Genomic DNA, 57,431 nt, shown 5'->3' with positions numbered 1-57,431 from the left:
CCAGCTAACCCCATCCTTGCGGAAGCAACATCCGGTGGGACACCTCAAGCGTCAAGTGATGGTGTCCCACCGGATGTTGCGTTTATGTTGAGTTTCCTGGCCCCAGGGGGAGGGGCGATGGGACACATTAAGAGTCTGGTTTGGCAGTCCCATCGTGGTTCCCGCGCACCTTAGGCGTCTGCAGCTCCCAGGAAACTCGCCACCCAGGCGTAGTCCCAGGCGCGGTCTTTCCACTTCTCATAGCGGCCGGAGGCTCCGCCGTGACCGCCGTCCATCTCGGTCTTGAGAACAATGGGTGCTGGCCCCTGCTGGTGTTCCCGCAGCGCAGGAACCCACTTGGCCGGTTCCACGTACATCACTCGCGTGTCATGCAGTGAGGTCACAGCTGCGATCGCCGGGTAATGAGCAGGGTGGACATTCTCATACGGTGAGTAGGACTTCATGTAGTGGTAGACCTCAGGGTCCGCAATCGGGTTGCCCCACTCCTCCCACTCGCCGGCAGACAGCGGCATGTCGGGGTCCAAGATCGTTGTCAGAGTGTCAACAAAAGGCACCTGCGCCAGGATCGCCCGGTACTTCTGCGGAGCAAGATTGGCCACAGCCCCCATCAGCAGCCCACCGGCGGACCCGCCGATCGCACCGATACGGTCGGCATCGGCCCACCCGGAAGCCACCAGGTGGTCGGTAGCGGCGAGGAAATCCGTAAACGTGTTCTTCTTCTGCAGCTTCTTGCCATTCTCATACCAGAGCCGGCCAAGTTCGCCGCCGCCGCGGATATGGGCGATCGCGAACACGATCCCCCGGTTCAGCAGACTGAGTCTCGGAACGCCGAAGCCCGGATCATTGGAGATCTCGTAAGAACCATAGCCGTAGATCACCGCAGGATTGCTGCCATCAGGCTGGACGTCCTTATGGTGCAGGACGGTCACAGGAATGTGGGTGCCGTCCTGGGCCACCGCCCACTCCCGCACGGCCCGGTAGTCCTCGGGGTCGTAGTCGTTGACCGGGGTCTCACGCCGCAGCAGTGGTGCAGGGTCATGATGCGGTATGTCGTAGACGCGGTCCGGGACCAACCAGGAGGAATACAGAACGCGGAACAGAGGGGCGTCGTATCGGGCCTGCACCACATTCACCGAGTGCATCGGGTCCTCGAAGCTAGGACCAGACAACGACGACGCCACCACACTTGCCCCACCGTCGCGCACCTGACGGACGGTGTCCCAGGACAACAGCCGAACTGATGGGTTCGCGCTGATTCGCGCCTCTACCAGCACTTGGGCTGCCGTCACGGTGAGGCTATCGTCAATTTTTACTGCGTCGTCGTGCTGGATCACGGTGCTGCCCAGATCCAATGTTTCGGCATCAGCCTGATGCATCAGCGCCTCAGCTCTGGTGAGCGAGACAGCGTTGTTCGGACCGTCCTGATTGTGTGTGATGAGCAGCATGCGCTCACCGTCCAGATCGCATGGGGTGACGGAGTTCAGCAGTTTTCGCTCTGCGGGGATGATCAGTTGTGGCTCGGCCTCAGGGTCTGTGGTGTCCAAGAGGCGGGTGGCGTTCCATTCGGAGTTGCCGGACTCGATCACCAGGTCACGCCGGTCGGCGGACAGCCCTGCGCCGGACCACTGAGTAATGTCCTCGACTTCCAACAGGAGCCGATCCGCGGAAGCTGGGGTGCCCACTGTGTGCTGCCACAGCCGGAAGGGCCGCCACGCAGAATCTGCGGTGAAATAGTAGGCGCGCTCGCCGTCGGGGGAGAGATGCACTCCGTAGTGCACATTCTCAACTGACTCGGGGTACGCCTCACCGGTGTTGAGGTTCCTCAGCCGAAGCGTGAAGTGCTCGTCCCCGGATGTGTCTTCCGAGTAGGCCAGAAGTGTGCCGTCCTCGCTGACAGCCATGCCGCCCAGGGAGTAGAAGGGATGCTTTGCCGCCTCCGCGTTGGTGTCGAAGTAGGTCTCCTCACCCTGCAGAGGGACACCTGGAGAAACTTCAGGTGGGGTCCACGCGGCCAACGACGACGACGCCTCCTCCGCAGCTGGTACCCGGCAGAACAGCGGGTGCTGTTGTCCTTCGATAGTCCTGACGAAGTACCACCAGTTGCCGCGTCGGGCTGGTACGGAGAGATCAGTCTCCACTGTGCGGTGCTTGATCTCACCGAATATCGCCTCTCGCAGTGGCTCCTGATCCGCGCTGATCGCTTCAGTGAAGGCATTCTCAGCCCGTAGGTGCTCAAGAACTTCCGGGTTGTCCTTGTCACGCAGCCACTCGTAGGGATCGTTGAATGTGTCGCCGTGGTGGGTGCGCTGGGTGGGAACCTTCTTGGCAATGGGGGGTGCAGGCGTCGTCATGATCCTATTCAATCAGAGCCCGCTGGACCTTCTGATGGGGTTACTCCCCGGGGCGGACCAACCCGGATTCGTAGGCGGTGACCACAATTTGAGTCCGGTCACGCAGCTGCAGCTTGCTCAGGATTCGCGACACGTGAGTCTTCACCGTCTGCTCGGCGAGGAAGAGACTGGCAGCAATATCAGCGTTGGGCAGGCCGCGGGAGATGAGCCGCATCACGTCGAGTTCACGTTCGGTCAAACCTTCCAGCAGAGCCTTGTTCTGTGCGGGGGACGGGGGCCGTTCGGCATAGTCAGCGATCAGTGTCCGGGTGATCCGCGGTGAGAGGAGCGCGTCGCCTTGTGCCACGACTCGCACGGCGTGAACCAGCTCCTCCGGGGTCGCGTCCTTCAGCAGGAACCCGCTGGCGCCGGCACGCAGGGCCGCGAAGACATACTCATCGGCGTCGAAGGTGGTCAGCATCAGGATTCGCGGAGGCTCGCCAGGCATGGCGAGGACCGTGCGGGTGGCCTCCAGCCCATTGACCTCGGGCATGCGGATGTCCATGAGCACCACATCCGGCTTGGTGTCTTCCACAATCTGGGCAATGCCGGCCCCGTCCTCAGCGGTGCCGACCACGTCGATTCCCTCCTGGGCGTCCAACAGCGCAGCGAAGCCAGCGCGGATCATATGCTGGTCGTCCACAATCAGGACGCGCACATCAGAAGGTTCAGGGGTGGTGACCACGGGTTTACGGTACAGCAGTGTTCGCCCCTTCTATTCGCTGGCGGGGTACCTCAGAAGTATCAGCCGGACACTGGTGAGAATCAGCCCTGAGCAGGACGCGGAGAATGCGGAATGTTTCGTACTGTGTACTGTATGACGTCCACATGGCAGCACGCTGAGCGAACCCGGGGAATCGCCCGACGCCTGGCTCGGGACTACACCTACGTTTTGCCCGGGTTCCCGATCGCCCTGTTCAGTTTCAGCCTGCTGCTGGTCATGACTGTGGTATCAGCGGCGACCGCAATCGTGTGGGTCGGAGCCCTGCTGATGCCATTGACCTTGGTGGTCGCCTCAGGTTTCGCCGAACTGGACAGGACCCGACTGCGCAGTTGGGGGGCAACGACGCCTCCGGTGGCGTACCAAGCCCTCGGGTCCGGTGTGAAGGACCGGCTGCGAGTCCTGAAGGATCCTCGGCGGTGGCTGGATCTGGTCTTCGAGATGCTCATCACGATCCCGTTGAGACTGATTACCTTTGTGGTGGCGCTCGCGTGGTCAGTCGTCGGGCCCGCGGGTGTGACCTACTTCTTCTGGTCACTCTTCCTGCCGGATGAGGGATCGTTCATCCAGCTGCTGCGCCTGATCAATCCGGGACTGGTTCCTCCGACGGCGGCCACGCAGTACGCCCTGGATGCCGGAGTGTTCTTCCTCCTCGGATTGGCCGTGCTGGCCACCCTGCCGGCAGTCATCCATGCGCTGGCAGCAGCGGATGCGTCCTTGAGTACGGCGCTGTTAGCACCAGGGGGGCGGGAAGCAACCAGCACCTACGGCGCCTCCTCCGGGTACGGGAGCTACCGCACGGCTTCGTTCAGTCCAGCGGCCTGGTCCTGGATCGGGACCGGCTTCGCGGCGGTGGTGCTCTTCTGTGTGGGGTGGCCGATCACCTCCACGGTTCACTCGGTCAACGTAGTCATTGCCCTCATCTTGGTGCTGGTCCACTGTGGGGCCGTGGTGCTCACCCTGCACCGGCCATGGATAGGACTAGCGCTCTCCCTTGGTGCGGCCGGCGGCATCATGCTGGCAGCCGTCGACTCGGGTGCGGCGCCATGGCCATGGCCCGTCACGTCAATGATCACCCAGTCGGCGGTCCTCACAGTCGCGGCACTGGCCCGTCCGTGGTACCTCGCGGTATCGGCATGGTGTGCCGGTGCGGTACTGACGCTCGTGGCGCTGCTCGGTGTCGCAGAGATGCCCGACGGGGCGATGGCCAACAGTATTGTGTATGCCTCCGTCACCGCGGGCGTGGTGGTCATTGGGGTCTTGGTCAGGATATGGATCCTCAACGCAGGCCGGTTGGAGGCCGCCGAACGGACCAGCGCTGAACAGGACCGGCGCCGCAAAGAGCTCCAGGAGCGCAATAGGATCGCACGCGAGCTCCATGACGTGGTGGCCCACTCGATGTCAGTCATCAGTGTCCAAGCTGCCACAGCGCAATACCGCATACCTGGTATGAGCTCCACCGCGCTGCGTGAATTCGATGAAATCGCCGGGTCCTCCCGGCAGGCCCTCGGGGAGATGCGCATGCTGCTGAGCATTCTGCGCGGTGAGGACGAGGTGCCCACAGCGCCGGAGCCGGGCTTGGAGGACATCGATGGGCTGATCAATGCGACTCGCGCATCCGGAACCACCATCACCTACAGCGGCCTCAACCTTTCTGAGGACGCCCAGGCGCCGGCTGCCACCGGGCTTGCTGCCTACCGAATCGTCCAGGAGGCGTTGAGTAACGCCCTGCGGCATGCACCCTCAGCGACAGTGGAGGTCGAGGTGACCCCGGAGAGCCACGATGGTGGGAGGCAGCTGCGCATCTCGGTGCTGAATGGACCATCCCCCAAGGAGATCGTGGAGCCTGCCCCCGGGGCGGGGCTGGGGCTCAGCGGAATCCGTGAACGCGCGACCGCGGTGGGGGGCAGTGTGAGCACCGGAAGAACCGGTGACGGAGGCTTCGCGGTGAGGGCTGTTCTACCACTGTGACAGTACCCCGGTAGGGGGTCACTTTGGCTCCTACGGGTGACGCGCGGCGGACTCGACTCGCATATCGTTGAGATAAGAGCGGACCGTGCCCGGTTCGTGGCCACGTGCGAGAGAGGGATTTGAGCGGACAATGACGATCACCCAAGAACCAGCTTCCGCCACGCGGTCCGAGCGTAAGCCCGCCCCCAATAGGCAGACCAATGACTTCTTTGAGCTCGCCCAGCGCGTTAAGGATGCAGGGCTCATGGAACGTGGGGCTCAGAGTTACATCGGCCGCGTCATCGCGCTGTCCCTCAGCTTCATCGGCGCGGGTACGCTGCTGGTCCTCGTCGGTAATTCGTGGTGGCAGCTCGCGGTGGCAGTGCTGTTCGGCGTCCTCTTCACTCAAGTCGCCTTCCTCGCCCACGATGCCGCGCACCAGCAGGTTTTCGACAGCGGGAAGAAGAACGATCGCCTCTCCCGCATCGTCGGCAACCTCGTGGTGGGCATGTCCTACGGTTGGTGGGCCAAGAAGCACGGAAGGCACCACGCCCACCCCAATGTGATCGGCAAGGACGGGGACATCGCCGCCGGTACCCTGACCTTCGTCCCAGAGGACGCTGCTGGACGAACAGGCATCGCTGCCTGGTTCGCCAAACGCCAGGGCTGGTTCTTCTTCCCCATTCTCACGCTGTTCGGTTTTGTTCTGCACTACCACGCGGTCCACACGGTCATCACGACCAAGAACCTCAAGCACCGCTGGACTGAAGGTGCGTTCCTCGCCATCAGGCTCATCGGATACCCCACAGCGATCATTCTTCTGCTCGGCCCCGGCCTAGGAGCGGCATTCATCGCCGTACAGGTCGCAGTCTTCGGTGTCTACATGGGTGCCACGTTCGCACCGAACCACAAGGGCATGCCGTTGATCCCCAAGGACGCAAAAGTCGACTTCATGCAGCGGCAAATCCTGACTTCCCGCAACGTCCGCGGCGGCCGCATCATGAACACGGCCATGGGCGGATTGAACTATCAGATCGAACACCACCTCTTCCCCAGAATGGCCAGCCCGAACCTCCGCAAGGTGCAGCCGCTGGTCCGCGAGTTCTGTGAAGAGCGCGGGATCACCTATACCGAGGCTGGCCTGGTCGAGTCTTGGGGCATCGTGATCAGATACCTCAACCGAGTCGGCCTGGGCTACTCAGATCCCATGGACTGCCCCGTGATCTCTCAGTTCCGCCCCGTCTGACACCGAGCAAGAAACACTCTGTTTTACACAGGAGTCCGCAGATCAGAACTTCACCGTGGATCCCAGGTCCTTGACGCGCAGGTCGATGTCTCCGAAGCAGCTTTCGTAGGCTGCTGCCGAACCTGAAGGACCTGGGTCCGGCACCGACCAGTGTCGCGGTCTGGGCGTTGGCAGCGGAAAGCGAGTGGAGAGCTCTTCATATGCCCGGTCACAGACGATGACGAGAAGGTCATGAGCCTCTAGCTCACCGACGGGGCGGGGCCTGTGCGCCGAAAGGTCCACGCCAAACGTGGCAGCGGCCTCCACGGACTGGGTCGAAGGAGCAGAAGCTGGGAATGTGCCCGCTGAGACTGCCCGGACCCCGAGCTCTTCTTGCAGTTCAGCGTTCCACCGTGCTGCAGCGAAAGGCGACCGAGCAGAGTTACCGGTGCATATGAAAACCACGCGCCTGGGGCCGTTTCCGTGAGCGGAACGCGCCTGTGCAAGACTCAGGACTGCGGTATTCCGGGCCTCCAGCGTGAGCGTCGAATAGCAGCGGCGCCGGTCCCCGTCAGAGCGCCTCCGCGTAACCATTCCTGCGCCTTCGAGCACGTTGAGGTGGTGTGCGAGGAGATTCGACCGGATACCGATCTCCGTACGCAGCTCAGTGGACGAAAGATCGGACAAGGTCAGAAGGTCGGTAATGCGGATACGCAGCGGCTCAGCGAGCGCGGCGTGACGAGCGGCCCTGGCATGGAGGTCACCATGGGCGGTGCCGTCCTCGTTAATTCTCTCAACCTTCATTGACCTAATATTGACCGTGAGGATATCCCGGGTCAAGATAGCGGGTGTGAGCTCATCCCCACCAGCGCCTGGCCCACGGACCACCCATCCGGGCAGTGCCACTGAGGTTTTCCTAGTGTTCCTCCGTCTGGGACTGACCAGTTTCGGGGGGCCGGTGGCTCATCTGGCGTACTTCCGTGAAGCACTAGTGGAACGTCGGCGGTGGGTCAGTGAGAAGGCCTACGCCGACCTGGTGGCACTGTGCCAATTCCTGCCGGGACCTGCCTCGAGCCAAGTGGGCATGGCCCTGGGACTGCAGCGTGCGGGCTACCTGGGCATGATCGCCGCGTGGTTCGCCTTCACGCTGCCGTCGGTCGTGCTGCTGGTGGCGTTCGCCTACGGGGTCGCTGGTGCGGGGGATCTCTCCGAGGCCGGTTGGGTCCACGGGCTGAAGGCGGCTGCAGTTGCCGTGGTAGCTCACGCGGTGCTGGGAATGGCCAAGAACCTTGCGCCTGATGCCCCCCGCGCGACGATCGCCGCAGTGGCCATGATTATTGTGCTGCTGCTACCCAACCCCTTCATCCTCGTAACTGCCATCACCGCGGCCGGGCTGATCGGACTGCTATGGCTGCGGCCCCCCAAAGAGGAGTTCGCAGAAAGCGACGCGTTCACGGTGCGGGTCTCCAAGAAGTTCGCTGCGTTATGCCTCGGTATCTTTGCGGTGCTCTTGGCCGGGCTGCCTCTCCTCGTGGGGGCGACGGGCAACGCGTATGCCGCGCTGGCAGATCTGTTCTACCGCGCCGGTTCTCTTGTGTTCGGAGGCGGCCATGTGGTGCTGCCCCTGCTACAGGCTGAGACGGTCACCGGGGGTTTGGTCGAGGCCGACACTTTCTTGGCTGGCTACGGAGCTGCGCAAGCGGTTCCCGGGCCGCTCTTCACCTTCGCGGGTTTCCTCGGGGCTTCCACCACTGAAGGCCCCGGCGGGGTGACTGGTGCGGTGATCGCCACGCTGGCCATCTTCCTGCCGGCGGCATTACTTGTGCTCGCTGCCCTGCCGTTCTGGGAGTCTCTGCGCAGCAACGCCCAAGCCCGACGGGCACTTATGGGCGTCAACGCCGGCGTTGTGGGGATACTTGCAGCGGCTCTCTATGACCCGGTGTTTACTGCCGGGGTGCTGGATGTTGGGATCGGCGCCTTGGTCCTTGCCATCGGCTCCTTCGTTGCGCTGAACAGTTGGAAAGTGCCGGCCTGGGCGGTGGTACTCGCAGCAGGAATGCTGGGTTGGCTGATTCTCTGACCCCCGCGCCGCTGCGCCGTTCTGCTTCAGCCTCTCGTTACTCTTGAGGACTATGAACCAGCGCCGCCGCCCTTCTCCTGCCGTGTATCGCCGCCGGCGATTGGCGGCGGCACTGTTGGCTGTTTTTCTCCTCGCCCTCGCCATTTGGGGCGTGCGAGCCGTCTATGAGAACTTCGCCAACGGCGACGACGAGACTGAATCGTCCGCCCAGATCGAAAATGAAGACCCCAACGACGACGCCCCGACCACCTCGGACGACGATCCCACCGACGGGCCCCCAGCGAGTGATGAAGATGATGAAGACTCCGACGACGGAGACGCCGAACCTCCCGAGGATGCGGTGGAAGAGGGACACTGTGCGCCTGCTGACATTGAGGTTCGTGCGCGAACGAGCCATGAAGCTTACGATGCCACCACCGCACCACTGTTGATTATGGAGATTGAAAATATCGGCGGTCAGGACTGCACCCTTAACGTGGGCACCACTGAACAGGAGTTCCGGGTTGCCACTGGCGGCCGCGAGGTCTTCACCACTGCACAGTGCGAGCTTGAGGGGGAATCGCTGGAGGTCGAATTTGAACCTGGACAGATCGAGCGCGCTAATATGCTGTGGCCTCGCTCAGACTCCGCAGTGGACTGCTCTGAGCCGGCTGATCTCGCCACCGGTGAGTATGAGCTCACCGTTGCTGTCTCGGGGATCACCAGCCAGCCGTACACATTCGAAATGACCGGGAGGTCAGAATGAGCCTAGATCCCAGTACGATCGTCGATCACGGGGACTTCACCACCCGTCCGGCGCAAACCTCGGATGTGCAGCGCATCGTGAACATGGCCCAACCGCTGGTGGAAAAGCGTGTACTGGTCCCCAAAGAACGGGTGACGTACTACGAATCTATTCAGGAGTTTCTGGTCGCCGAGGACCGGGGTGGTCATCTTATTGGGTTCGGCGCGCTCCATGTGATGTGGGAGGATCTCGCCGAAGTCCGCACTCTGGCGACCCTAGACTCTTGGCGAGGACTCGGCGTCGGGTCCGCGCTGCTTCAGCAGCTGCTGAACAGGGCACGTGTACTCGGGGTCTCCAGAGTGTTCTGCCTGACCTTTGAGGTTGATTTCTTCCTCCGACAGAACTTCCGCATCATGGCCGACCAAGCTCCCGTCGACCCAGAGGTATATGTGGAGTTGCTGCGTTCGCCCGATGAAGGGGTGGCAGAGTTCTTAGATCTTGCCCGGGTGAAACCCAATACGCTGGGCAATACGCGGATGATCCTCGACTTGGATGCCAACCCAGCGTAGACGGGATCAGATCAAGGCGTTCAACGCCAAGGTCACTACTGCTGCCCCCAGGCCAGTCACCATTGGGGTGGCTACCCAGTAGACGGCGATGCGCCGAAACTGTCGCCAATTTACCGTCGCGAAGCGCTGGTTGGATCCAGCTCCAATAATGGCACTGGCCGCAGTCAGCGACGTCGACAGCGGAAGGGCAAGCCCCAAGGAGCCCAAAAAGAGAAGTCCTGAGGTCGCCGTCGTGGCCACCATTCCACGCAGCGGGTCTATGGCCACCAGACGGTGGGCCAGTACATGACCGATCCGCCAACCCCCATGGAGTGCGCCGGCACCGATCAACACGGCAAACGCCATATAGGCCGGGCCCATCCAACCCACGGGGTCAGCGACTCCTGCCGCCCCCAGTGCAATCAGCAGAACGAACGCGAATCGCTGGCCCTGCTGCAGGCCCGTGCCCAATGACGTGACCCCTACCGAAACGGACTGCAGGCCCCGGGCGACTCGGTTCACGTCGTGGGGGTCTTCGCCCCGGGCGATCCGTACCGCAGCGAACACCAGAACATACGCTAGGCCGAAGGCCACCAGAGGTGAGACAAGCAGAGTGAGCAGCGGAGTCAGCCAGGGGAGAGACAAGATGTCATCGGTGCGGACATCTCCGACAGTGACTGCGGCCAGCGTGCCACCAAGCAGAGCTGCCAGCAGGCCGTGCGTGATCGAGGTCGGCATCCCCCGGAAGTAGGTGAAGACGTTCCAGGTAAGTATTGCTACCAGGGATGCGACCACGACGCTGAGCGCCAACTGCGGTTCCATCGCGGGAAACTCGAACCATGAGTAGAGGTAGAGCCCCACGGGCAGCGCCAACAGCACGCCCAAAGTGTTGAATGCTGCCGCTACTCGCACTGCCATACGGGGAGTCAGCGCTCGGGTGCGGACCGGGATGGCGATCGAGTTGGGGACATCATGAAGGCCCGCCACATAAAGCGTCGGCGCCATAATGACGCCGACAAGGACCAGCAGCAGAACCTCCACCTTCTAGGATTCCCGTACGATGATCGATCCGCAGATGGCGGCGACCTGCCGCAGCGAGTGGGCTGCGGCGAGGATCTGGTCGGCCAGCTGGGCCTGCTGTTGGGCGATGTTCGGCTGGAAAGCCGAGTCCGTTGAGGTCACCCAATCACGGTGACGCCGGTTGGCCTGTTTGCTCAGCCGCTGCACCTGCACCCAGTAGATTTCCAAGTGGTCGAAGTCATCCAGTCTCCCCATGGCCTCACCAGTCAGCTCCGCCTGGCGGGTCAGTGATTCCAGCATCTCAGCGGCCTCTTTGGGCAGCTCGAGGCTCTTGCGCCGCAGGATCAGATCACCAGCGGCGACCACGTGTTCCATAGTGCGGTTGAGCTGCTGAGAGATGGCAAAGATGTCTTGACGCGGCAGGGGCGTGAGAAACACGCTGCGAATATGAGTCATCAGATTGAAATGGAGATCCATGGCTCGCCCCTCAAGTCCCAAGAGCTCCTCGCGGTGGGAGGCGAGTTCTCCTGCAGGGGTCCCCAGCAGTTGGGCCAGCAGTCCTAGGCCAGAGCGAACTTCACCAGTGATATCGATCAGCAGTGTTGCCGATTGATGTTTGCGCTGGCGGTTCAGAGCTTTCATGCTGTAGCGCCCCCGGTGCGTGCGATGATTCCGGCCGTTAGAGATGAACGACAGGTGTCCTACAAGTGGTGAGTGTATAGCTACTGAGTGAATAGCCGCCGGACAGAATATCGCAGAGTCGGCACGAACGGCGTATCAAACGTTCCAGTACGGGTTCGCTCCCGGCGGTTCGGTCAATAGAGCAGAACCTTTTCCCGGTTGGGGGAGAGGTGGGGCGGTGTCGGGCTGGGAACGCCTCACGGCGCGTGGCCGCTCGTAGCGGCTAAAGGTTGGAGCCCGGGGGTTACCTGCAGCCCGACACCTGTGGACCAGTCTGCCGTTGCACCCTCGATTCGGTCAAGCTGCGACCCAGTCCGCAGGCTTCAGAGCACTGCGCATTCTTGAGAATCCCACCCGCACTCCGTTTTACCCCACCCTGTCTTCTATACATGCCGCGATAGCGCAGGGTAAATCGAGAATGGCGGGGTAAAACCGGGGTGGTGGGAGGAGCGGCAGGTGCTACTTGATGTACGGAACACCTTCAGCTGCAGGCGGACGGACGCGACCTACGAATCCGGCCACGGCGAAGATCGTGATCACGTACGGCAGCATCAAGAGCATCTCCGAGGGCACCGGCGTGCCGATGGTGGAGAGCACCTGTCCCACGGAGGTGGAGAACCCGAAAAGCAGGGCGGCCAGCAGCGCGCCCTTAGGGTTCCAGCGGCCTAGGATCATCGCCGCCAGAGCAATGAATCCCTGCCCGGCCGACATCTCCTGCCCGAATGCCAGACCTTGCCCCACGGTGAAATACGCGCCACCCAGACCGGCGATACCACCGGCGAGGACAGTATTGAAGATTCGGGTGCGCGGAACGTTGATGCCCACGGTGTCCGCTGCTTTGGGATGTTCACCGACTGCGCGCATCCGCAGCCCCCACCGGGACTTGAACACCAGAATGTGCAGCGCGAAGACAATCACGTACATCAGGTAGACCAGGATGGTCTGGTTGAACAGCACCGGTCCGATGATCGGGATCTGGCTCAGTCCGGGGATAGGCAGCCGTGGCAGCTGTTGGCGGGCATTCCACAGTTCCGAGTTCTGCGTCAGCACCGTGGAGTAGAGGAAGCTCGTCAGACCAATAACCAGCACGTTCAGCACCACGCCAACGATGATCTGGTTCACGTGGTATTTCACCGCGAACCAGACCAGCAGTCCCCCCACGGCTGCCCCAGCAAAGGGTGCGGCCAGCAGTCCCACGTAGGCGGAGGTGAAGAACGACGCCGCCACTGCGGCCAGGAACGCACCGGCCAGCAGCTGCCCTTCGATGGCGATATTGATGATGCCAGAGCGCTCACCCACCAGGCCGCACATGGCGCCGAAGATCAGCGGCACCGAGAGCATCAGCGCGCCGGCCAGCAAGGTCACCACAGGAATGAAGGCACCACGGCCTGCACCGGCGTAGATCAGAAACGCCAGCACAAAGAACAGTCCGAACAACATCGGCAGCCAGACGCCGAGCTTGATGCGGCGCGCAGCACAGTAGATGGCCAGTGCGGCCATCGCCAGCTGCAGCAGGCTGAGCACCAGGGCACCTGCGAAGGATGGGACGTTGACTGCTGGTAGGGCTACGAAGTCGCTTCCCGTGGCTAGCCGAAACTGAGTGACTGCCCCGGTGGGGCTCAGGAACGTGAAAGCGCTCAGCGAAAGCAGCGCCAGCAGCGCGTAGGTGATCGGGAACTTCCACTTGATCGGCTGCAGCCTGGCTTCCGCCTCCTGGCGTGGCTCAGCGTGAACAGCGGTGGTCTCCGCATCGGTGACCTGCTCGGGGGTGTGCTGGTCGCTCATTTGGTGACCTCCTGAGTAGGCGCGGGCTCCTGGGCGGCTTCCGCGGCCTGCTGGTCCTTCAGGCGCCGTCGTCGTGGTGATTTTGCTGTGCCGTCGGGGTTGGGGAGGAAGAAGATGGCGCGCACCAGGGGAGGAGCGGCGATCAGCAGCACGATCACGGACTGCAGAACCAGCACAATGTCGATGGGCGTGCCGGTTTGAGCCTGCATCAGCACACCGCCAGCCCGCAGCCCTCCGAAGAGGACGCCGGCGAGGAATGTGCCCAGAGGTTTGGAGCGCCCGAGCAGGGCCACGGTGATCGCGTCGAAGCCGAGGGTTCCCGCGATGCCGGCCCCGAGGCGGTATTCCGTCCCGAGAAGGTGGGCGGCGCCGCCGAGTCCGCAGAGCCCGCCACCGATGATCAGGACCAGTGCGGTGGCCTTGGGAACGTTGATTCCTGCGGTGCGGGCGGCGTCAGGGTTCTCGCCGATCGCACGGAATTCAAAACCGAGAGTGGAGCGTTCGAGCAGCCACCAGACGAACACTGTGGCGGCAATCGCAAGCAGGATGCCGGCGTGCAGGCGGAACCCGGTGCCCAGGAGGCCGAAAAGCCGGGCGGAATCCTCGACAGGCGCGGCAATCGGTTGGTTTGAGCCGGTTTGGACAAACCACTGTTGACGCAGCAGCCAGGCGAGTAGGTAGAGGGCAATGTTGTTGAGCATGATCGTGACGATCACCTCATTGGCGCCGGTCTTGGCTTTGAGTACGCCGGCGATGCCGCCCCAGATGGCACCACCCAGTGCGCCTCCAACCAGTGCGAGCAACAGGTGGGCGCCCACGGGGAGATTGAAGGCGTAGCCGATGAACGCTGCGCAGGTTGCCCCCAGAATGATCTGGCCCTGGCCGCCAATGTTGAGCATCCCGGAGCGGAAGCCGATGGCGATGCCCAGGCCGGCAAGGATGAGCGGCACCGCGTTGACCAGGGTTTCGGTGATGGGCCGGATGGCCCGGTCTGGGGTCGCTGCCTGCCAGTCGTAGACCGCGCCGCGGAACAGCGCGGAGTAGGCGTCGCGGATTACTTCGAAGCTGGTAAGGAAGAAGTCCCCGGGCTGAGCGAAGAAGTACCCCGTAGTGGCCTGCACCTGTGGGTTGGTGGCCAGGATCAGCAGGGCACCGACCACGAGGGCGACCACCACGGACAGTAGCGTGATGACCCACGAAGATTGGGAGAGCTCCCGCACCGCATAGTGCAGCCGTGATTCAGCCTCTTTCAGAGCACCGCCGGGTGCCGCTGGGGCGTCGTCGTTGTTCTTCTTCTCTGTGCTCATGTTTGGGCCTCCTCGTCCGCCTCGCCGAGGATGGTGTGATGGTCTTTGGCTTGGGCGTAGGCTTCCTCCACTGGCACGCCGGCCATCATGAGACCGAGAACGTCTCGGTCGGTGTCTCCTGGCACGACCCCGACCACGACTCCGCGGTACATCACCGCGATCCGGTCAGCGAGGTTGCTCACTTCATCAAGTTCAGTGGAGACGATCAGACACGGGGTGCCTTTGTCGCGTTCTTCGATGATCGTGCGGTGGACGAATTCGATGGATCCGACGTCCAGCCCGCGGGTGGGTTGACTGGCGAGGAAGAACCGGATATCGCGGCTCATCTCACGGGCGAGCACGACCTTCTGCTGGTTTCCGCCAGAGAGGGTGGAGATGGGGTCATCCACGGTGCCGAGCCTGACGTCGAACCGGGAAATCTGTTGTACAGCGGCCTCGCGCATCACGCTGGGTTTCATGGCGACACCGTTGGAGTAGGGCTGCTGATCGTACTGGTCGAGTACGAAGTTCTCGGTGACGGTGAAGCCGGGGATGACGCCGTCGGTGGAGCGGTCTTCAGGGACGAAACCAATGCCCGAGTTGAGACGTTCTTTGACATTCATTCGCCGCAGGTTGGTGCCGTCCAACGTGATGGTTCCGGCCACGGCGCTGCGCAGCCCTACGATGGCTTCGGCGAGTTCAGTCTGACCGTTGCCGTCAACCCCTGCGACGCAGAGAATCTCACCGCGAGCAATGTCGAGGTTGACGTTGTCGAGCACTACCTTCCCAGCCCCGGAGAGCACCGTCAGATCTTTGACGGAGAAGCCGATGTCACCGGGTTCGGCAGGCTCTTTTTGGGTGGTGAGGTTGACCTCACGGCCGACCATGAGGCTAGCCAGTTCGGTCTCAGTGGATTCTGGTAAGGCCTGACCGACAATCTTGCCGCGCCGGATGACCGTGATCTTGTCAGCGATGGCGCGGACTTCACGGAGTTTGTGCGTGATGAAGACGATGGATGTCCCGGACTCTCGGAGCTGGCGCATGATGGTGATGAGCTCGTCAGTCTCCTGTGGGGTGAGGACCGCCGTGGGCTCATCCAAGATGAGTACCTTCGCATCACGGGAGAGGGCCTTGATGATCTCCACCCGCTGCTGGGCACCGACCGGGAGGTCTTCGATCATGGCGTCTGGGTCAACGTCGAAACCGAACCGGGCGGAGATTTCCTGGACCCGCCGCCGAGCTTCCGCGAAGTCAATGATTCCGGCTTTTCTGGTGGGTTCGTAGCCGAGCATGACGGATTCGGTGACACTGAAGACCGGGATCAGCATGAAGTGCTGGTGCACCATGCCGATCCCGGCCTCCACGGCGTCGCCGGGCCCGTTGAAGGTCACGAGCTTGTCGTCGAGGAGAATTTCGCCCTCTTCAGGGGAGTACAGCCCGTAAATGGTGTTCATCAAGGTCGACTTGCCCGCCCCATTCTCACCGAGCAGGGCGTGGATCTCCCCAGGCTGCACCGTCAGATCAATTCGATCATTGGCGGTGAAGGTGCCGAACCGTTTGGTGACACCCTTGAGTTGCAGCTTCATGCCACGTGTTCTCCTCAGACGTATCGCGCTACGGTGACCGGTGCTACTGAGGTGCGTTCTCTGATTCGACGACGGTCTCGCCGCTGATGATCTCTGCTGTGAGTTCCTCGATCTTGTCCTTGACCTCGTCAGGGACCTCGTCTTCGAAGTCGTGGAACGGTGCCAGACCCACGCCTTCGTTCTCCAGGTCGCCGACGTATGGTTCCGCGGTGAACTCACCAGCGGCGCCTTCTTCCACAGTGTCGTAGACGGCCTGTGCAATCTGCTTCAAAACTGAGGTGAGGATGATGTCGCCGTAGTCGGTGGACTCGTATCCATCGGTGTCGACCCAGATCAGTTTGGCGTCGCCGTCGTCTTCGATCGCGCCTGCGGCACCCAGCCCTACGGGGCCGGCGACGGGCATGATGATGTCGGCGTCCTGGGCCAGGAACTGTTCAGTCAGGGCGCGGCCGGCGCTCTGATCGTCGAAGTCGCCGGAGAAGGACCCGTCCTGGGCTTCTTTGTCCCAGCCGAGGAGGCTGACATCGGCGTCGTTGTCCTCGTTGAAGCGGTCCACGCCGTCGGCGAAGCCATCCATGAATACGGTGACTGAAGGGATCTGAATGCCACCGAATGTGGCCACAGTGTCTGTTTCGCTCATCGATGCTGCCACGTAGCCGGCCAGGTAGGCGGCCTCGGAAGTGTTGAACACCAAGGGCTTGCCGTTGTCCGGTTCGCTGGGCAGCGTGGAATCGATGATGCCGAAGCTCAGGTCAGGGTTCTCCTGAGCGGCTTCGTCAATGGCGTCTTCCAGCAGGAAACCCACACCGAAGGTGAGGTCACAGCCCTGCTGCACCATGGCATCAACATTGGGACCGAAGTCGGAGTCTGATGATGATTCAGCGGTCGCAGACTCGATGCCGAAGTCCTCGATCGCGTTCTGGAGGCCGGTGAATGCTGATTCGTTGAACGACTGGTCGTCCCAGCCTCCCGCATCGGAGACGAGGCAGGCGGTGAAGTCGGAGTTGTCGTCGGCCTGAGCTTCGCCGTTCTCCTCAGCCGCGGCGTCGTCCTCCTCTGGCTCCTCCTCGGGAGCCTCGCCGCAGGCGGAAAGAGCGAGTACGCCGACCGCAGCCAGACTGAATAGTGCTTTGGGTGTGAAAGACCTCATCGGGGATCTCCTGTGGTGTGAGTGGTGCGAGCGCCGTTCGGCGCAGTGGAGGCTATGTTACAGCCCTCAATCCAGTGCGCCATCGCGGAACGCTCGAGCCGAGGATTCAAGTTCTTCAGCAGTCTTTACCAGCCGGTTCGCTTTGTCGGTGAGGATCCTGGCGTCGCGGGGTTCCACATGTGTTTTATCAGCCCAGAGAGCCTGCCCGCGGGCGATGACGCGGCAGAAGGCCCCGGCTCGGTCGAAGGCGACGTCGATGTCTCCGGCATACATTCCGGCCAGCAGCCGATCGGTGAGCCGGTTCATCTCCTCTGCGGTGGGTGGTTCGGCGACTCCGGCGATCGCAGAAGGCGCGGAGTGGCTCCGTCCCAGGCGGTAGTACTCGCTCATGCGTTCGGGCGACTTGCGGATCGCCGACCGCAAGGCGTAGATCCTCCAGAGCGCACCGGCCAGAGACCGTGCAGGAGAATGGGCCCAGAGTTCGGCGATTGCTTCAAGACCTTCGGTCTCGGCGAGTTTGACGAAGCGTTCGGTGGTTTCTGGATCGGCGGCGTCGCGCCCTTGATTGATCACCGCATGTGCAGTGTCGTGGGCTGCCTGTGAGATATCGGCAGGGTCAGCTCCCCCTTCACGCCGGTCGAACGACGCAGGGTCCGAGTACGCAGGGCGGCGGTAACGCGGGGCATTGGTCATGGGACCGCCATGATATCTGTCTCTGGCGGCGCGGTCGCATCTGGGCGCTGAGTATGGTTGTGGCTCGGTCTGAGATACCATGGTTTCTGGCCATTTATCGGCCACCCCAACAAGACCAGGGCCTTTAGCTCAGTTGGTAGAGCATCGGACTTTTAATCCGCTGGTCGCGGGTTCGAATCCCGCAGGGCCCACCACACTTCATTCGCTGGTTTGCGCGCCGCGGGAGGAGCCCATGCGGTCTGCTCCTCAGGTGAGTGGCAGGCAACCACCCGGACGTCGTCCTCGTAGACAATGCTTCCGGGCGAGGGGAGGCGAAGCTCTACCCGCGGCACATGACGTTGATCCAACAGTGCCGGTGATTCCCTGCTGCCGCGCTCCTGCGTCTCAGAGGAAAGTCCAGCCAAGAACTAGAGCAGCGCTGCCCAGAAGCCCCCATTCGGTAATTGCCAGGCATCGGCGCAGCCGGCTGGTGCCCTCGGAAAAGAGCGGGAGTCGACGCCAGTGCATCCACGCCGGGGCCAAGAGCGCAAAGAAGCCGGCCACGAAGCCGACCCAGAGCCAGCTGATGATCCCACCGGCTGGAAGCATTGCGCGGGTGTAGACGATGAAGACTGTCACCCAGAGCGCCTGGCTGAGCAGGGCGCGCCTGTCGGTCGCGTGGAAGGCCGCGCCAGTCATGCCTACGAGCGTCGCAAGACATATGCCCAGGAGTAACCAGGGCAGCAGGGTCTGCATCACCTACCGGCCTCCAGCAGGAGGCCGAGGCCCGCTTCATCCAGCGACGACGTCGTCGCCCCGGCGATGAAAACAGCGGTGCCACGCTCCTGGTCGATACCGAACCAACTGCTGAAACCACCGGTGCCGCCGTTATGCCAGATCACCGTGCTGCCCTGGACCTCAGAGAGGAACCAACCGCTCCCGATGCGGTCCTCATCAAAATTGGCGGTGGGCTCCAGGGCTTCGATTCCGGGTACGGAGCCGTCTAGCAGCGCCTCCGCTAATAAGGCCATGCTCGCTGCGTCAGCCCGAATACCGCCGGCCGGGGCGTGCCCAGAGTCGGTCCAAGCCTGTTGGGTTCTTCCCTGGGCATCCCGCCCCTGGACAGCGTTCTCATCTAATCCTTCCTCGCCTCCCACAGGTACATAGAAGTTCTCCAGCCCGAGCGGGGAGGCGATACGCTGCTCCACTAGTTCCGGGTAGCTCAGTCCCGTGCGCGGGACCAGGGCCTGGCCGAGTACGGCGAACCCTAGGTTGGAATAGCGAGGCTGTTTTTCCCCCACGGACACCTGATTCAACTCGGCGGAAACATCCTCAGGCGAAGTGTTGTAGGGGTTCTTCGCCAGGATGCTCATCACGCTGCTCCGCACCAGATCGCCGGGCTTCTGCGACAGTCTAGGCAACCCTGAGCGATGCTGGGCCAGCTCCGCGAGAGTGATCTCTGCGGGGTCGCCCTCCTGAAGATCGAGGATCTCACCAAGTTGGGTCTCGGAATGAACCTCGTTGCGGGCCAGGGCGTCGGAATAGATCAGCCCGGTCACACCCTTGGTCACGGATCCGATCTCGAAAGTGGCGTCGAGTGGCGCATTAATCGAGGCAAGGCGCGTTCCCTCGGGGGTGACTTCGGCTACCGTGAGTGCGTAGACGCCGGAGTTCGGTATCTGTTCCAGGGCCACTGCGGCGAGGTCGGTATCGCCCTCCACCGGGGAGTGGTCGTCAATCGAGCCTGCGCCGGGACGCAGTGCAGCTCCCAACAGAGCACCGAGGGTGGCTAGAGCAGCCATCACAATGACCAATTTCCGATTTCCGCGCCGCTTCAGGTTCACTGGGTGGCCCCAAGGATGACCAGAAGTGGGACCGTTCGCTCGGCCGGCACTTGGACCTGTCCGCGGCCGTGACCCCGAAGCCAGCCCGCTGAGGACAAAGTCTTGACGTGGTGGTAGAGCTGCCCTGTGGAGGCCAGGTCAAGCTCATCAGCAAGGTCTGTCAATCGGGTCGTGCCCCGCAGAACTGACAGCAGCAGGGAAACGCGAACGGGATTCCCCAGGGCTGAGAGGCGGTCTGCGAATGGAGTGGTGTCTTCGATGTCAATCAGGGAGCCGGCGGAGCGCTGCATCTGCCATTCAACGGGTCCATCTGAGGTCGGGACGGTCCCGGTCCACAGCACCGCGCCCTCTTTGGGGTTCGCCTGTTTGCGCAGTGTGTCGAGAGCCCAGAAGTCACCCGCGGCAGGCGTCGTCTGGCGTTTTTCCTCCAGGGCGGCGAGGCGGCTCTCAAGAGCCTCGACGCGATTTTCTAGGCTCATAATCCAATATTACGCTTTTTTGGATTATCAGGAAATTTGAGATGTGGAATGGCCTGCGGGTGTTCACCTACGGGAGAACAATCGAGTGATGTGCGCCTATCGCTGCTGGTCGCGGTGTCATTTATCCTCGTGCTCACTTCTCTGGTTGTGGTCGTGCCCCAGGGTTAGCCGAAGACCATTGAGCTCCAGGTCTTGTGATTTGATCAGATGCTCTCTCCTTGGCGATCAGTCAGCGTAGTTTTCCCCGCGTCCAGGGCCGTTGGGTCCTCGACGTGTCAGTGATCGCAAAGTCTGATGCCTATATCCGCCTCTCGGAGGCGCGTGAACCCTCGAGTTCTCAAGCCTGTGCCCGGGAGTCGCTGTGGCGGGGTCCGCCCCCCGCGGTTTGGACACCGGCAACCCGTAGTACGCACTTTTCCTTGACCTCGACGTGACACCATTATAGCATTAGCGTTGAGACTATGAACCCGGTTTGAAATCCCTCCGATATGGCGCGCGGCGTGGCGTTTAGACGAAAGGGATGAGGTGTTACTGAGCGGAAAGGTTGCTGTCGTCAACGGTGGCGGCGGGATCATTGGCCGAGCAGTCGCCCGTGTCTTCGCTCGGGAGGGGGCGACCGTCTTTCTGACCGGCCGCTCCCTCGATTCGTTGAAAATTGTCACGACGGAGATCACCCAGCATGGCGGGCGTGCCTTCGCAGATGCGGTGGATGTCACGGTTGCGGAGGCGGTCGAGCAGCACATCGCGTCGGTGGTCGATCGTGAAGGTGGGGTGGATGTCCTCTTCAACGCGGTAACCTACCGCGATGTACAGGGCACACCATTGCTCGAGCTGGACACCTCCGTCATGGCCGAGGCTGTGCTCAGCGCCGTGAACGCGCAGACGGCAACAATCCAGGCGACGGCTAAACGCATGGTCAACCGAGGCTCCGGGGTCATCCTCACCAACGTTGGTCATGGCCCGCCGTTCCCGGGCATGGGTACCACCGCGGTGACATGGCAGCTGATCGAGGCGATGTACAGGCAGTGGGCAGTTGAACTCGGACCTCAGGGTGTGCGGGTGGCGTGGACACGTGTCGGTGGCACTGTCGAAGGTATTCTCGATGCTCCCGATTACGGCAGCAGTTACGCCGGAGACATGGAGAACGCTGAAGTGCTCGCGGAATTGGAGGCTGACACCATACTGGGGCGGCTGCCATCCGCGGTGGAGATCGCCGAGACTGCCGCATTCATCGCGAGCGAGCGGGGACGGTCACTGACCTCAGCGGCAGTTAATCTGACTGCTGGAGCCGTTTCTGACTGACCGCGGGTCGATCTCGAAATACGTTGGGACTCTACGAGTTGGGCTCCGGAGACTCGGGATGAATTTCGACTCCTCGATGAAGGTATCACTGGGAGTCGTCCATTCGTGGAGAGTTCAAATCCTGCATGTCCCAGTTCGCCCTAGTTTGAATTACTGGCGGAGTCGCTATGGGGCCTAGGCAGGTCTATGAAGATCCCGGATGCTCTCTTTGCGGATCGTGAAGTAGGTGGAGGGGCCGCCGCCGCGCAGCATGGGCCGCGCGTCCGCCGTCTGGTAGATCCCGTCCTTGAGTAGAGACTGATGAATGTGCACGCCTACGACCTCACCGAAGACCACGTGGGTCACAGTTTCCGTGCCATCAACGGTCAGCAGGGGAACGATTTGGGTGGTTCGACACTCAAAGACGGTCTTGGATTCAGACACGTGAGGTACTGAGATGATCGTCGAAGAAGCTGGGGTGAGCCCCGCAAGCTCGAACTCATCCACATCAGGGGAGACACTCGCAGATGTCGTGTTCATCGCCTCGAAAAGATCTTCATCGGCGAGGTTCCAACAGAACTGTCCTGTGGCCTTGGCATTGTGCAGAGAGTCTTTCTGCCCGTTGCTCGCAAACCCAATAATCGGTGGTGTGTAGTTGAAGGCATTGAAGAAGCTGTACGGTGCCAGGTTGAGCCTTCCGGCCTGGTCTTGAGTTGAGATCCATCCGATCGGTCGTGGGGCGATGATCGAGTTGAACGGTGAATGGGGCAGTCCATGCCCGCTAGCAGGTTCGTAGAAGTGCGAGTGAGAAGCGTCCATGGTTGGTCCTTTTCGGCATGCGGGACGGGAGAAGAGTGCCTCTCCCACACTGTGGTTGGTTGACTCGGTATAGGTCGTTTCAGGTGGCAATGGGTTGGTCGTGCTTGACTCGACGTGCGCTGGAAGACAGTCGATGAAAACGTCGCTGTCGAGCTCGTCGAGAAACTGACTTCTCGCTGTGCCTTGTAGCTCACGGGTCTCGGGCGTAGTCTCAACCACATGGAGCGATTCTTCAACATCATCCGCAGCACTGGTTTCCGACGTGGCCCGGAAAGGCTGGTTGCCGGACTTGCCGGCAGCATTGCGCAGAGTCTTGGTGTCAACGTCTGGCTCGTGAGACTTCTCGTTCTTGTTTCTTTCCTGCTCCCCGTTATTGGGCTGGGGCTCTACCTCCTGCTCTGGGCACTGACGCCGTGGCAGGACGGCTCCATTCCGTTGGAGCGGGTCCTGAGCGGACAGGATGGCCCTCGATAGGTCGAATGTGGGGAATGGCTGCTGCCATTCTCTTATGCGCTCCCATCTATTCATCCTGAACAGGGATAAAGTGCTTGCCTGAGCTCACTGACCCTTAGGTAATGTCCCGCGCCGCCGAGGATGCCCGGACAATGAGCTCCGGCTCGAGCTTTTGGGACTGGACTTCCTTGCCTGCGAGCAATGCCAGCAGAGTCAGAAGTGCTTCACGGCCCATCAGGTGCATCTTTGAGCGGATCGTTGTCATGGGGATTCCCACCGACTCGGCCAGGGGGGTGTCGTTGTAGCCAATCAGCGCGACGTCCTCGGGAACTGAGAATCCGTGGTCTTGAAGGACGCCAAGTGCGCCGATCGCCGCGAAATCGTTGGTGGCGAATACCGCATTGGGGCGGGTCCCGGCCTCGAGAATCTCCCGCATTGCCTGCCGTCCTGCTGCGGTGTCGAACCCGCGGTAAATCATCTGTCTCGGAGGCACATCGATGCCGGCCTCGGCCAATCTGTCAATCAGGCCGCGGGTCCGGTCATAGGCAGTGGACGCGAATTCCAGACCCGCCAGAACCACGACGTCGGTCCGTCCGAGCTCCAACAAATGCTCAGCCACAAGGCGCCCACCCACGTAATCATCACAGGTCACCGACACATGACCGTCACGACGACGCGAAGTCAGCACTAAAGGGACGCCCTGCTCCCGGAGCTCATCAAGGAAAGTGTCATCCAAATGAGCGTCACCAAAGATCAGCCCATCGACTCTCCGCTCCAACATTGCCTGGGTCCGGGTGCGCTGCAGTGCGGTGTCATCCAGGGAGTTCATCACGTAGGTGTTGATCCCGTTCTCCATGGCAGCTTCTTCAATGCCCTCATAGATCGTTGCCAGGACGAAGTCCTGCAACCGAGGGACCATCACGCCGACGAGGTTTGACCGGGAGGTGCGCAGGCTAGCGGCATGAGGATTTCGCGTATATCCGTGGCTCTCGGCTAGAGACAGGATGGTCTGGACGGTCTCCGGAGCGGCCCACCGGTGCCGCTGCTCCGGAGGAGAACCTAGGACTCTGGACACTGTGGCCACGCTGACGCCCGCAAGCTCTGCAAGCCCCCGTTGGGTGACCGCGCGTGCCCTCTGCTGTGCCATCTGCACCTCCTTCCCGGTCAGCTTATCGCCCCACCCGATCTCAAGAGTGGTCAGGAAGCTGTTACAAGCAATTTACACAAAAGTCTAGGAAAACGATTGCCGTAAACGATTGTGTGTGATGGAATCGAGACTATAAGCCACGTCACACGAATTGAGGCCCCCTTGTCCCGCATCGTCCTTCTCGCCACCGGTGGCACCATCTCCTCCCGGGAGAGCGCCACTGGGGGATCACGCGCCAGTGACTCGGCCGCGCAGCTTATCTCCGCGTTGAAGGAACATGCACTGGCTGATCTGCTCACCGAGATTGAGATCGAGACCCAAGACGTCACTGTGGAGAACTCCTTCAACTTCACGTTTGCCGACCTCGGCAGAATTGAGGGCGCTGTCAGGGAGCTCCTGAGACGAAGCGACGTCGATGGTGTGGTCGTCACCCATGGCACTGACACCATGGAGGAAACACTGGCACTGCTGGCGCTGACTCACGATGACGACCGACCCGTGGTTTTTACCGGAGCCCAACGCAGCCCGGACCATCCAGACAGCGACGGCCCGAGGAACCTGCGTGATGCGATCCTTGTAGCGGCGAATCCGGCCTCACGGTGTCACGGAGTGCTCTTGGTCTTCGGTGAGGAAATTCACGCAGCGCTGCCACTGCGGAAGGCGCACACGTCATCAATGCAGCCGTTTCAACCTCCTCGAGGCGGTGCACTGGGCCGCATCCTCGAGGGCACACCGCAGTACTTCTTTGGACCGCGACGCATGCCCTCGCTGACAGAAACTGCCGAAGTGCTGCAAGAGCAGCGGGTGGACATGATCCTTAGCTACCCAGGGGCGGACGGCGCTCTCATGCGCAGTGCTGTTGAGGCTGGCGCCTCAGGTGTCATCGTCCTCGGTGGCGGTGCAGGCAACCCGGGAAACGCATTGGTGGAGGCCATCGGTGAGGCAACCCGGAGCGGCGTCGTGGTGGGTCTTTCCACCAGAACGTTCGGCGGCTCCGTCGCCGCGATCTACAGCGGTGGGGGAGCGGTAGACGCCCTCCAAGCCGGCGCCGTTGCGCTGGGTGACCTGCCGGGGACCCAAGCGCGTGTCCTGCTGGCACTGATTCTGAGCGCCTATCCGCAAGACCAAGCGAGAGACCGGCTTCAGCGCTGGGTCCACAGCGCGAACTAATAGGTGCGCCGAGACAGACCAGAAACACATCAACCGAGAAGTACGAGTAGAGAAAGAGGACGAGCAACATGGCGAAAGAAATCTATGTAGCACTGGGAATCGACGTCGACGCCGTCGGCGGCTGGTTGGGATCCTACGGTGGTGAGGACTCCCCAGGAGACATCTCCCGCGGCATATTCGCCGGAGAAGTCGGCGTGCCCCGGCTGAACAACCTGCTGGCGAAATACGACTTGCCCTCCACCTGGTTTTGGCCAGGCCATTCCATTGAGACCTTCCCAGAACAGTTCGACCAGGTTGTGGCCGCAGGCCACGAGATCGGAGTTCACGGCTACAGCCACGAGAACCCGATCGCTATGACACGTGACCAAGAGACCGAGATTCTCACCTACTGCATCGACCTCATCGAAAAGCGCAGCGGGCGACGCCCCACCGGCTACGTCGCACCCTGGTGGGAGTTCTCAACCGTCACCAACGAGCTGCTGCTCGAACAGGGCATCAAGTACGACCACTCCCTGATGCACCGGGACTTTGAGCCCTACTACGTGCGCGTCGGCGACAACTGGGAACAGTCCAAGATCAATTACGACAAGCCCGCAAGCAGCTGGATGAAACCACTCATCCGCGGTGAAGAAACAGACCTGGTCGAAATCCCCGCCTCCTGGTACCTGGATGACTTGCCACCCATGATGTTCATCAAGGGAAGCCCCAACAGCCATGGTTTCGTCAATCCCCGGCACATCGAAGAGATGTGGCGCGATCAGTTCGACTGGGTCTATCGGGAGAGCGACTATGCGGTCTTCACCATCACCATCCACCCGGACGTCTCCGGACGCCCGCAGGTGCTGCTGATGCTCGAGCGGCTGATTGAGCACATCAACTCCCATGAGGGCATCAAATGGGCCCAGTTCGACACGATCGCCGATGACTTCATGAAGCGCTCACCGCGCCATGGCTAACCCCTCCCCACCCCTAAGAAATCCCGCCCCCTTGCCCCGGAATGAGGACCACTGATGTCGACACCCACAGTTGAGCAACCCAAACCCATGGCGAAGATCCCCGCGAAACAGACGGTGATCGTCACGATCATCTGCTTTGTGGCATGGAGCATCGCCGTCTACGACTACATCCTCTTCGGCACGCTCCTGCCGCGCATTGAGGAGTCATTCGGATGGACGCAGAGCTTCGCGTTACTGGTCTCCACCTTGGCCAGTGCGGCGATCTTCGTGGTCATCATTATCTTCGGACCGCTGGTTGACCGCATGGGCCGGCGCAAAGGCATGATGGCCTCGGTAGGAGGCACGGCAATCGCCGGCGTCGCCACCGCTGCTGTCCAAGGAGCGACCTCCGTGGTCGCGGTCAGGGGCTTCACCGGTCTCGGACTTGCCGAGCAGAACGTCAACGGCACTTATCTCAACGAGGTCTTCGCCCAGACAGAGTCCAAGAAGATTAAGCGCAACCAGGGCTTCTTCTATTCGCTGGTGCAGTCCGGCTGGCCCGTAGGCGCATTGCTGGCAGCCGGGTTTGTGGCATTGACCAGTTACTGGTTCGGCGCTGAGAACTGGCGGATCGCCTTCCTGCTCTCGATCATTCCCTCGATCATCGTCTTCGCCCTCATTTGGTTCCTGCTCAAAGAGACACCGCAGTTCACCACCATGAAGCGTATTCGTAACCTCCGGAAGTCAGGCCAGGCAGAGGAGGCAGAGGCACTCTCGGCCGCCACCGGCCTACGCGTGGAGAAAGAGGTGCCGCTGAAGCGCATCTTCAACGGAAAACACCGCCGCAACACCATTGTGCTCTCATTGGCCTGGACATTAAATTGGTTTGGAATCGCCACATTCTCAGTCCTCGGGACCTCGGTTCTAGAATCCGGAAAAGGAGTGGACGCTGATAGTGCACTGCTGATGATCGTCGGCGCGAACCTTGTCGGCGCCCTCGGCTACCTCACCCACGGATTCTTGGGCGACAAGTTCGGCCGCAAAAACGTAGTCGTCGTGGGGTGGCTGATCGCCGGCATCGCCTTCGCAGTGATGATGCTAGGACCGAATGACCCGGCATTCGTTCTGCCGCTGTACATGATCGGGCTGTTCTTCCTGCTGGGGCCCTATGCCGCGATTATGTACTTCCAGGCCGAATGCTACGACGCTGACTGCCGAGCGACCGGCTCAGCTTTCATCAGTGCGTTCAGCCAGCCTGGTGCGGTGATCGGCGGATTCATCCTTACCGCTGTGGTGGCCGCCTCCTTCGAGTTCTCCACTGCAGCACTGTTGGTGGGAGCTATCGGGACCTTCGTGTCGGGTCTGGTGATGCTCGCCGCCAAGAAAGTCGACACTGACGTGCCCCGTGAAGAAGTGCCCATCCCCGCACTGCGGCCTACAGACGACGTCGCCGAGGCAGTGAAGGCTAACTGAGATGAGTATTCACCATCCACCCGTCTCGGTTATTAGCGGTGCAGCCTCCGGGATCGGTCGATCCACGGCAGAATTCCTTGCCCGCCAAGGCCACAAGGTGGTCATCGGGCACTTCGCCAAAGATCCGCACGACCCGCAGCACACACTGGACTTGGTGACCGCAGCCGGAGGTGAGGGCGTGATCCTTGACCTCGATGTCAGCTCTACCGAGTCGGTCGACGTGTTCATCCATTCAGCGGTGGAACACTTTGGTGCCGTCACCCATGTGGTCGCCAATGCAGGCATCCTGCGACAAGCGCCGATGGGTCAAATGGACGACGCCAGCTGGGACGAGCTGCTGCAGGTGGACCTCCATGGTGTGATGCGCCTGGTGCGCGCCAGCCTCCCGCATTTAGCGCGCGGCAGCTCCATTGTGGCAACCTCCTCGATCGTCGGCGGGTACTACGGCTGGGCCGAACATGCCCACTATGCTGCCGCCAAAGCCGGTGTGATCGGATTGACCCGCAGCCTTGCCGTGGAGTTTGGTCCACAAGGGATCCGCGCCAATGCGGTGATCCCAGGCCTAATTGAGACGCCACAGTCGCTGGATTCGGTGAACTCTTTGGGCCGCGAAGGGCTCAAAGCTGCGGGGGACTACATTCCGTGGGGAAGGGTCGGGAAACCGGAGGAGGTCGCCAGCGTCATCGGTTTCCTCCTTTCCGACCATGCCAGCTATCTCACTGGACAAGAACTCACAGTCGATGGCGGCCTCACAGTCGCGATGAGAGGTTAAGCAGGATGAACGTCGCACCCACCCCGCAAGTCCCCAACTATGGCAGCGTCCTGCAAGGACGCACTGCCCTGGTCACCGGAGCCGCCAGCGGAATCGGTGAAGCAATCGCAGCCCACCTCCGCTCCGCCGGAGCCCGGGTCGCCTTGGCCGACCGTTCACCGCGAGTGGTGGCAGTGTCCGAATCGCTGAACCGCACCATCGGACCGGACTCAGTGCCGGTGGTGTTCGACGCCGCATCTGAAGACTCCGTGATAGCAGGGGTGGATGAGGCCATCACCGTTCTGGGCCGAATCGACATTCTGGTGACCTCACACGGCATCCTCACCGAATCACCGGTGGAGCAGATGAGTTTGGCCACGTGGGAGGAGACCCTGTCGGTGGATCTCACGAGCGTGTTTCTGCTCAACCGAGCAGTGCTGAAGGGGATGCTCGCGCGCGGCGATGGCCGGATCATCAATGTGGCTTCCCAACTCGGGCAGAAAGGGGGTTCGGGGATGGCGCACTACGCAGCGGCCAAGGCCGGAGTCATCGCGATGACTAAGTCCCTGGCCATGGAGGTCTCTGCACAGGGGGTGCTGGTCAACGCCATAGCTCCCGGGCCAATTGAGACCCCGATGGTCGCTGGGATCAGCGAGGAGTGGAAAGCTGAGAAGCGCGCGGAGCTTCCCTTGGGACGGTTCGGCACTGTGGATGAAGTGGCTCCGACTGCAGTGATGCTCGCTTCGTCTCCAGGAGGCAACATCTATGTTGGCCAGACCCTAGGGCCCAACAGTGGAGATGTGATGCTCTGATGTGCGGGGCGTGTGGAGTGGCGCCGCAGGATTGGGCGGGCCCGGTCCTCGGAACCGCCTACGCCAAACCGCTTGTGGCTCGCCTGCTCACCAGAATCACTCCAGCGCTGAGTGTGCGAGCCACAAGTGTGGGTTGGTCTGTGGCGAGCAATGGGCGGCCCGGCACCGCGTGTACTAGTTCTACTGAGCTGCTGGATCGCACGGTGGGCGTCTTGGAGGGACGCGGTGTGGGAGCCGATTCGGTTGAGAATGTCATTCTGCTGGCGCCCGAGCACCGCGCGATAACGGTCACACGCGACATGTTCCCGGCCGCCATGACGAGTGTTGTGTCACCGGAGAGAGCCGCGGTGAGGCCCACTCGGCTCATCCACGCTGTCTTGGCAGCGTCACTGACATCACGGATGAGGCTCGGCGCTGATCCTGAAGAAATCGTCATCGGACCCAGTTCTGCCGCCTGGACGTTGCGAGTCGGCTGAACCTCATCTCTGGTGTCCCCAGACGTCAGCTGTGGCCGCTGGAAGCTTCCTCAGGATGTCCCCTCGAGTCCGCGGGTCAGCCACTGGCCGGCACGCATGACTCGCCGCACCTTCCAGGAGGAGTTCAGGAGGACCATGTCTGCTCGTGAACCGGGGCGGAGGCTTCCGACGTTCTCAAGACCCAACATGGCCGCCGGGTGCGCAGTGGCAGCAGAGAGTGCGTCTTCGGCAGGGATGTCTGCCTTGCGAATGCAATACCGCATCGCTGCCTCCATGGTCAGCGTCGAGCCAGCGATCGATGTTTCCTCCCCGCCGTCAGTCAGCAGCCGCGCCGTGCCGCGGGTGACCCGAACTGGCAGGTTGCCCAGTACGTAGTCGCCATCGTGCGCGGTAGCAGCGGCCATTGCATCGGAGACCAGCACAATGCGCCGCGAACCGCCACGAGCCTGCGCGGACGCCCAGGCGTGCCGGATGACCGCTGGGTGGAGGTGGACACCGTCGGCGATGATCTCCAGAAAAGCCTCCGCGTGGTGCAGTAACGCCACCGCTGGGCCAGGCTCTCGGTGATGCAGCGGTCTCATCCCGTTGAAGAGGTGAGTAGCTGCTGTGGCCCCAGCTGTCAGGGCCTGGGAGGTCACTGCGTGACTGGCATTGGTGTGGCCGACTCCAACGGTTATCCCGTGATTGGTCAGCTCTCTTGTGGCTTCAATACCATTGTCGAGTTCTGGAGCGAGGGTCACATAGCGGACCAGTTGCGCCGCCGGGTGCCCGATCAGTGCTGAAATCTGCTGGACGGTGGGGGCTGTGAGCACTTCGGGATCGTGTGCCCCCCGATGCTCGTTGCTGAGCCACGGTCCTTCCCAATGGACCCCCGCCAGCTCAGAAGAATCTACCAGCGGCCTGAGCTTCTCCGTCTGAACGAGCAGGTCATCGACGGGAGCACTGACCAGTGACGCGACCATCGTCGTAGTTCCGTGGGCCCGGTGAGCCGCAATCACGGTCCTGCCGGCATCGGCGCCCTCGGTGAAATCAGCTCCACCACCACCATGAACATGCACATCTACGAAACCAGGGCTCAAGACTCCATCCCGGACGTGAAGATCGGCCTGCTCGGGGGGATCCCCTCCTTGTGCTTCGAGGATGACACCACCTGAGACGCGCACCCACCAGGGTCCGATGGACCCATCGGGCCTCAGTGCCGCATCTGCTCGGATGATCTGGTCCACTGCGTCCTCTCCGCTTGCTGAAGAAATCTGCGTTCGATACAAATCTAGTCCATTGGTCTTGATTTTGTTAGTGACCTATGACTCAATGGAGCCGTGACCAAGTACCACGCCATACGCGACCGACTTCTAGACCGGATGGAAACTATGTCCGCCGGCGAAGCGTTTCCGCCTGAACGCCAATTGGCGCAACAGCTCGGAGTTTCACGCATGACCCTAAGGCGCGCTATAGACGAGCTTGTCGCTCGTGGGGCAGCTCGGCGTCGTCCTGGTGCGGGGGTCTTCGCCATCGGGCCCAAGTTGGACCAAGGGCTGGTGGCCAGTTCTTTCACCGAGGACATGCGCGCCCGCGGTATGCAGCCTGGTGCGCGCACTTTGGCCTTCGACGTCTCGGCTGCGGGACCACGAATTGGGCGTCAGCTGCAACTTCCAGATGAGGAGGAGATCGTGACAGTCACTCGACTCCGGCTAGCTGACGATGAGCCGCTGGCTCTGGAGGAACTCTCCATTCCCCGCAAGCTCCTCCCCAACCTCCAAGCGGCAGATCTTGACGACCGGTCGTTCTATGAGCTCCTCTACGAACAATGCGGCATAACCGTAGCCGAGAGTGTGCAGACCATCGAACCCACTGTGCTCGATTCGCAGGAAGCCCGCGATCTCGGAGTCGCCGAACATTCCCCCGCTCTTCTCTTCGAACGCACGTCAAAGAGTTCGGCCGGCCGACCCGTCGAGTACGTGCGTTCGGTCTATCGAGGCGATCGATACAAAATCCGCACCGAACTCGCGGTACCCAGTTTCCCCCTACGGGACCAGTCATGATTATTGCCGGCCTGATGTCAGGAACCTCTGCCGATGGACTAGACGTGGCACTGGTGGAATTCACGCCCAGCGAAGACCGCGAGAGCGGTGAGCTGTTGATGCGTGTCCTGGCTTCACAGGAGGTGCCCTTCGATGAATCTCTCACACGGGATATTCTGCGGCTGTTGGAACCTCGTGACGTGCCGCTGGCACTGGTCAGCAGGGTCGACGCCGCCCTGGGTCAATTCAGTGCCACAGCAGTCACCGAACTCTGCGCCAAGAACAATCTCAGCTGTGACTTAGTCGTCTCACACGGCCAAACGGTGCGCCACGAGATCGACTCCGGCACGGTCACCGCTACTCTTCAGCTGGGCCAGCCGGCCTGGATAGCCGAAACTGTGGGGGCTCCCGTCCTTTCAGATGTTCGAGCCCGCGACGTGGCTGCCGGGGGCCAGGGAGCGCCCCTAGCCAGTTTGATGGATCACCTGCTGGTCGCTAAGGCGGAGCAGCCCACAGCGCTGCTGAATCTCGGAGGTATCGCCAACATCACCGCGGTCAGTCCCTCCGGTGAGAGCGTCGCCTTTGACACGGGCCCCGCCAACGCCCTGATTGATCTCATGGCCCGCCGGATCAGCCGCAACAGTTGGGCCTGTGACCGGGATGGCATCCTCGCTGCCTGTGGCCGAACCGACCCGGCACTGCTGCAGCACCTGCTCGAAGAGCCCTATTATCAGCAGCCGGCCCCCAAATCCAGTGGAAAGGAGCTCTTCCACGCGGACTATTTGGATGAGCATCTCCAGACTCACCCCGGAGTGGAAGCCCTGGATGTCATCGCCACTCTTACCCGGCTCACAGCCCGCACAGTGGCTGAAGCGTGCCGGGCACACGGTGTCTGTTCTGTCGTCGCCTCCGGAGGCGGGACCCGCAACCCGACACTGATGGCAGCTCTGCGGGAAGAACTCGGCACGAGCACCCCGGTCCGAACCACTGATGAAGCCTTCGGGCTGCCCGAAGGGGCCAAAGAAGCCTGCTTGGTCGCTCTCATCGGTTGGTTCAGTTGGCATGGCCTGCCTGCGACCCTTCCGTGGGCCACGGGAGCATCCCGCAGCACCGTCGCTGGTCGGATCTCCCCAGGGGCTGGACCCCTAGAGCTTCCAGCGCCACGAATGTACTCGCCGTCGTCCCTGCGCGTCATCCCATGATCAAGCGCCGGTGAGGACAGATCGTCAATAGAGACGGGCGCAGTTCCGCTGTGCCAATAAATATCGCACCTGATGAGAAAGTGTAAGGAGACAACCGATGGAGACGCTCGACATCGTGGTCATCGTGGCGTACTTAATCGCCACAGCCTGGCTGGGGCTCAAACTCAGCGGACGGCAGGCTGGCCTGCGAGATTACTTCCTCGGTGGGAGGAATCTCCCGTGGTGGGCAGTCAGCCTCTCCGTCGTCGCCACCGAGACCAGTGCGCTGACGGTCATCGGTATCCCGGTGATGAGCTATATGGCGGATATCTCATACCTTCAGCTGGGTATCGGGTACATCGTTGGACGCATCGTAGTTGCATTTCTGATGCTACCCAGATATTACGACGGTGAGATGGTCACCGCCTACGCTTACCTAGGGAAACGCTTCGGTTCGAGCACGCAGACAACTGCTGGCATTACCTTCCTGGTGACCCGCCTGTTCGCCGACGGAGTGCGAGTTCTGGCAGCAGCTATCCCACTGAAGATCATCCTGGAGGGGATCGGGATCTCCGTGGAGTACTTCACGATCATCGTGGTGCTTGCAGTGGTCACCATTATCTACACCTTCATCGGAGGAATCCGCGCGGTCGTCTGGGTTGATGTCGCGCAGATGACCCTCTACGTGCTCGGGGGACTGCTGACCATCATCGTCATCTCCGTCGCTACCGGCGGGGAGTGGCTTGGTGCGGCAGCTGATGCAGGAAAACTCAACTTCTTCGTTTTCGAAGGTAACCCAATCTCAGCAAGCGGATCCTTCCTCCCCTCCCTTATTGGGGGTGCCGTGTTCGCAATGGCATCACACGGTTCAGACCAGATCGTAGTGCAGCGCCTACTGTCTTGCCGGACCAAGGTGGAGGCGCAGAAGGCAATCATTTGGTCAGGAGTCCTGGTCTTTGTCCAGTTCGCGATCTTCCTGATGGTCGGCCTGGCGCTCTGGAGCTACTACAACCAGGCCACACCGGATGACTTGGGCCTCACCCGCGATGACGAAATCTTCCCCATGTTCATTGTCGAAGGGCTCCCTGCCGGTGTGTCGGGACTATTGTTGGCCGGGATCCTGGCGGCGGCGATGTCAACCCTTTCATCCTCGCTGTCGGCACTGTCTTCGTCCACCGTCACCGATGTCTATGCGCGACTGAAGAAGTCTCCTGTGACCGACAAACAGGGTCTGCGCGTGGGCCGCTGGGCCACTATCGGGTGGGGGCTGGCGTTCATTGCCCCCGCCACGGTCTTCCAATCTGATGATGGAAACATCGTCATCCTCGCCCTGGGCATTGCTGGTATCACCTACGGGGGACTACTCGGGGCGTTCATCTTCGGCATCTTCAACAAACGGGCACGTCCACTGGATGCCAACATCGCCTTCGGTATTGCGGTGGCAGTCAATGCGTTCTTTTTCGTCATGGAGAAGTACGTCACCGGCGAGGTCTGGGTCGCCTGGCAGTGGTACCCGCTATTGGGCGTGCTGGTAACTTTCGCAGTCGGCGGCACCCTCTCACTGCGCCATTCAGGCCCCATGGTGGAGGACACTCTGGTCAAAAATGACAAAGAGGCCGTTGAACCATGACCCCGAATCAGAACTCGACTGATGCCGGTGCCTGGCTACCACCCACCGAACAACGGAACCCGCGGAGCACCGAGATTGACGCACTCGGAACCCTGGAGACGTTGCGTCTGCTCAATGATGAAAGCGCTGTCGCAGTCGAGGCGGTGGACGCGGTGCTCCCCGAGCTGGCTGGTGTGGTCGAGGAGGCCGTCGCGCGGATGCGCAGGGGTGGCACCATACATTACTTCGGCGCAGGCACCTCAGGTCGGCTCGGAGTCCTTGATGCCAGCGAGTTGAAACCCACGTTCAACCTTGCACCGGATCGGGTAGTCGCCCATATTGCAGGCGGGTCTCCGGCTTTGATGGAAGCAGTGGAGAACGCTGAAGACTCCGCGGACGACGGCCGAAGGGAGGCGGAAACGCTCGGGGAGAATGACATGGCAGTCGGAATAGCAGCCAGTGGTTCCACTCCATATGTCGGAGGGGCCCTTGAAGCGGCGCAAAAGACCGGAGCATTCACGGTCCTGATATCGAACAACCCGGATGCTCCGCTGGCCGAGTGGGCAGATTCTCATCTCGTCCTGGACACCGGTGCCGAAATCATCACCGGGTCCACCCGGCTGAAGGCCGGCACAGCGCAGAAACTCGCCCTCAACGCTTTCTCCACAGCGGTGATGATTGCCCAGGGCCGCACCTGGGAAAACTTGATGGTCTCTGTGGTGGCGACGAACGCGAAACTCAGAGAACGCACCGTGCGTATTCTCTGTGAGGCAGTTGGACTCGAAGAAGTCGAAGCAGAGCAGAAACTGCAGCAAGCTGACGGTGATCTCAAGGTCGCCATTGTGATGTCACTAGCTGAGATCTCTGTGAGTAGAGCTGCACAGCTGCTCCAGGAGCACTCTGGATCAGTTCGCGCCGCGGTGGCGGCTTCTTCTTCCAGCGAGAAACCTCACCGCTGATGGCTTCGAGGAGTCACAGTGCGTGCCCGGTACCCACCGATGCCTGGCTGGTCGGTATCGACGTGGGTGGTTCTGGCAGCCGCCTCTGCCTTGAACGGGCAGATGGCAGTGATCGACGGCGCATCGATGGGCCGCGGGTGAAGATTGGACCAGGTGGAAGTGACGCAGACGAGGCGGTTTATCAGCTGATCGACTCAGCCTGCACCGCCTGGCCGGATGCGATGAAAGCGGCAGCCGGGCTCGGGATCGGCGCCACCGGTCTCGCATCGTTGGTCAGCGATCCGAGCCGACTAGTGACCAACGTGAGGGCGCGACTGGGTGCTGCCGCCGCGGCCGCAGTCGACGCGCTGACGGCCCACTTGGGAGCGCTCAATGGGCGCGGTGGCGCAGTGGTGGTGTTGGGCACAGGAGCTATCGCTATGGGGCATCCAGGCCCAGACCGTCAGGGCATGTGGAACCCGGTCTGGCGCAGAGTCGACGGGTGGGGGCACCTGCTGGGGGATCGGGGAAGTGGTGCCTGGTTGGGCCGCCGCAGCCTCGAGCTGGCGCTGCAGGCTCATGATGGAGTATCCCGGACGGGGACAGAGTTCCTTGAGGCTGCCGTCCGTCGATTCGGTGACCCTGCCGATTGGCCGGCACAGATTTACACTCGAGATGATCGGGCGGGCGTGTTGGCAGAATGCGCACAGGACGTCGTCGAACTTGCTGAGAATAATGTCAGTGCTGCCAAAGAACTGCTGTTCGAGGCTGGTCAGCAGGCGGCCAGAAGTGCTGTTGCCACATTGGGTGAAGAGGACCCGCAGCAGGTGGTCATCGCTGGGCGACTAGCCGCGGCCCATCAGCTGATCGCAACAGGTTTCAGCACAGAGGTCAGCCAGATTCGTCCGGAGGTCACGGTAGTACCAGCGGTCGAGACGCCACTGGGTGGAGCGCTGGTCTTGGCGCGTCTGGCAGCGGAAGGAACCATCGTGGCCCAGGAGAAGATTCTATGGACATGACACCACAAGCCCATAGCGCGCTGGTTGATGCGCTGAGTGTGGCCCTGGGTCCTGAGCGAGTATTGGACCGGGCCCTGGACAAACACACCCGCGCCCATGATGCCTCCCACTACCTCCTGATTCCAGAAGTTGTGGCTGTGGCGGAGACAATTGACCACGTCGCTGACGTGCTCGCAGTCGCCGCTGAGCACCACATACCGGTGACCTTCCGCTCTGGAGGCACAAGCCTTGCGGGTCAGGCCGTTGGTTCAGGAATCCTGGTGGATACTCGGCGGGGATTCCGGGCCGTGGAAGTCCTCGACGGCGGAGCTAGGGTTAGGGCTCAGCCCGGGGTGACAGTGCGTACAGTCAATGCGCGGCTGGCCAAATACGGCACGGCGCTGGGACCAGATCCGGCCAGTGAGGCCGCCTGCACGGTCGGCGGTGTCATTGCTAACAACTCCTCGGGAATGGCCGCCGGAATCGAGCACAATTGCACCCGGACTGTGGAGTCCATGATCGTGGTATTGCCTTCAGGCACTGTTGTTGACACCGCACATCCACAAGCCCTCGAGCAGCTCCGTCACGCGGAACCCGAGCTCGTGGCTGGTCTGGAAACACTGACACAGAACGTCAAAGATGACTCCTCCATGGCAGAGGAGATCCAGGAACGGTTCGCGCTGAAGAACACCATGGGCTATTCCCTCGATGCCTTCTGCGACGCTGAGGACACCCTGGAGCTGTTTATGAAACTGCTGATCGGCTCTGAGGGGACCTTGGGTTTCGTTGCCGAGGCGACTTTCCGCACGGTGCCGGTGCAACCTGAGGCGGCCACAGGTCTGCTGGTGTTCGACTCAGTGGAGCGAGCTGCTGAACATCTTCCCGCCCTGATCAACTCAGGAGCCGCAGCGCTTGAGCTGATGGATGCGGCGTCGTTGAGAGTTGCCCGCCGTGGAGCAGAGGTACCTGAGACGATCACTGGTTTTGACCTTCATCGGCAAGCGGCCCTCTTGATCGAGTACCGGGCAGATGATGCCGCAGGCCTGCAGCAGCGTCTTCAGCAGGCCCACGAAGTACTCAGCGGCCTGGTCACTGAGCGCCCGGTGGAGCTGACCTCCGATCCCGGCCAACGTGCCGCACTCTGGAGTGTGCGCAAAGGTCTCTACGCTGCAGTGGCTGGTGCGCGTCCGCGCGGGACCACTGCCCTGTTGGAGGATGTAGTGGTCCCTGTCGGCCGGCTCGCACAGGCTTGCAGGGAATTGGCTGAACTCCTTGAGCACCATGGATATACCGATCCGGTGATTTTCGGTCATGCGAAGGACGGGAACCTCCACTTCATGCTGACGGAGGATACTGAGGACCCGGCCTCCGTTCAGCGCCTCGATGTCTTCACTCGAGAGATGGTGAAGTTGATCCTCAATCATGGAGGGAACCTCAAAGCAGAACATGGCACTGGGCGCGCCATGGCACCGTTTATTGACCACCAGTACTCACCTGCTGTGGTGGAGATCCTCCATGGTGTTAAAGAGGCCTTCGATCCAGGCAGAGTGCTCAACCCGGGGGTGGTGCTCACAGAGGATCCCGATGCACATCTGCATCACCTCAAACCTGTGGAACGGATTGATGCAGAGGTCGACGGGTGCGTGGAATGCGGATACTGCGAGCCCGTATGCCCCAGTCGACACCTGACTCTGACGCCGCGACAGCGGATCGTGGCGCGGCGTGCACGGGTCCGTGCAGCTGCACAGGGCAATAATGCTCTGGTGCAAGAACTGGATGAGCAACAGGACTACGACAGTCTTCAGACCTGTGCAGCCGATGGGATATGTGCCACTGCATGCCCGGTGGGTATCGATACCGGAGCACTGGTCAAGCGTCTCAGACGCGAATCCCACGGCGCGGTCAGCCAGCAGATATGGAAAACGGCGGCCCGTCATTGGGATGGGATGACCAGATTCGCTGCTGGGGCATTGACGGCTGCCGCAAAGCTGCCATCTTCACCCCTTGAAGCTGCAAACCGCGCCGCGCGGACCGTAGGCGGTCAGGATGCCGTTCCGATGTGGTCCCGTGACCTCCCAGCAGGTGGAACCCGCAGGGGCGGGGCTGCACCGGCAGAGCGCCCCAATGGTCCCACCGCGTTTTTCGTACCAAGTTGCCAAGGCGCCATGTTTGCAGCAGCTGACGGTTCACAGGGTGTGCAGACTGCCTTGCAGCAGCTGTGTCAGAAAGCGGGCATCCAACTGCGCATCCCGGAGGGAATAGACGGGCTGTGCTGCGGCACTCCTTGGTCGTCCAAAGGATTCTCAGCTGGCTATGAGGTGATGTCGGAGCGCGTACTGGCCCAGATCGGTGCACTGAGTCCACTGCAGAAAAGCGATTCCGGCCGCGATACGCCAGTGATAGTGGATGCCACCTCGTGTACGGAGGGCGTAGCCGAGATCATGGCCCAGGCTCAACTTCGAGGCGATCCGAGGGCGGCCAGCGTCGTAGACGCAGTCACCTTTGTCCTGGAGTGCGTTCTTCCCCGATTGGACCTTAGCGGGGTGGAACCTGTGGAGTCGTTGACGCTGCACCCTACGTGTTCCTCCCAGAAGTTGGGCACCACTGGACAGTTGAGGCAACTGGCAGAAGCCATAGCGCTTCAAGTCCACGTTCCAGAGACCTGGGGATGCTGCGGCTTCGCAGGAGATCGCGGGATGCTACACCCGGAGCTCACCGCGGCGGCGACTGCCGACGAGGCTGATGATGTGCGCGGCGTCGAGACTGCAGAATACGCGTCGTGCAACCGCGCGTGCGAAATCGCGATGACCCGAGCCACAGGGCGCAGCTATCGCCATGTCGTGGAAGTAGCTGCTGACGTCCTAGGCATATGACGTCCTGGAAAAGGAAGAGGTAACACCATGGAAGTAGTGATACTGCCCCCCGAAGATTTGGCGATGGAAGCCGCCAACGTGGTGGAGATCCAGCTTAGAAGGAACCCTTCAAGTGTCTTGGGGTTAGCCACCGGCTCCAGTCCTTTAGCGATCTACCAGGAGCTGGTTCGGCGACACCGCGAAGAAGGGCTCTCCTTTGCTCAGGCTCGTGGTTTCCTCCTGGATGAGTATGTGGGTCTCGCACCTGAGCACCCGCAGCGCTACCGCAATGTCATCGCTGAAGAATTCAGTGATCACCTGGATTGGCCTGCTGAACGAATTCAGGCCCCCGATGGTCTCGCCCAGGATGTGCCTGGTGCATGCGCACAGTATGAGCGTGACATTAAGGCAGCCGGTGGCGTGGACATCCAGTTGTTGGGCATCGGCACAGATGGTCATATCGGTTTCAACGAGCCTGGTTCCTCATTGGCCTCACGAACACGCATCAAGTCCTTAGCTGCACAGACCCGGAAGGACAACGCCCGGTTCTTTGATGGAGACCTGGAACAGGTGCCTCGTCACTGTCTGACCCAGGGGCTGGGCACGATTAGCCAGGCCCGGCATCTTCTGCTGGTAGCCACCGGGGAGCAGAAGGCGACGGCGGTCCGTCACTTGGTAGAAGGCCCGGTCTCTGCCCGGTGGCCAGCCACGGTGATGCAGTGGCACCGCCATGCCACCGTGCTGATCGATGAGGCAGCGGCCTCAGAGCTCGAGCTGACTGAATACTATAAGCAGACCTACGCTTCCAAACCCGCGTGGCAAGGATTGTGACTGCGGACCGAGCTGTAGCCTGATCCGCGCATGCCCATGTATCGCACAAGGGAGTTCGTCGTTAGTTTGGCCTCACCATCACCGTTGGCGAATCGGATCTGCCCCTGTGCTGCAGCAATGGGAGGACTTCCAACTGCCAGGTGACTCGCATACAGGCCATTCGGTGCTGAAGAAGCTCAGCTCTACAGCGAATTAAGTACCCAAGCTCCGAATGCAGTACCGCAGTACTACCCATGTCAGTACTGCGGTCAGATGGGAGGAGGTCACTGACTTCGTAGCGTTGCATGCATGATTGTTGCTGAGCATCTGACGAAGAAATACGGCGAGCACACCGCTGTCAACGATTTGTCTTTCACTGTGCGCCCTGGATTAGTCACAGGTTTCCTCGGACCGAACGGAGCAGGGAAATCAACCACCATGCGCATGTTGGTGGGCCTGGACATCCCTACCGGTGGATTGATCACAGTCAATGGGAAGGAGTACCGGGATCTGCCTGATCCGCTACGGCATGTTGGTGTGATGCTTGACGCTAAAGCCGTCCACCCTGGTCGCAGCGCTTATCATCATTTGCTGGCGGTGGCACAGACTCACCGGTTGCCCAGGTCTCGAGTGCAGGAAGTTCTTGAGATGGTGGGTCTTGCCAGTGTGGCCCGCAAACGCGCTGGCGGTTTTTCACTGGGTATGGGACAGCGACTTGGAGTGGCCACAGCACTGCTGGGAGACCCTGAGGTGCTTGTGCTCGATGAGCCGGTCAATGGGCTGGACCCAGACGGTGTCCTATGGATACGACGCCTGCTGTCGTCCCTGGCAGCCGAAGGGCGAACAGTCTTCTTGTCCTCCCATTTAATGAGCGAACTCTCGCTCATCGCCGAGGACCTGGTGATCATCGGTCAAGGGAAACTGTTGATGGCCGGGTCAGTGGAGGAGTTCTTGGGTGAGGCTGGGCCACGAAGAGTCCAGGTGGTGTCTCCAGATGCCGGTGCGTTGGCCGAACGCCTCCAAGGCCGAGGGTGCACCATCACATCTACGGACAGGACCACCCTGGAAATTCAGGGTGTTGACGCCGCCGAGATCGGCTCAGTGGCAGCAGAACATGGTCTTGTGCTCTACGAACTGAGTTCTCGCAGCCTCAGCCTGGAAGAGGCCTTCATGGAACTTACTCAGACCGCCGTTGAATACAGCACTCAGGAGCCTGCCCGATGAGACCAACCTCGACTGCACGTATTACTGCCTGGGGTCTGCTCCAGTCGGAATGGACCAAACTATGGTCGGTCCGTTCCCTATGGATCACCTTAGCGGTGGCCTTCGCGCTGACATTAGGACTGGCGGGGTACATGATCCTCGATGGCGAAATGCTTGGAGGAGAAGAAGCCGGCCACATCCCCTTCGGGTGGACCGCGATCTATCCTGTGGGCATGCTCGCCCTGGTCATCCTGGGAGTCCTGACCATCACGAATGAATACAACAATGGTTCGGTGAGGACCAGCATGGTGGCAGCCCCTCGCCGCACCGGCGTGCTGCTGGCGAAAGCCGCGGTGCTTACTCTCATCACTACCGTGCTAGGTGTGGTGACCTCCGTGCTGCTGTACGGACTTCTGCAGATAGCGGGCACTGTGCCATCTGCTGATGGTCTCTCACTGTTCGACCCGGATATGTTCTGGGGCGTTTTGGGCGGTACTGCGGTGCTCCCCTACGGGGTTCTCTTCGGTCTGTTGTTGGGCGGATTAGTACGCAATGCCGCTGCCGCTATAGTGCTCTATTTCGGGCTGTTTCAGATGGCCCCGGAGATCCTCCCTGCTCTGCTGCCTGCGAGCTTGACCGGGATTTTCGACTACATGCCGCTGGCTGCTGCAAACGTGATGCGATCCGGCGGGTTGAGTACCGAACCGTACGGGGTCGCGACGTCAATCATCGTGCTCTTGGCGTGGCTGATAGTTCTCGGCGGCACTACCTGGTGGTTGCTGAAATACAGAGACGTCTGAGCGCACGTATCTGTTTCAGGCAGGCAGGCTGGATGGGAGCATACATCTCATGAGTGATCTCCTGCAGCGGATGCGTGCATACGACCAGCGGCACCCGTTGCTGTGGGACATATCGCTGGCCGCGCTGGTCGCGGCTGTCTGCGTCAATGCCACGCCTACCAATACGCTCTTGGGTACAAGTCTGTTGATTATTGTTCACGCAATATTGCCGCTACGGCGCAGGCACCCCCAGCCCGTATTGTGGGCCGTCATCGCAGTGATCTTGTTAGCGGTTCCTGTGTCGTTGACCACTGGAATGGAGCTGGCCTGGATCTACCTGGCAGTCTGGGTGCTTTTGTTCAATACCGGACTGCGCAGCCCGCTGCCTCCTGTTGCGGCGCTTGCGGGAGTTCTAGGGGTGGGGATTTCTGCTGCCATTTTCTCGTACAGTATGGTTCCCGCACTGTACGAACAGGCCACTTTCACCGGTGCAGTCCTAGCAATGTGCGCGGCTTGTTACCTGCTGGGGCTGCAGATACGCAGTCAGCGGGAACAGGCAGCCGCCGAAAGGCGTGAAGCCGCCAGAGAAGCTGCTGTGGCAGAACGTCACCGCATTGCTCAAGAAATGCACGACATCATTGGTCACAACCTTTCGGTGATCACCTCGCTGGCCACCGGCGGTTCGGCCACAGTCCGTGCCGCCCCAGCGCAGGCAGTGCAGGCGTTCGATGCCATCGGCGAGGTCAGCCGATCCTCAGTCCGTGAGGTACGTCGGGTGCTGACTGTGCTCGAGGATGATCACAGCACAGAGGGAGCGACGTTGAGCCCTCAACCTGGGATTGCCGACGTGACTGAGCTTGTTGAAACGGTCCGCACAGCGGGGCTGAGCGTAGAGATGCAGCGAGTGGGTGAACTCTCCGGCCTATCACCAGGGCGCCAGCTGACCATCTACCGGATTCTGCAAGAAGCTCTGACCAACACGCTTAGGCACAGTGCTCCACAGGCGCACTGCGCCGTATCCATCGTGCGCAACCAAGATGCTATCGACGTGTCTATCGTCAGTGACGCTCGTATTGCGGTCTCCGAGCAGTTCGATGGTGAGCAGGCTGGCTCTGGGCGGGGCCTTACCGGTATGAGAGAACGGGTTGAAGCCTACAACGGCACTTTGTCCGTAGGCCCCACTTCAAACGGGTGGAAGGTCCATGCCAGTATCCCCGCAACATCCGTGGCCTGCTGATGATTACAGTGCTGATCGTGGACGACCAGTCTCTGCAACGCATGGGCACCCGCATGTTTCTGGCCCACCAGGAGGATATCGAGGTCATCGGTGAAGCCTCCAACGGCGCACAAGCCGTCCAACAAGCGCGAACACTTCGACCCGACGTCGTGCTGATGGACATCCGCATGCCTGGCACTGACGGTCTCACTGCCACCAGCCAGATACTCAGTGCCGAAGAGGCCTCCCTCACTACACGTGTTCTGCTGCTGACGACCTTCGACCTCGATGAGTATGTCTTTACCGGCCTAGAGGCAGGAGCAAGCGGCTTCCTCACCAAAGACGCTGAGCCCGCTGCGCTACTCTCCGCCATTCGATCCGTCGCAGCAGGTGATGCGGTCATCGCGCCCTCGGCAACCCGACGGCTGCTCAGACACCTGACCATGCCCGCCAGCGCTAGGCAAGTATCGGCCGAATGGTCTCAGGCCCGTGAAGTAGTGGGGCAGCTTACCGAGAGAGAACAGGAAATCCTCATCGCCATCGGCCAGGGCCGGACCAACGCAGAAATCTGCCAGGACCTCCATCTGGCGGAATCCACTGTGAAGAACTACATCGGACGAATCTTTACGAAAATCAATGCGCGTGACCGCGTGCAGGCGGCCATTACCGCTTTCAGAGCTGGGTTGGTGAAGTTTTGAATGTCCCTGACACTTCCGAGCTCAAGTGACCAGTGGCAAAGCCTATGGAACTCCCAAGCTCCTCCACGATCCCGTTGACGCCGACCATGAAGCCGGTGTTTTTCTCTTAGTTTCGAAGGTGGCCATGACAGCTCCCCTCGACGCCGCGACGTAGTGAGGTACTTCTGGACTGCCGCCCTGCGCAGACTGGCGCGCACGAGCCAGATCGCGGCGACATCGAATCCAGCGATATATAATATTGACATTAGCCATAAAGCTAACTAGATTAGCTTCATGTTAAACACCACATCAGATTCGCAGCCGGTGACCCGGTATCTCTCGGTATCAGGAGGTCGGATCGCATACGACCTGCAGGGGAGTGGGCCACTGCTTCTTTTGCTGCCCGGAATGGGTGAGATTCGAGCGACCTACAGGCTGCTGGCGCCGAAGTTGCTTGCGGCAGGATTTACCGTGGCTACCGCTGACCTAAGGGGACACGGTGACAGTGATGCCGATTTCCCGTCGTACGGCGACGTTGACACCGCCTCAGACATCACCGCGCTGCTGCGCCAAATCGGCTCACCAGCGGTAGTTGTGGGCAACTCCATGTCGGCCGGTTCGGCCGTTATCGCAGCTGCGGAGCACCCGGAGCTCGTTCAAGCCCTCGTCCTGCTGGGTCCATTCGTCCGGAATTCCCAAAACACTTCAGGTGCCAAACGGCTCCTGTTCCGAGCCATGATGGCCGGTCCGTGGGCGCCATGGGCGTGGAACGGCTTTGTGCCCACGCTGTACAAAGGGCATAAGCCGACCGACTTCGAGACCTACCGCAGCGAGATGATGGAAGCGATGAGACGCCCTGGCTACAACAAGGCATTCCGTCGCACCACGGCCACCGACCACACTCCAGCCGAACACGCGCTGCCGGATGTGGTGGCACCGAGTCTGATCCTCATGGGCACTGAAGACCCAGACTTCACTGACCCGACCGCCGAAGCCGCATGGATTGGCAAGGCGCTCGCGGGCACCGTGGTGATGATTGACGATGCCGGCCACTATCCGCAGTCCCAGCAACCCCAAGCGACGGCGGACGCAGTGATCAGTTTTCTCCAAGGTGTGCACCGCAATGCCTAGAGCTGGATTGACAACCCATACCGTGATCGACACCGCCGCCCGGATGCTCGACGAGCATGGTGATGATGGACTCAACACCGCATCACTCGCCGAACTGCTCGGAGTGAAGCCTCCTTCGCTGTACAAACACATCGACGGAATGGCAGGTCTTCGCCGCAGTATCATGCTTCGCGCCAAAGCAGAACTTGCGCATGAACTGGGACAGGCGGCGATCGGCGCAGCTCGGGAAGAAGCTGTTCACTGCTCGGCTGCCGCGTATCGAAAGTGGGCAAAAGCTCACCCTGGACAGTACCCGCTAACCATGCGAGCACCTGTGACTGGAGATCCGGAGGATGAACACACTTCATCTGTCCTGGTGAACACGCTCTACACGATCCTCTCAGGGTTCCGGCTGGAGGGTGATGATCTCGTCGATGCTGCACGGTACTTCCGGTCCGTCCTGCACGGATTCGTGGACCTGGAGACGACCCACGCCTTTCAACTGCCCCGCGACATCGACCGCAGCTTCACCTGCGCGGTTCATAGCGTCACCAGTGCCCTGGCGGCGTGGGGTTCCAGCACTGAGTAGCCTGTAGACCACAGCAGGCCTGGAACTGCCAAGTGGTGCTCCATGGCTACCTGCGGCAATCGCATCAAGGCCCGGGCTTTCACCAGCCGACAGCGTGATGTCTCCTAGCCGGCTCCCTGGTCACTAGTATCGCGCTGGGGCTGGCCGTAGGCTAAGCCCATGAAGGTTATAGCGGTGTACTCCACCAAGGGCGGCGCAGGTAAAACCTCAGCCGCAGTCAATCTCGCATGGGAAGCAAGCAAATCGGGATCCGTTTTGCTCTGGGACTTAGACGCCCAAGGTGCGAGCACCTACCTCACTGGGGTCAAACCCAAGCTCAAGGGAGGTGTGGCCAAGTTAGTCAAGGGCAGCAACTCCATTTCGGACGTCGTCCGTACCGCGAAGTTCACCCCCGCAGATGGCCAACGCGCCGTGGACGTCCTACCTGCTGATGACTCCTACCGGGAACTCGAGCTCATGCTCGATTCCGCCAAAGGCTCCCGGCGCAGAGTGGAAAAAGTCCTCAAGGACGCATCCGGAGAATACGACACTGTCATCCTGGACTGCCCACCCGGAGCGTCATTGGTGGCCGAAAACGCGGTCCGCGCCGCCGATCTGATTGTGACGCCCCTTCCTCCGGCCGCACTGTCTCTCCGATCGTTGGAACAAGTCCGGGACCTTGTCGCTGAGTCAGCGAAACCTGCGCCTATCCTGGCATTTCTCTCTATGGTGGACCGACGCAAAGCCACGCATCGCCGTGCAGCGGAGGAACTCTCCCATGAGGTGAAGGAGATTGCCGACGTAGCAGTGCCTGCATCAGTCGTGGTGGAGCGCATGGGAGATGAGCAAGCGCCCGTCGCCGCTTTCGCCCCACGACACCCTGCAGCCGACGCCTATGCGAAGCTCTGGAAGCACGTCACCACCCATAAGGGCTGAACCTGTGAGGCTGAGCTGCACAGCCCACAGTGCTAAATTCGCACGATGCGTAGTCCAGTGCAGCGGTACCTTGAAAGCATCGTCGAACAGTGCAGTGGCACAGGCGGTGAAGTAGCTGCCTACATCCCCGAACTCGCCAACGCTGACCCTGATCGTTTCGCCCTCGCCCTGGCCACGGTTGATGGTCACGTCTATACCGTGGGCGATGCTGAGTCGCAGTACAGCATCCAATCCATTTCCAAACCCTTCACCTATGCACTTGCGCTCTCCGACCAGGGATTCGGCGCGGTGGCGGAGAAAGTCGACGTCGAACCCTCTGGTGAGGCGTTCAACGAGATCAGTCTCGCTTCCGACACCGGTCGGCCACCCAACCCAATGATCAATGCTGGTGCCATCACTGCAGCATCGTTGGTGGCAGGTGATAGCAGCTCGCACCGTTTCAACCGAGTGCGTGACTGGTTCAGCGGTTTTGCCGGGCGGGAGCTGGGACTCGATGAAGAGGTCTACACCTCCGAGCTCACCACGGCCCACCGAAACCGAGCGATCGCGCATATGCTCCGCGAGTTCAACATCCTCGAAGGAAATCCAGAAGAGACACTCGACCAGTACGTGCGCCAATGCGCCATCAGCGTCAATACCCATGACCTAGCCATGATGGCCGCCACACTTGCGAACGGCGGTGTGCAGCCGACCACCGGTAAGCGGATGCTCGAACCCACCTATGTCGAGCGGGTGCTGAGCGTTATGGCCACCTGCGGCATGTACGACGCCGCCGGAGACTGGATCTCCGCAGTCGGCATGCCAGCCAAAAGCGGAGTCAGCGGCGGCATTATCGCCGTTCTGCCCGGCCAGGTGGGGTTGGCTGTCTTTTCTCCACGTCTTGACCCACACGGCACCAGCGCTCGCGGCGTCCAGGTCTGCGAACGCATGTCCAAAGATATGGACATGCACCTGATGCACGTAGGACGAATGTCCAACACAGCGGTGCGCGCCAGGTACGCCCTGTCACAAGTCTCCCCGCGACGCAGTCGTCCCGACGCGGACCAGGCTGTACTCGACGAACATGGCGACCGGGCAATGGTCTACGAACTCCACGGTGATCTCCTCTTTGCTGGCGCTGAGCATGTGGTCCGGGCAATAGTCGACGACGCCCCAGATTTGGTGATACTGGATGTCCGCAAGGTCGACGACGTCGCAGCCGTCGCCCGGCACACTCTGCTGGGCTTGCGCACCGTACTGCGCGAAGCAGCCGGCGAAGCAGCCGTGGTGGACCCCCACGGAGTGATGCCAGACCCCGATGCCGGCACTGACCAGGCCAGCCCGTACTTTGACGACCTCGACTCCGCCGTCAGGTGGTGCGAAGACGAGCTCTTGCGCCGTCATGGCCGCGAACCTACCGACGAACAGACACTGGTCAACGAACACCCCCTTCTGAGAGACCTCTCCCTGGAAGCGCGTGAGGTGATCGATGTTCGCATGGAGGAGCTGCACTTCTCCGCAGATGAGGTGGTGCTCGAGGCGGGGGGTAAGTTCTCGGGCGTACACGTGATCGTTGAAGGCGCAGCCATCGCCACTGTGGAGCGCCCAAGTGGTGGCGCCGTGCGTCTGGTGACTATGAACCCCGGAACGTCTTTTGGGGAGCTGGCGCTGGGTACCGACGGTGTCCAAGACACGACTGTGCGCGCCATCAGTGACCTCACGGTGCTGCGGCTATCGGCTGAGTCGATTGAAGAAATCACGGCCACCCAACCTCGCGTGGCATTGGAAATGTGGCAGGCGATGACCCGAGACGCCTACCGCGTGGCGGAACGGGCATTGCGCGCAGGCGCCACCTTTGGGTAGTGGATTCCATTGCTGAACACACCGCTGCCCGCTACACCGTCAGCTTTAGTTCAGTGACGTGATGCAGAGTACGGAGTGGCCCAGTACACGATGGCAAAGGAGCTTCCATGGATGAGCGCACGTTAGGCAGGACCGGACGGAACGTATCGGCAATAGGTCTCGGCACATGGCAGATCGGCGGTGGTTGGGGCACCGTAGAAGACAGTGATGCGTTCGCCGTGCTCGATGCCGCAGCTGAGTCCGGGGTGACGTTCTTTGACACCGCCGATGTCTACGGTGATGGTCGCAGCGAGCAGCTCATCGGGCGTTGGCGCGCTTCCAACCCGGATTGGTCAGGCACCGTCGCGACCAAAATGATCCGACGAGCACCTGCCCCTTCACTGGAGCATGCAACCGAGCAGAACTTCCAACAGTGGGTGGATCGCTCGCGGAAGAACCTGGGGGTCGACACGCTGGACCTGGTGCAGCTGCACTGCCCCGAAACGTCCGTCCTGCAGTCCGACGCCGTCTATGACGCCTTGGATGCCCTGGTCGAAGGTGGCAAGGTCGCCGCTTACGGTGTCAGCGTAGAAACCTGCGATCAAGCACTGACCGCGATCGCGCGCCCCCATGTGGCCAGCGTGCAGATTATCCTCAACGCCTTCCGGCAGAAGCCGATGGAAGCCGTTCTTCCCGCTGCGGCTCAGGCCGGCATAGGCATCATCGCGCGGGTACCACTGGCCTCCGGACTGCTGTCCGGGCGGTACACCAAAGACACAGTCTTTGCAGAAGATGACCACCGGAACTTCAACCGGCATGGGGAGGCGTTCGACGTCGGGGAGACTTTCGCCGGTGTTGACTTCGCCACCGGAGTCGACGCCGCTGCAGAATTTACTCAGTTGGCCCACGAGGCCGGACTGGAGCCCACGGTCGCAGCCCTGGCTTGGGTGGCGCAGCAGCCTGGCGTGAGTACGGTGATTCCCGGAGCGCGCAACGCCGAGCAGGCTCACAGCAACAGCTCTGCCGGAGAAGTCCCTGACTTGTCGGCGGACTTCGTCGCCAAGGTCGCAGAGCTCTACCGAACGGCGATCAAGCCCCAAGTCCACCACCGCTGGTAGACATCACCTGCCTACCCGGGAACGGGTCCGCTGCACCACATCTCCAGCTCCTCTCCGGAGAGCACCTCCGCAGGATGCGGCCCGGCGGCCCATATCTGAGCCAACTCGGCCTCAGTGAATCCCCTGGACGACGCCGCGAAGACCAGGTTGCCCTCCGACTGCCTGTTCAGCACATCTTGCGGGGCGCTGAGCAGGCAGTTCTGAGCGGATCCCCCTACGGACGCCAGCAGCGTCCGTGTGAGGCTCAGAGCAAAGACCATGTCTTCCTCATCACCGAAATTCACCAACAGGAGGCCCCCTGGGGTGACGGCGGACCAGACTGTCCGGAAGAAGTCCGCAGAAGTCAGGGATGTCGGCGCCGCAGAGGAGTTGAACAGGTCAACTACCACCGTGCCGAAACGCCGCGCGGCCAACGTTCCGCTCGGGGAAAAGACAACAGCGGCATCAGCCACCACATTCTCCAGTGGCGATTCCATAGGGAGGTGCTGCAGAATGAAGTCCACCAGCTCCGGCTCGATATCCACCACCGTTTGCGTAATGTCAGGCCGCCAATGCGCGATCCACCGGGGAAGGGTCAGCGCGCCGGCGCCCAGGTGAAGAGCGGAGCTGGGAGCGTCGTCGTCATTTGCCGCTGACCATGCGGTGAGCACTGAGCGCATACGCCGAATGTAGTCATGCAGGAGGAAGTCCGGATCGCCCACCTTCACATGGGACTGCTCGGCGCCGCCGATGGAAAGCATAACTCCGCGCTCAGTCAGGGGATCAGGGCAGAGTTCAGCAGCGTGACCTGAGTGCGATAGCCGGATCCGCTGCGGCAGGTCAGCCCTCATGCGGGCCGCCTCCGCCGGGAGGTGGCCATGAATTCCGCTGCCCTGTCGCGCGGGGCTGAGGTCGCCAGACTGACAGCGACGAACACCGCCACAGCTACCGTCAGCCCCCACACCCCACTGCCCTGTCCCAGGAGAGACACCTGCGAGAACTCAAGGACCAGGACCAGCGTGCCGGCAATGAGCACCGAGCTGATCACCCCCGCAGCCGTTCCGCGCTTCCAGAAGAAGGCACCGATGATTGGTGGGACCATCACCAGAAGGCCTGCCGATGCGGAGACGCTCAGCACCGCAATGAGATCGAGCTGCAGATGCCCAAACCAGTAGGCCAACACGCCGATGACCGGGATCACCAACTTGCCGACCATCAGCTGGGCCTTTTCGCTGGTCCTGCGCCCGGCCCCCACCACATCACGGCTGATCATGGAGGAAAGAGTCAGCATGATGGAGTCAATGGTGGACACGCAGGCGGCTAAAACACCGATCATCACAATGATCGCCAGGGGAGTCGGCACCAGGTCCGAAGCCAGCAGAGTCGGTGTGGCACTGTCAGCTGCGTCCAACTCGGGGAACTCCAGAAGAGCAGCGAACCCCCAGAACACGGCTACGAACGTATAGATGAAACCGAAGATCAGGAAGCCGACCAGCATCCGCCGCAGATCACGCATGGAACCAGGAGTGAACAACCTCTGTGAGACTTGGGGATTGGAGATTGAGAAGAAGATCCACGGCAGCGTCAGCGCCACAAATGTGCTCACCGTGAAGAACCCAGTGCCCGGCACGGTCAGCGCACCGGGATGGTCGCTGCTCAGAGAGTCGAAGAAACTTCCGACGCCGCCGAGCTGGCTGATCACCACAATGACCACCAGAGTGGCACTGATCATCATGACCGCCGACTGCAGTGAATCGGTCCAGGCCACTGAGCGCAGTCCAGCGATCATCGCGAAGACAACTGCCAGGACCAACGCCACCAAGGTGCCCGCGGTGAAGCTGATGGCACCGGCTGTCATCCCGGAGAGCAGATAGCCGACTCCTGCCAACTGAACCGCGGCATAAGGAAGCAGAAAGACGAAAGAAGCCAGAGCCGTCGTCGTGCCAGCGGCGTGGGAACCATACCGGTGGCCGATCATCTCGGTGGGTGTCACATAGCCGTAAGCCTTGCCGACTCGCCAGAAACGCGGGCCGAAGACCAGCACGAGCGTTACACCGCACAGGTAGAGCAGTTCAAAACCTAAGGCCCCCACCCCTCCGGCGTAGGTCAGCCCGGCCAGGCCGATCATCATGAACGCCGAGTACGTGGTGGCCGAATAACTCATCGCGGAGACGAAGCCGCCCATACGCCGGCCACCCAGGAAGTAGTCGGACATATCGGTGGAGCGGCCCGCCCGCGACCAGATGGCTGCTACGAGTGCGACCGCCACGTAGATTGCGACCCCAGTCCAAATCCACCCCGGGCTCACCGCTCGTTCTCCCAGCTCAGTGCTACTGCCACATTGATGGCAATCACCGCGGCGGTGCCCACCGTCCAGAACAGCAGACTGCCGTACCAGGCATCCACCTCACGCAGCAGGGTGTAGGGCACTACAAACATAGCCACCATGATCACTGGCACACTCACCAGCAGCCACAGGGTCCAGGACTTTCGCTTATCAGACCGTTGCACTGGCCCAGAATACCGTCTCTTTGGGTAAATATGACCATAACGACGACGCACGGGGGCCCGGCCTGAGAAGTACCAGGCCGGGCCCCCGTGGTGTGCGGAGTCTGGAGTTTATATCTTGCCGGCAGCCTTCAGCTGCTGCTGAGCGGGATAACGGATCGACTCCACCATCTCCTGCACCTCCTCGCTCGGTGGCCGGGTCAGGTTCGACACCGTAATGGTGACGGCAAAGTTCAGCACCGCACCGATTGCACCGATGCCCTCTGGGGACACATTGAACAGGTGATCGTTGGCCTGAGTGCCGAAGAGCTCCAAGGTGTAGATCATGTAGCCGGAGCTGAAGATCAGACCGGTCAACATACCCGAAGCGGCACCCTTGGCGTTGGCCTTCTTCCAGAAGATCCCCAGAATCAGGATCGGGAAGAAGGTGGACGCTGCCAGGCCGAAGGCGAATGCGACCACCTGGGCCACGAACGCCGGTGGATTCAGACCAGCGAAGATGGCGATGACCACCGCGGCGGTCATGGCCAGGCGGCCCACCAGCATCTGCGTCTTCTCCGATGCGACCTCCTTGGAGATCATCCGGTAGTAGATGTCATGCGAAGCAGCAGAGGAGATGACCAGCAGCAGTCCGGCCGCTGTGGAGAGCGCCGCGGCCATACCGCCGGCTGCCATCAGGCCGATAATCGGAGCCGGAAGCCCACTGATCTCCGGAGATGCCAAGACCAGAATGTCATTGGAGACAATCAGGTCAGCGCCGGAGGCTGCCACATTGGAGACGGAGTCGATCGCGCCGTCATCCACGTTGAGTGTGACGTACCCGGCGTCAGTCCACGGTTGGATCCAGGCGGGCAGATCATCGGCGGTGGCACCCTGGGCCCCTTGGAGCAGGTTCAGATTGGTGAACGCGCCCACTGCAGGTGCTGTCAGGTACAGCAGAGAGATGAAGAACAGGGCCCAGAAGCCCGAGAACCGCGCGCCACGGACTGTCTTGGTGGTGTAGAACCGGATGATCACATGCGGTAGGCCGGCGGTGCCGAGCATCAGTGACAGGGTCACCAGGAACACATCCAGCTGACCACCGTCGCGGCCCGCGAACGCCTCAGTGAAACGGTCCAACCCAAAGTCTTCGCGCAATCCATCGAGCTCAGCCAGGATGGTGCCGTAAGTGACCTGCGGGACGGGGAATCCTCCGACTTGCTGGGACACGGCCACGGCTGGGATCAGGTATGCAACGATCAGCACGGAGTACTGGGCCACCTGAGTGTAGGTGATGCCCTTCATTCCGCCGAGCACAGCGTAGAAGAAGATCACCACTGCGGCTACGATGACCGCCCAGTGGGCCTCCAGGCCGAGGAAGCGGGCGAAGACCACGCCACCACCGGTCATCTGGCCCACCACGTAGGTGAAGGAGATGACGATCGCGCAGATCGCGGCCACCACACGCACGGTGTCGCTGTAGCGATCGCCGACGAACTCCGGCACGGTGAACTTGCCCCATTTGCGAAGGTAGGGGGCCAACAGCAGGGCCAGCAGCACGTAGCCGCCGGTCCAGCCCATGAGGTAGACCGAGCCGTCGGAGCCGAGGAACGCAATCATTCCGGCCATACCGATGAAGCTGGCCGCGCTCATCCAGTCCGCGGCTATTGCGGCACCGTTCGCGATGGTGGGAACGCCCTGGGACGCGACGTAGAACTCTTTAGTCTCCTTCACCCGGGATCGCCAGGCGATGGTCATGTAAATCCCGAATGTGAGGATCAGGAAGAAGAAAGTCCAAAACTGCATGGAGTCAATGTTCATGACTTCTCACCTGCTTGCTTGCGCTCGGAGACGCCGAACTCGGTGTCGATGCGGTCCATCCACAGGGCGTAGACCAGGATGAGAATCACGAAGGTGTAGATGGATCCTTGCTGGGCGAACCACAGGCCTAGCGGGAAGCCCAGGATCACGATGTTGTTCAGGGGCTCGATCAGGAGAATTCCAAAGCCGAAGGAGACGGTGAACCAGATAGCTAGCAGCACCACCATCAGCCGTACGTTCTTCTTCCAGTAGCGCTGCCGCCAACTATTGTCTGGTGGCGGGGCGGTGCCGGAAGAGTCCTCATGTGTCACGTGGGACATGTGCGACTCCTTTGTTCGGTACTTGGTGGACACACATCTGCACTTCGATGTGACAGACGCCTAGGCCTAAGCCAACAGCGCTGTGACCTGCCTCACAAGTAGATTGCGCTAGACGGCGGCTATGGGTTGGCGAGCGGTCCATCCAGCGCCACGAGCGGTCAGTACACTGTGATTTACCGCACATTCGCTGTCAGCGACCGTTCACCTGGTCAAACTCAGCCGCTGAGGATATTGGAGAGCCTCTACCCTGGAATCTGTGACCAGCGTCACCGTAGGATTCCATAGAGAGTCCATCGGAGATCTGATGTGCAGGTCGCGACACGGGAAGCGAGCGATGTGATGACAACCACGGCAGCTGCAGTTGAGCAGAAGGGCCTAGCGGGGGTTTTCGCGCGACTCAGAGCGGGCAAGAACCACGGCTGGGGCGTCTTTCACCCGGGAAGCTGGCCCATGATGATCGGCGGGATGATGATGATCGTCTCTGCCTTTCTGCCATGGATCTACGTCACGCTTACCCAGGAGCTCGTGGGGGAGACCTTTGTGCTGCGCGGCACTGATGGGCCCGGCGTTCTGACGCTCTCCGTGGGCTGCCTTGCGTTTGCCGGAGCATTCGTTCCGCGCCGGAAGCTCGCCATCGCACACGCTGCCGTTCCCGGGGGGCTTGTCGCCGGCATCTGCCTGCTCCAGACCTGGAACCTGCTCAGTGCCAATATGCAGACGCAATGGGGGTCTTTCCTCCCCGGAATGGGGTTGGTCCTCGCTGCTGGCGGCGCGGTCCTCCTCCTGAAAGTGTCCTGGACCATGTATAAGAATTGGCCCGTAGCCTAAGTGATGTGACCCATTCCCCCCAGGAAGACGGACAGACCCGCGACACTCCGGCCGAGGTCGACGCCGCCTTTCGTACTCAGCGCCGAGTTGCCCTGACCTATTTCATCGTCTTCCTCGTGGTGGTCGCCGCATTTCCCCTTCTGGCCAGCACCCTGGACTGGTGGCTTGATTCCCGACTTATCGGAGAGCTCAGTCCTGGCTTCCTCACCGTGGCTGTGGGGCTCTACGTGGTGTTCGCCGCCATTGGGATCGCTGCGGCCACGCTCAGCTCTAGTGTCGAATCTCAAATGCTCGGCGCTCAGGGCAATCAAAACAGTGATGGCCCAGACCCCTACTCGTCGCCAGGGCCGTCATGACGACAACTGCCATCATCACCCTGATCGCCGTGCTCGTGATCGTCCTCGGCGTCTCTGTCATCACCAGACCGCGGCACTCCTCCACAGTGGACTTCTACCTGGCCGGCCAACGCGTGGGGGTGGCAACCAACTCTTGGGCCATCTGCGGGGACTATCTCTCAGCAGCCTCGTTTTTGGGCGTCGCAGCTGCAGTTTACGTCTCAGGGCTCGACGGGGCGTGGTACGCAGTCGGCTTCGCGGCCGGGTTCGTCCCCGTGCTGCTCCTGGTCGCTGCTCCGCTGCGCCGGTATGGGGAGTTCTCCCTGGCTGACTTCCTCGGCCGACGCCTGCGCTCCGATGCGGTCCGGCTGCATTCGGTAGGTGTCATCCAACTGGTGATCCTCTGCTACCTGATTCCCCAGTCAGTGGGTGGGGGCATCACATGGGAGTTGTTGGTTGGCCACGGACTCTTTGGTCTGAGTCCGTACTCCACCGGAGTGCTGCTCTCCACCGCAGTGATCGCGGTGCTGGTCGCAGCGGGTGGAATGCGCGGGACCACCTGGAACCAGGCTGTGCAGTTCTTGCTGCTTTTCGCTGCTCTGCTGTGGCTGGCTGCCATGGTCAGTGCCGATGGGTTCCGCTACGGAGAAGCTGTTGAGTCGTTGAGCAACCAGCCTCTGATGAACCCAGAGTTCCTTGATGGTTCCTGGGAGCTGACGCAGGAGCAGAATGCCGTGGACCCCGGGCAGGCGGCCGTCTTCGGCGAGCCCGGAGCCCGCTACGGACAACTGGGCCAAGTAGCACTTGTGGTGACCCTGGGACTGGGAACTGCTGGACTGCCCCATGTGATGAACCGATACTTCACTGCACCAACCGGCAAAGCGGCCCGCACCACCACCGTCTGGGTACTGGTGCTGATCGGTATCTTCTACGCCCTGGCAGTCATGATGGGAACCGCCGCGCGTGACATCATTCCCGGCGCAGCCCGGGAACACCCATGGCTTGAGGAGCTCACTGAGGACGGGGTTCTGCGCGTCCCCGAGCACGCACTTCCAGTGCTGGGCAGAATCTACGGGGAAGAAGCTGGCCTCGGGCTCATAGCTGCTGCAGCGCTGATCGCCGCCATGTCCACAGTGGCAGGTCTGCTCCTAGCCTCGGCCGCCACCTGGGGCCACGACGTATACGAACGCCACATCAACCCGCGAGCCACACAGCGTCAGGCAGTCTGGGTGGGAAGGGCCTCCACCCTGATCGCCGCCGGGGCAGCAGCGGGCTTGGCCATCGCCCTGCGACCTGAGGCGTTCACCCCGGCGATGCCGTCGCTGGTCGCGACGATGGTCACCTGGGCGTTCGCCATCGCAGGCTCGGCCCTCACCCCAGTGGTGGTGCTGACGATCTGGTGGCGCCGCACCACTGCTGCGGGAGCCCTGGCAGGTCTGATCAGCGGTGCCACGGTGTCCATCATCATGTTCCTCAGCGCGAGTTTCCTCGAGGCTTCGCCGCTCAGGGAACTGATGGCGGCTCCCACTCTCATCGCAGCCCCCTTGGCGTTCCTGCTCACCATTCTGGTCTCGCTGCGCACACGGCCGCCCAGCGAGGTTGAGGCTGATTGGGTCATCATGCACGGCACGGCGGCCGATCGGCACGCTGAACGGCTCGCCCAACTCACCCTGCGTGAACGTAGGCGAAGAAAGGAGGATCGGCGTGCGCGGTAGCATTATTCTGGCCACGGCGGTTTTGGTCATTTGGACGGTGGTCTATGTGATCACCCAACTTATGGTCACTCCAGCGCTGCCTGTGCTGCCCACTGCAGGTATCGGCGTCGCGCTGACCATAGCCGTGGTGCTGGGCTATCCCTCGGCGCTGCGCGGTCCCCGTGGGGCGCGCGCTTCTCGGGCCAACCGCATCAATAGTCGGCCCACCCACTCACGCAACGAACGCCCGGACCACGGAGTGCGGGACTTGGCGGTTCGGGCCATTCCGCTGCGCTCGGGACTGACTCAGGATGCTGCCCGTCGCACCTGCGAACTCCTCAGGCCCATGCTCGCCGGGGATGCGGTCTTCATCACCGACACTGAAAACATCCTCGCCTATATCGGCCCCGGTCAGGACCACCACCGGCCTGGAGGCGTGATGCAAACATCGGCTGCCCCGCGCGCCGTTCGGAAGAAAAAGACCGTGGTGGTGCGCGATAAGGCCGGGGTAGGGTGCCGCGACGAGAGCTGTGAGGTGCTTTCGGCAGTGATCGCACCGCTTCGAATCGGGCAGCGCGTGGTGGGCACACTGGGGGTTTACCAGGCCACCACGGCCATCCCGCCAAAGCAAATGGTGGAAGACATGGCCAAGATGCTCAGTCTGCACCTGGA

Annotated in this window: 56 protein-coding genes, 1 tRNA gene and 1 pseudogene (1 of these 58 running past the window's edge); 37 read left to right on the top strand and 21 right to left on the bottom strand. The window is 61.4% G+C overall.

Going from position 1 to position 57,431, the window contains the following annotated elements; translation table 11 throughout:
• Positions 1-8, top strand: partial view of an inorganic diphosphatase gene (locus FH975_RS07485; RefSeq protein WP_162320991.1) — the end only. It extends 472 nt beyond the left edge of the window; only the last 8 of its 480 coding nucleotides appear in the window; its start codon lies beyond the left edge, outside the window; the stop codon is at positions 6-8.
• Positions 9-170: 162 nt separating this feature from the next.
• On the opposite strand, the gene FH975_RS07480 is transcribed toward FH975_RS07485, so the two are convergent.
• Entirely contained in the window at positions 171-2,351 is a 2,181-nt protein-coding gene (locus FH975_RS07480; protein WP_162320784.1) for a S9 family peptidase, read from the bottom strand.
• Between the two features lie 40 nt (positions 2,352-2,391).
• Entirely contained in the window at positions 2,392-3,075 is a 684-nt protein-coding gene (locus FH975_RS07475; RefSeq protein ID WP_328821817.1) for a response regulator transcription factor, read from the bottom strand.
• A gap of 132 nt (positions 3,076-3,207) precedes the next feature.
• Between FH975_RS07475 and FH975_RS07470 the strand changes: the two genes are divergently transcribed.
• On the top strand, positions 3,208-5,082 hold the full coding sequence (locus tag FH975_RS07470) for a sensor histidine kinase (RefSeq protein ID WP_162320783.1): 1,875 nt from the start codon (positions 3,208-3,210) through the stop codon (positions 5,080-5,082).
• A 130-nt stretch (positions 5,083-5,212) separates the two neighbouring features.
• Positions 5,213-6,307 carry a fatty acid desaturase family protein gene (locus FH975_RS07465; protein WP_162320782.1) on the top strand — a complete coding sequence of 365 codons (1,095 nt, stop codon included), beginning with the start codon at positions 5,213-5,215 and terminating at the stop codon, positions 6,305-6,307.
• A gap of 42 nt (positions 6,308-6,349) precedes the next feature.
• On the opposite strand, the gene FH975_RS07460 is transcribed toward FH975_RS07465, so the two are convergent.
• Positions 6,350-7,090, bottom strand: coding sequence for an arsenate reductase/protein-tyrosine-phosphatase family protein (locus tag FH975_RS07460; RefSeq protein ID WP_162320781.1), 741 nt, complete (start codon positions 7,088-7,090; stop codon positions 6,350-6,352).
• A gap of 46 nt (positions 7,091-7,136) precedes the next feature.
• Here FH975_RS07460 and chrA point away from each other — a divergent pair, with 46 nt between their 5' ends.
• Genes chrA through FH975_RS07445 form a run of 3 tightly spaced genes read left to right on the top strand, consistent with a single transcriptional unit; the run spans position 7,137 to position 9,659 of the window.
• On the top strand, positions 7,137-8,366 hold the full coding sequence (gene chrA, locus FH975_RS07455; protein ID WP_162320780.1) for a chromate efflux transporter: 1,230 nt from the start codon (positions 7,137-7,139) through the stop codon (positions 8,364-8,366).
• A gap of 52 nt (positions 8,367-8,418) precedes the next feature.
• Entirely contained in the window at positions 8,419-9,111 is a 693-nt protein-coding gene (locus FH975_RS07450; protein WP_162320779.1) for a hypothetical protein, read from the top strand.
• Entirely contained in the window at positions 9,108-9,659 is a 552-nt protein-coding gene (locus FH975_RS07445; protein ID WP_162320778.1) for an amino-acid N-acetyltransferase, read from the top strand. The genes FH975_RS07450 and FH975_RS07445 overlap by 4 nt, the downstream gene beginning before the upstream one ends.
• Before the next feature lie 6 nt (positions 9,660-9,665).
• Here FH975_RS07445 and FH975_RS07440 read toward each other — a convergent pair whose 3' ends face one another.
• The 7 genes from FH975_RS07440 to FH975_RS07410 form a co-directional block, all read right to left on the bottom strand.
• Positions 9,666-10,679, bottom strand: a complete 1,014-nt coding sequence (locus tag FH975_RS07440) for an inorganic phosphate transporter (RefSeq protein ID WP_162320777.1) — start codon at positions 10,677-10,679, stop codon at positions 9,666-9,668.
• A gap of 3 nt (positions 10,680-10,682) precedes the next feature.
• Positions 10,683-11,300 (bottom strand): DUF47 domain-containing protein, encoded by a 618-nt coding sequence (locus FH975_RS07435; protein ID WP_162320776.1) that lies wholly within the window; start codon positions 11,298-11,300, stop codon positions 10,683-10,685.
• A 498-nt stretch (positions 11,301-11,798) separates the two neighbouring features.
• Positions 11,799-13,124 (bottom strand): ABC transporter permease, encoded by a 1,326-nt coding sequence (locus FH975_RS07430; protein ID WP_162320775.1) that lies wholly within the window; start codon positions 13,122-13,124, stop codon positions 11,799-11,801.
• Positions 13,121-14,431 carry an ABC transporter permease gene (locus FH975_RS07425; protein WP_162320774.1) on the bottom strand — a complete coding sequence of 437 codons (1,311 nt, stop codon included), beginning with the start codon at positions 14,429-14,431 and terminating at the stop codon, positions 13,121-13,123. Before FH975_RS07425 ends, FH975_RS07430 begins: the two co-directional genes overlap by 4 nt.
• The gene (locus tag FH975_RS07420) at positions 14,428-15,996 is read right to left on the bottom strand and encodes an ABC transporter ATP-binding protein (RefSeq protein ID WP_162320773.1); all 1,569 of its coding nucleotides are present in this window, start codon (positions 15,994-15,996) and stop codon (positions 14,428-14,430) included. Before FH975_RS07420 ends, FH975_RS07425 begins: the two co-directional genes overlap by 4 nt.
• A 43-nt stretch (positions 15,997-16,039) precedes the next feature.
• Complete coding sequence (locus FH975_RS07415; protein WP_162320772.1) at positions 16,040-17,146, bottom strand: BMP family lipoprotein; 1,107 nt, start codon at positions 17,144-17,146, stop codon at positions 16,040-16,042.
• Positions 17,147-17,212: 66 nt separating this feature from the next.
• Positions 17,213-17,839 (bottom strand): hypothetical protein, encoded by a 627-nt coding sequence (locus tag FH975_RS07410; RefSeq protein ID WP_162320771.1) that lies wholly within the window; start codon positions 17,837-17,839, stop codon positions 17,213-17,215.
• A gap of 118 nt (positions 17,840-17,957) precedes the next feature.
• Between FH975_RS07410 and FH975_RS07405 the strand changes: the two genes are divergently transcribed.
• Positions 17,958-18,033: transfer RNA gene (locus tag FH975_RS07405), tRNA-Lys, on the top strand.
• 190 nt (positions 18,034-18,223) lie between these two features.
• Here the strand turns inward: FH975_RS07405 and FH975_RS07400 are convergent.
• The 3 genes from FH975_RS07400 to FH975_RS07390 are packed head-to-tail and all read right to left on the bottom strand — an operon-like array spanning position 18,224 to position 20,141.
• Positions 18,224-18,577 carry a hypothetical protein gene (locus FH975_RS07400; RefSeq protein ID WP_162320770.1) on the bottom strand — a complete coding sequence of 118 codons (354 nt, stop codon included), beginning with the start codon at positions 18,575-18,577 and terminating at the stop codon, positions 18,224-18,226.
• A complete protein-coding gene (locus tag FH975_RS07395) occupies positions 18,574-19,662 on the bottom strand; it encodes a serine hydrolase domain-containing protein (protein WP_328821816.1) in 1,089 nt (362 codons plus the stop codon). Before FH975_RS07395 ends, FH975_RS07400 begins: the two co-directional genes overlap by 4 nt.
• A complete protein-coding gene (locus tag FH975_RS07390) occupies positions 19,659-20,141 on the bottom strand; it encodes an ArsR/SmtB family transcription factor (RefSeq protein ID WP_162320769.1) in 483 nt (160 codons plus the stop codon). The genes FH975_RS07395 and FH975_RS07390 overlap by 4 nt, the downstream gene beginning before the upstream one ends.
• 525 nt (positions 20,142-20,666) lie before the next feature.
• Here FH975_RS07390 and FH975_RS07385 point away from each other — a divergent pair.
• Positions 20,667-21,443: an SDR family NAD(P)-dependent oxidoreductase gene (locus FH975_RS07385; RefSeq protein ID WP_162320768.1), complete on the top strand. Its 777-nt coding sequence runs from the start codon at positions 20,667-20,669 to the stop codon at positions 21,441-21,443.
• Between the two features lie 174 nt (positions 21,444-21,617).
• Here FH975_RS07385 and FH975_RS07380 read toward each other — a convergent pair whose 3' ends face one another.
• Positions 21,618-22,241, bottom strand: a complete 624-nt coding sequence (locus FH975_RS07380) for a flavin reductase family protein (protein WP_162320767.1) — start codon at positions 22,239-22,241, stop codon at positions 21,618-21,620.
• 219 nt (positions 22,242-22,460) lie between these two features.
• Between FH975_RS07380 and FH975_RS07375 the strand changes: the two genes are divergently transcribed.
• Positions 22,461-22,715, top strand: coding sequence for a PspC domain-containing protein (locus tag FH975_RS07375; protein ID WP_162320766.1), 255 nt, complete (start codon positions 22,461-22,463; stop codon positions 22,713-22,715).
• A 94-nt stretch (positions 22,716-22,809) separates the two neighbouring features.
• Here FH975_RS07375 and FH975_RS07370 read toward each other — a convergent pair whose 3' ends face one another.
• Positions 22,810-23,841 (bottom strand): LacI family DNA-binding transcriptional regulator, encoded by a 1,032-nt coding sequence (locus FH975_RS07370; RefSeq protein ID WP_162320765.1) that lies wholly within the window; start codon positions 23,839-23,841, stop codon positions 22,810-22,812.
• Positions 23,842-24,003: 162 nt separating this feature from the next.
• On the opposite strand from FH975_RS07370, the gene FH975_RS07365 reads away from it, so the two are divergent.
• The 6 genes from FH975_RS07365 to FH975_RS07340 all read left to right on the top strand — a co-directional run bounded on the left by FH975_RS07365 (position 24,004) and on the right by FH975_RS07340 (position 29,458).
• A complete protein-coding gene (locus FH975_RS07365) occupies positions 24,004-25,011 on the top strand; it encodes an asparaginase (protein WP_162320764.1) in 1,008 nt (335 codons plus the stop codon).
• Positions 25,012-25,079: 68 nt separating this feature from the next.
• Positions 25,080-25,967 (top strand): polysaccharide deacetylase family protein, encoded by an 888-nt coding sequence (locus tag FH975_RS07360; RefSeq protein WP_162320763.1) that lies wholly within the window; start codon positions 25,080-25,082, stop codon positions 25,965-25,967.
• 54 nt (positions 25,968-26,021) lie between these two features.
• On the top strand, positions 26,022-27,419 hold the full coding sequence (locus tag FH975_RS07355; RefSeq protein WP_162320762.1) for an MFS transporter: 1,398 nt from the start codon (positions 26,022-26,024) through the stop codon (positions 27,417-27,419).
• A gap of 1 nt (position 27,420) precedes the next feature.
• Positions 27,421-28,191: an SDR family NAD(P)-dependent oxidoreductase gene (locus FH975_RS07350; RefSeq protein WP_162320761.1), complete on the top strand. Its 771-nt coding sequence runs from the start codon at positions 27,421-27,423 to the stop codon at positions 28,189-28,191.
• A gap of 5 nt (positions 28,192-28,196) precedes the next feature.
• Positions 28,197-28,982 carry an SDR family NAD(P)-dependent oxidoreductase gene (locus tag FH975_RS07345; RefSeq protein ID WP_162320760.1) on the top strand — a complete coding sequence of 262 codons (786 nt, stop codon included), beginning with the start codon at positions 28,197-28,199 and terminating at the stop codon, positions 28,980-28,982.
• A gap of 17 nt (positions 28,983-28,999) precedes the next feature.
• Positions 29,000-29,458 carry a hypothetical protein gene (locus tag FH975_RS07340; RefSeq protein WP_162320759.1) on the top strand — a complete coding sequence of 153 codons (459 nt, stop codon included), beginning with the start codon at positions 29,000-29,002 and terminating at the stop codon, positions 29,456-29,458.
• Positions 29,459-29,508: 50 nt separating this feature from the next.
• Here the strand turns inward: FH975_RS07340 and nagA are convergent, their stop codons facing one another.
• Positions 29,509-30,684, bottom strand: a complete 1,176-nt coding sequence (gene nagA, locus FH975_RS07335; RefSeq protein ID WP_162320758.1) for an N-acetylglucosamine-6-phosphate deacetylase — start codon at positions 30,682-30,684, stop codon at positions 29,509-29,511.
• Positions 30,685-30,777: 93 nt separating this feature from the next.
• On the opposite strand from nagA, the gene FH975_RS16915 reads away from it, so the two are divergent.
• The 18 genes and pseudogenes from FH975_RS16915 (at position 30,778) to FH975_RS07250 (ending at position 49,295) form a co-directional block, all read left to right on the top strand.
• On the top strand, positions 30,778-31,500 hold the full coding sequence (locus FH975_RS16915) for a GntR family transcriptional regulator (RefSeq protein ID WP_162320757.1): 723 nt from the start codon (positions 30,778-30,780) through the stop codon (positions 31,498-31,500).
• Positions 31,497-32,681 carry an anhydro-N-acetylmuramic acid kinase gene (locus tag FH975_RS07325; protein ID WP_162320756.1) on the top strand — a complete coding sequence of 395 codons (1,185 nt, stop codon included), beginning with the start codon at positions 31,497-31,499 and terminating at the stop codon, positions 32,679-32,681. Before FH975_RS16915 ends, FH975_RS07325 begins: the two co-directional genes overlap by 4 nt.
• Before the next feature lie 97 nt (positions 32,682-32,778).
• The gene (locus tag FH975_RS07320) at positions 32,779-34,290 is read left to right on the top strand and encodes a sodium:solute symporter (protein ID WP_162320755.1); all 1,512 of its coding nucleotides are present in this window, start codon (positions 32,779-32,781) and stop codon (positions 34,288-34,290) included.
• Entirely contained in the window at positions 34,287-35,228 is a 942-nt protein-coding gene (gene murQ / locus FH975_RS07315; RefSeq protein WP_162320754.1) for an N-acetylmuramic acid 6-phosphate etherase, read from the top strand. The genes FH975_RS07320 and murQ overlap by 4 nt, the downstream gene beginning before the upstream one ends.
• Positions 35,228-36,226 (top strand): N-acetylglucosamine kinase, encoded by a 999-nt coding sequence (locus tag FH975_RS07310; protein WP_162320753.1) that lies wholly within the window; start codon positions 35,228-35,230, stop codon positions 36,224-36,226. Before murQ ends, FH975_RS07310 begins: the two co-directional genes overlap by 1 nt.
• Positions 36,217-39,078 (top strand): FAD-binding and (Fe-S)-binding domain-containing protein, encoded by a 2,862-nt coding sequence (locus tag FH975_RS07305; RefSeq protein WP_162320752.1) that lies wholly within the window; start codon positions 36,217-36,219, stop codon positions 39,076-39,078. Before FH975_RS07310 ends, FH975_RS07305 begins: the two co-directional genes overlap by 10 nt.
• Positions 39,079-39,105: 27 nt before the next feature.
• Positions 39,106-39,888, top strand: coding sequence for a glucosamine-6-phosphate deaminase (gene nagB, locus FH975_RS07300; RefSeq protein ID WP_162320751.1), 783 nt, complete (start codon positions 39,106-39,108; stop codon positions 39,886-39,888).
• Between the two features lie 288 nt (positions 39,889-40,176).
• Positions 40,177-41,091 (top strand): ABC transporter ATP-binding protein, encoded by a 915-nt coding sequence (locus FH975_RS07295; RefSeq protein WP_162320750.1) that lies wholly within the window; start codon positions 40,177-40,179, stop codon positions 41,089-41,091.
• A complete protein-coding gene (locus tag FH975_RS07290) occupies positions 41,088-41,870 on the top strand; it encodes an ABC transporter permease (protein ID WP_162320749.1) in 783 nt (260 codons plus the stop codon). Before FH975_RS07295 ends, FH975_RS07290 begins: the two co-directional genes overlap by 4 nt.
• A 49-nt stretch (positions 41,871-41,919) precedes the next feature.
• The gene (locus FH975_RS07285; protein WP_162320748.1) at positions 41,920-43,086 is read left to right on the top strand and encodes a sensor histidine kinase; all 1,167 of its coding nucleotides are present in this window, start codon (positions 41,920-41,922) and stop codon (positions 43,084-43,086) included.
• A 17-nt stretch (positions 43,087-43,103) separates the two neighbouring features.
• A complete protein-coding gene (locus FH975_RS07280) occupies positions 43,104-43,763 on the top strand; it encodes a response regulator (protein ID WP_456238259.1) in 660 nt (219 codons plus the stop codon).
• A gap of 25 nt (positions 43,764-43,788) precedes the next feature.
• Complete coding sequence (locus FH975_RS16760) at positions 43,789-43,917, top strand: hypothetical protein (RefSeq protein WP_268896687.1); 129 nt, start codon at positions 43,789-43,791, stop codon at positions 43,915-43,917.
• A gap of 119 nt (positions 43,918-44,036) precedes the next feature.
• A complete protein-coding gene (locus FH975_RS07275) occupies positions 44,037-44,873 on the top strand; it encodes an alpha/beta fold hydrolase (protein ID WP_162320746.1) in 837 nt (278 codons plus the stop codon).
• Complete coding sequence (locus tag FH975_RS07270) at positions 44,866-45,441, top strand: TetR/AcrR family transcriptional regulator (protein WP_162320745.1); 576 nt, start codon at positions 44,866-44,868, stop codon at positions 45,439-45,441. The genes FH975_RS07275 and FH975_RS07270 overlap by 8 nt, the downstream gene beginning before the upstream one ends.
• A gap of 15 nt (positions 45,442-45,456) precedes the next feature.
• A pseudogene (locus FH975_RS16535) lies at positions 45,457-45,549 on the top strand (CGNR zinc finger domain-containing protein); the annotation flags it as partial.
• A 51-nt stretch (positions 45,550-45,600) separates the two neighbouring features.
• Entirely contained in the window at positions 45,601-46,356 is a 756-nt protein-coding gene (locus tag FH975_RS07260) for a ParA family protein (RefSeq protein WP_162320744.1), read from the top strand.
• 45 nt (positions 46,357-46,401) lie between these two features.
• A complete protein-coding gene (gene glsA, locus FH975_RS07255) occupies positions 46,402-48,198 on the top strand; it encodes a glutaminase A (protein ID WP_162320743.1) in 1,797 nt (598 codons plus the stop codon).
• Between the two features lie 107 nt (positions 48,199-48,305).
• Positions 48,306-49,295, top strand: a complete 990-nt coding sequence (locus tag FH975_RS07250; protein ID WP_162320742.1) for an aldo/keto reductase — start codon at positions 48,306-48,308, stop codon at positions 49,293-49,295.
• Between the two features lie 11 nt (positions 49,296-49,306).
• Here FH975_RS07250 and FH975_RS07245 read toward each other — a convergent pair whose 3' ends face one another.
• From FH975_RS07245 to FH975_RS07225, 5 genes are all read right to left on the bottom strand, one after another.
• Positions 49,307-50,125: a spermidine synthase gene (locus FH975_RS07245; protein WP_162320741.1), complete on the bottom strand. Its 819-nt coding sequence runs from the start codon at positions 50,123-50,125 to the stop codon at positions 49,307-49,309.
• Positions 50,122-51,582 (bottom strand): sodium:solute symporter family protein, encoded by a 1,461-nt coding sequence (locus tag FH975_RS07240; protein WP_162320740.1) that lies wholly within the window; start codon positions 51,580-51,582, stop codon positions 50,122-50,124. The genes FH975_RS07245 and FH975_RS07240 overlap by 4 nt, the downstream gene beginning before the upstream one ends.
• Positions 51,579-51,785, bottom strand: a complete 207-nt coding sequence (locus FH975_RS07235; RefSeq protein WP_162320651.1) for a hypothetical protein — start codon at positions 51,783-51,785, stop codon at positions 51,579-51,581. The genes FH975_RS07240 and FH975_RS07235 overlap by 4 nt, the downstream gene beginning before the upstream one ends.
• 108 nt (positions 51,786-51,893) lie before the next feature.
• Complete coding sequence (locus tag FH975_RS07230) at positions 51,894-53,582, bottom strand: sodium:solute symporter family protein (RefSeq protein ID WP_162320739.1); 1,689 nt, start codon at positions 53,580-53,582, stop codon at positions 51,894-51,896.
• Positions 53,579-53,902, bottom strand: coding sequence for a DUF4212 domain-containing protein (locus FH975_RS07225; protein ID WP_162320738.1), 324 nt, complete (start codon positions 53,900-53,902; stop codon positions 53,579-53,581). The genes FH975_RS07230 and FH975_RS07225 overlap by 4 nt, the downstream gene beginning before the upstream one ends.
• A 306-nt stretch (positions 53,903-54,208) precedes the next feature.
• On the opposite strand from FH975_RS07225, the gene FH975_RS07220 reads away from it, so the two are divergent.
• The 4 genes from FH975_RS07220 to FH975_RS16285 form a co-directional block, all read left to right on the top strand.
• Positions 54,209-54,730, top strand: a complete 522-nt coding sequence (locus FH975_RS07220; RefSeq protein WP_328821815.1) for a hypothetical protein — start codon at positions 54,209-54,211, stop codon at positions 54,728-54,730.
• A gap of 5 nt (positions 54,731-54,735) precedes the next feature.
• Positions 54,736-55,086 (top strand): DUF485 domain-containing protein, encoded by a 351-nt coding sequence (locus tag FH975_RS07215; RefSeq protein WP_162320737.1) that lies wholly within the window; start codon positions 54,736-54,738, stop codon positions 55,084-55,086.
• Positions 55,083-56,780 (top strand): sodium/solute symporter, encoded by a 1,698-nt coding sequence (locus tag FH975_RS07210; RefSeq protein WP_162320736.1) that lies wholly within the window; start codon positions 55,083-55,085, stop codon positions 56,778-56,780. The genes FH975_RS07215 and FH975_RS07210 overlap by 4 nt, the downstream gene beginning before the upstream one ends.
• On the top strand, positions 56,770-57,431 hold a 662-nt coding region (locus tag FH975_RS16285), incomplete at its 3' end, for a GAF domain-containing protein (protein WP_202923098.1). The genes FH975_RS07210 and FH975_RS16285, both read left to right, overlap by 11 nt.

Origin of the sequence: Nesterenkonia haasae (genome assembly GCF_010119385.1) — a bacterium.
GTDB lineage: Bacteria > Actinomycetota > Actinomycetes > Actinomycetales > Micrococcaceae > Nesterenkonia > Nesterenkonia haasae.
The sequence above is the reverse complement of the archived record's forward strand: the minus strand, read 5'-3'. Positions and strand labels throughout refer to the sequence as shown.

Excerpts from the sequence above, each read along its gene's own strand:
- FH975_RS07445 (WP_162320778.1), top strand. The coding sequence starts at position 9,108 with ATGAGCCTAGATCCCAGTACGATCGTCGATCACGGGGACTTCACCACC.
- FH975_RS07260 (WP_162320744.1), top strand. The coding sequence starts at position 45,601 with ATGAAGGTTATAGCGGTGTACTCCACCAAGGGCGGCGCAGGTAAAACC.
- FH975_RS07230 (WP_162320739.1), bottom strand. The coding sequence starts at position 53,582 with ATGAACATTGACTCCATGCAGTTTTGGACTTTCTTCTTCCTGATCCTC.
- nagB (WP_162320751.1), top strand. The coding sequence starts at position 39,106 with ATGGAAGTAGTGATACTGCCCCCCGAAGATTTGGCGATGGAAGCCGCC.
- FH975_RS07420 (WP_162320773.1), bottom strand. The coding sequence starts at position 15,996 with ATGAAGCTGCAACTCAAGGGTGTCACCAAACGGTTCGGCACCTTCACC.
- FH975_RS07275 (WP_162320746.1), top strand. The coding sequence starts at position 44,037 with ATGTTAAACACCACATCAGATTCGCAGCCGGTGACCCGGTATCTCTCG.
- FH975_RS07245 (WP_162320741.1), bottom strand. The coding sequence starts at position 50,125 with ATGAGGGCTGACCTGCCGCAGCGGATCCGGCTATCGCACTCAGGTCAC.
- FH975_RS07480 (WP_162320784.1), bottom strand. The coding sequence starts at position 2,351 with ATGACGACGCCTGCACCCCCCATTGCCAAGAAGGTTCCCACCCAGCGC.
- FH975_RS07285 (WP_162320748.1), top strand. The coding sequence starts at position 41,920 with ATGAGTGATCTCCTGCAGCGGATGCGTGCATACGACCAGCGGCACCCG.
- FH975_RS07350 (WP_162320761.1), top strand. The coding sequence starts at position 27,421 with ATGAGTATTCACCATCCACCCGTCTCGGTTATTAGCGGTGCAGCCTCC.
- FH975_RS07290 (WP_162320749.1), top strand. The coding sequence starts at position 41,088 with ATGAGACCAACCTCGACTGCACGTATTACTGCCTGGGGTCTGCTCCAG.
- FH975_RS07450 (WP_162320779.1), top strand. The coding sequence starts at position 8,419 with ATGAACCAGCGCCGCCGCCCTTCTCCTGCCGTGTATCGCCGCCGGCGA.
- FH975_RS07380 (WP_162320767.1), bottom strand. The coding sequence starts at position 22,241 with ATGGACGCTTCTCACTCGCACTTCTACGAACCTGCTAGCGGGCATGGA.
- FH975_RS07465 (WP_162320782.1), top strand. The coding sequence starts at position 5,213 with ATGACGATCACCCAAGAACCAGCTTCCGCCACGCGGTCCGAGCGTAAG.
- FH975_RS07470 (WP_162320783.1), top strand. The coding sequence starts at position 3,208 with ATGACGTCCACATGGCAGCACGCTGAGCGAACCCGGGGAATCGCCCGA.
- FH975_RS07375 (WP_162320766.1), top strand. The coding sequence starts at position 22,461 with ATGGAGCGATTCTTCAACATCATCCGCAGCACTGGTTTCCGACGTGGC.
- FH975_RS07210 (WP_162320736.1), top strand. The coding sequence starts at position 55,083 with ATGACGACAACTGCCATCATCACCCTGATCGCCGTGCTCGTGATCGTC.
- glsA (WP_162320743.1), top strand. The coding sequence starts at position 46,402 with ATGCGTAGTCCAGTGCAGCGGTACCTTGAAAGCATCGTCGAACAGTGC.
- FH975_RS07355 (WP_162320762.1), top strand. The coding sequence starts at position 26,022 with ATGTCGACACCCACAGTTGAGCAACCCAAACCCATGGCGAAGATCCCC.
- FH975_RS07270 (WP_162320745.1), top strand. The coding sequence starts at position 44,866 with ATGCCTAGAGCTGGATTGACAACCCATACCGTGATCGACACCGCCGCC.
- FH975_RS07320 (WP_162320755.1), top strand. The coding sequence starts at position 32,779 with ATGGAGACGCTCGACATCGTGGTCATCGTGGCGTACTTAATCGCCACA.
- FH975_RS07345 (WP_162320760.1), top strand. The coding sequence starts at position 28,197 with ATGAACGTCGCACCCACCCCGCAAGTCCCCAACTATGGCAGCGTCCTG.
- FH975_RS07435 (WP_162320776.1), bottom strand. The coding sequence starts at position 11,300 with ATGAAAGCTCTGAACCGCCAGCGCAAACATCAATCGGCAACACTGCTG.
- FH975_RS07390 (WP_162320769.1), bottom strand. The coding sequence starts at position 20,141 with ATGAGCCTAGAAAATCGCGTCGAGGCTCTTGAGAGCCGCCTCGCCGCC.
- FH975_RS07415 (WP_162320772.1), bottom strand. The coding sequence starts at position 17,146 with ATGAGGTCTTTCACACCCAAAGCACTATTCAGTCTGGCTGCGGTCGGC.
- murQ (WP_162320754.1), top strand. The coding sequence starts at position 34,287 with ATGACCCCGAATCAGAACTCGACTGATGCCGGTGCCTGGCTACCACCC.
- FH975_RS07250 (WP_162320742.1), top strand. The coding sequence starts at position 48,306 with ATGGATGAGCGCACGTTAGGCAGGACCGGACGGAACGTATCGGCAATA.
- FH975_RS07410 (WP_162320771.1), bottom strand. The coding sequence starts at position 17,839 with ATGACCAATGCCCCGCGTTACCGCCGCCCTGCGTACTCGGACCCTGCG.
- FH975_RS07305 (WP_162320752.1), top strand. The coding sequence starts at position 36,217 with ATGGACATGACACCACAAGCCCATAGCGCGCTGGTTGATGCGCTGAGT.
- FH975_RS07370 (WP_162320765.1), bottom strand. The coding sequence starts at position 23,841 with ATGGCACAGCAGAGGGCACGCGCGGTCACCCAACGGGGGCTTGCAGAG.
- FH975_RS07295 (WP_162320750.1), top strand. The coding sequence starts at position 40,177 with ATGATTGTTGCTGAGCATCTGACGAAGAAATACGGCGAGCACACCGCT.
- FH975_RS07425 (WP_162320774.1), bottom strand. The coding sequence starts at position 14,431 with ATGAGCACAGAGAAGAAGAACAACGACGACGCCCCAGCGGCACCCGGC.
- FH975_RS07225 (WP_162320738.1), bottom strand. The coding sequence starts at position 53,902 with ATGTCCCACGTGACACATGAGGACTCTTCCGGCACCGCCCCGCCACCA.
- FH975_RS07430 (WP_162320775.1), bottom strand. The coding sequence starts at position 13,124 with ATGAGCGACCAGCACACCCCCGAGCAGGTCACCGATGCGGAGACCACC.
- FH975_RS07360 (WP_162320763.1), top strand. The coding sequence starts at position 25,080 with ATGGCGAAAGAAATCTATGTAGCACTGGGAATCGACGTCGACGCCGTC.
- FH975_RS07310 (WP_162320753.1), top strand. The coding sequence starts at position 35,228 with ATGGCTTCGAGGAGTCACAGTGCGTGCCCGGTACCCACCGATGCCTGG.
- FH975_RS07325 (WP_162320756.1), top strand. The coding sequence starts at position 31,497 with ATGATTATTGCCGGCCTGATGTCAGGAACCTCTGCCGATGGACTAGAC.
- FH975_RS07460 (WP_162320781.1), bottom strand. The coding sequence starts at position 7,090 with ATGAAGGTTGAGAGAATTAACGAGGACGGCACCGCCCATGGTGACCTC.